A 57350-nucleotide genomic window follows, 5' to 3' on the forward strand; every position below is an offset into this window, starting at 1 on the left:
TCACCGCTTCTCCGCTCGTCTCGCGGAGCTCGGCGGTGATCCTCGGGGCTCCGTAAGTGCCGTCCGATTCCTTGTGCACGGCCCGTATCCGGACGGTGAGCCTCGCGTCGGCTGCCTGCCGGGCGGCCCGGCCCGTGGCTGTCCGGCGCCAGTAGTAGAAGCTCGAGCGGCTGACACCAAGGATGCTGCAGGGCGTTGTCAGGTTGAGTGGGGGTGTCGCTCGGTGGGATGATCATCTGTCTGGTCGGGGTTGCTGGAGGGGCTGCTCGTGGAGACGGTGTCGTACCGGGGTTTCCGCTTCCCGCCGGAGATCATCAGCCACTGCGTGTGGCTGTACCACCGCTTCGGTCTGAGTCTGCGTGAGGTCGAGGAGCTGATGCTCGAGCGGGGCGTCGAGGTGTCTTACGAGACGGTCCACCAGTGGACCCGCCGGTTCGGCCCCGCCTACGCCGGCGCGCTGCGCCGGCGCCGCCCGCAGCCGGGCGACAAATGGCACCTGGACGAGGTCTTCGTCAAGATCAACAAGGTGCAGAAGTACTTGTGGCGTGCCGTCGACCAGGACGGGAACGTCCTCGACATCCTGCTGCAGAACCGCCGCGACGAGGCCGCGGCCAGGCGTTTCCTCCGGAAACTGATGAAGAAGACCCGCTCGGTGCCCAGAGTGATCATCACCGACAAGCTCCGCTCCTACGGAGCCGCCCACCGCATGGTGATGCCCTCGGTGGACCACCGCTCCCACAAGGGATCCTGCTGGCCAAATGTGGGGGGCAGTCAGGCCGTGAGGGTGAGGTCAAGTCTCGCGAGGTGACTGGTGCGGGTGTGGTCGAGGGGTTGGTTGTTCCACCAGGCGTCGAGGCGGATGAGGTTGAGGGCGACGGCGGAGTAGACGTGTTCGAGGTGGGTCTTCGCGAGGCCGCGATAGCGGGCCCTGCGGTTACCGGTGACGGCTGTGGCCTGGCGGATGGTGCCCTCGACGCCGGCGCGCAGGGCGTATGTGGTCTGCCAGTCGGCGTCCTGCTGGGCGGCGTGGTTCGTGTTGATCAGTTCCTGCAGGTCCCGTGGGCGCAGGGTGAGCTGGCGGCCCTGGCGTGTGGCGTCGGTGCATGCCGCTCTGACCGGGCAGGGGCCGCAGTCGGCCTCGTCGAAGCGGACCGCGATCCCTTCGCGGCCGTGTTGCCGGGCCGGGCTCCAGAACCTGCTGGTGGCGCCCTGGGGGCAGGTGGCTTGCTCGGCGTCCCAGTCGATGGTGAAGGCTTCGCGCTGGTAACCGGCGTTCTCCCGGTCCTGGCGGGAGGTGCCCGCCAGGAGCGGTGCGACCAGGGTGATCCCGAAGGCGGCCCGGGCCCCGGCGAGGAGTTCCGCGCTTGCGTAGCCGGAGTCGAGGTAGTGCTCGGCGGGCAGCAGGCCCCGGTCGGCGAGGGCCCGGTGGACGGGCTCGACCAGCTTCACATCGGGCACGGTCGCGTCCGTGGTCGCGACATGTGTGATCACGTTCGGGATGTCCGGACGCGCCCGGCGTCCCGGCCGCGGGGTCCCTCCGCCGGGCCGGGGCCGCTGGCAGACCTCGCTGATGTGCAGTTTGTACCCGGTCCAGTGTAGGGCGTTCTTGGTGCCGTTGCGGGCGTCGAGGTCGTAGGGCGAGGCCAGGCGCAGTCTGCCGGGCGGGAGACCCTCCTTGTCCGCCTCCCGCCGCTTGACCACCTCCCGCCCGTCGCCGCCGGTGGTGACCAGGTAGTTCTGCACAGTGATCCGGCGCAGGACCTGGACCGCGGGCAGCTCGCGCAGCCACAGGGGCGAGTGAGGGTTGTGGACCGCCCGCAGCAGGGCCACCGCGTCACGGCCGTAGTCCAGTACGAGTTCGTCCCGCTTGGCTTTGGAGCTGGCGGGACGCCAGCTCTCGTCGATGCGCCGCCCGTAGCGGCGGTTCCACCCACGGACGTCCACGGCCTGCGCCACCCAGTGCGGGGCCGCGGCGGACAGCGCCTCCAGCGCGGCCCGCACCGACTCCCCGCACAGCTCGAGGCGGTTCAGGTCCCGCACCGCCGCCAGCACGTGGGTGGAGTCGGTCCGCTGCTTACCCCCAGCCTTGACCAGGCCCTTGCCCTTCAATGCCGCCAGCAGCAGATCCAGTACCCGCTCCTCCAGGCCGTGCTCGACCACCCGGGTGCGGAACTCCGAGAGCACCGAGGCATCGAAGCCGACGTCCTCCAACTCCAGGCCAAGGCAGTACTTCCACGACAGGTCGAACCGGACCCGGTGGGCGGCGGCGCGGTCGGTCAGGTTCTCCGCCATCTGCAGCACCGTCACCATCGCCAGCCGCCCCGGCGACCAGCCCCGCCGGCCCCGCAGACCGAACGCCCCGGCGAACTCGGCATCCGCGAACAGCCCGCCCAGCTCATCCCGCACCCGCATAGCCAACGGCGGCGCCCCACGACCAGCCACCGCCCGCGCGACCCGCACCGTCACCTCAGGGACCTCGGGCCACTGCTCCGGCAGCAACGACATGACTCCCACCCCACCAGCCGGGAACGACAGAACCGGCCACCACCATGCCAACCGCCCGCCCTCACCGCAGGACACGACATTTGGCCAGCAGGATCCACAAGGGACTCAACAACCGGGCCGAGAACTCACATCAGCCGACGAGGCAGCGGGAACGCGCGATGAAGGGGTTCCGTTCCGTCGGCGCAGCCCAACGGTTCCTGGCCGCGTTCAGCGGCATCTCACCCCACTTCAGACCCCGACGCCACCTCCTCACCGCCACCGGCTACCGCACCGAAATGATCACCCGCTTCGCCATCTGGGACCAGATCACCGCCACCGCAGGCCTGCCCGCGGCCACCTGAAACAGACACCACTACCACGGCCAGACACGTCCCGAACCAGAAGATGCCCCCGAGAATCACTCAACCTGACAACGCCTTGCTGAGCCCTCGGGTGCTGATTGTGTAGATCCGCTGCCAGAGCGTCGGCCCGTGCGCACGGTCAGCCGCGCGGAGGCCCGGCCGGGTCGTACGTGGGTCGGGGCCGGGTCGGTTAGGGCTGGCGCATGCAGAGGGTGCCCCAGTGCCAGCCGGCGCCGATGCCGCACAGGATGTAGGTGTCTCCGGGGCGTAGTCCGCCGGCTGAGGCGGTTTCGTGGAGGGCGGTGAACAGGCCGGCTGCCCCGGTGTTGCCGAGCCGGTCGAGGGTGATGGGCGCGCGGTCGGCCGGGATGTCCAGGCGGCGGAGCGTCTCGGTCAGGATGTTGATGTTCGCCTGGTGGAAGAAGTAGTGGTCGATCTCGGTGGGCAGCAGGCCCGCCCGGCGGGTCGCGCCGGTGATGCTTTGCGGAAGGCGCGTGGTTGCCGTGTCCCACACGGCGGGTCCGTCCATGGAGACGTACTGCTTTCCCAAGGCGAGGGTCTCGGCGGTGGTGGGCAGGCGCGAGCCGCCCCCGGGGATCTGGACGGCGTACGAGAGCTGCGAGCCGATGTCGTACGAGAGCAGTCCGGCCCCCGGAGTTTCGGCGCTCGTCAGGATGGCCGCGGCCGCGGCGTCCCCGAAGAAGACTCCCCCGGTGCGGTCGGTGGGGCGGATGACGCGGGAGGCGCAGTCCGCTCCGATGACCAGGACGGTGGTGATCGAGGGATTCTGCAGGAGGTGGGCCGCTTGCAGTACGGCGTGGATGCCTGACGCGCAGGCGGCCTGGGCGACGTCCATGGCCAGCGCTCTGGTGGCGCCGAGCGCGTTCTTCACGATGACGGAGGTGGAGGGGAGTGGCTGGTCGGCGGTGTAGCTGGCGACGATGACCGCGTCCAGCTCCGAGGGGTCGAGCCGGGCGGCCTCCAGTGCGGGCCGGGCCGCGGCCACGCACATGTCGGAGGTGGCCAGTTCGGGTGCCAGCCGGCGGCGCTCCCGGATCCCGGTGCGGGTCGTGATCCACTCCTGGCTCGTCCGCAGGTTCCGGGTTAGCTCCTCGTTGGTCACGATCGCCGGGGGCAGGTGCAGGCCGGTGCCCGCGACGCCGAACGGGACCGGCAGGCCGTCACCGGTGTGCGTGTGGGCGGCCTGCTCGTACGTCATGGTCATGCGAGGGTGCTCCGGTCGGCAGAGGTGAGGGCTTCGAGGTCGGTGTAGAAGCGACCCGAGGGCCGGGGCAGACCGAGCAGGATGCGGCGGACGGCTTCCGCCGTCAGGGCCCCGCCGAGTGCGACACCCGAGGCGAGCTGCGGCCAACTGCTGAGCGTGGTGCCGATCTGGGGTACCGCGGCGGCCAGTTCCGGGCTGATGCGTGTGCGGTCGACCATCGTGAGGATCACCTCGACCGACTCCTCGAAGGTCAGGCCGATCAGGTCCGCGGAGGTGGTGGCGCCCAGGCGCCCGTGAAGGAGGGGCCGGTCGGGTTCGAGGTCGAAGCGTTCGACGTCCAGCAGGCCCCGGTCGTTCGCGTCCATCACAACCGCAATGCCCAGCGCGCGGGCGTGCTCGCGGGCGGCGAGCTTCACGTAGGGGGTGTCGCATTCTTCGACGAGGAGGTCGATGGGGCCCGCACCACCGGTGAAGAATTCCTCCATCGTCTCGTTGGTCAGTCCTCCGGGGTGGATCTCGATGTCTAGCCACGGGTCGATCTCCAGCATCTGCCGGGCCGCGATCACACACTTATTCAGGCCCAGGTGGTGCACTCCCGCACGCAGCCGGTTCAGGTTGGAGACACTGAGAGTGTCGAAGTCGGCGAGTTTGAAAGCGCCGCCGATGCCCTCCATCGCGAAGGTCAAGGCAGCGCTGCTGCCGACCGAAAGGCCGATGATGCCCACCCTGCATCCCAACAGGCGGCGCTGCTCAGGCCGTTCGATCCGGCCCCGGTTGCGGTCGGTGCGCACCAAGCGGAACTCCTCCCGGGGCAGCAGGTGGATTAGCCGTCCCGACCACGGGTACCAGACCCAGGTTCCGTAGTCGTGCGGCGCGGTGCCGCCGAGCTGCCCCGCGACCGCCCGCGCCACGGCCTGCAGTGAGGAGCGCAGCGCCGGTTCCCGGCTGGTGACCAGTTCCACCAGCTGTTCGTCGATGGTGTCCATGACCTCCCGGACCGCACCGGAGGCGAGGAGGGCCTCGCGGGCCCGCCTGTCGTCCGCGCGCGCCAGGTCGTACAGCACCGGCTGCCAGCAGGCCTCCGCCCCGGTGGCGGTGGCGGTGACCGTAGCGGTGGCCGCGGTGCTGTACGCGGGGGCACTCACCGCGGGGGCCTCGGAGGCCTTGGCCGCCGCCCGGCCCGGCTCGTCGAGTACGGCGTCCCGTACCGGGATGGTGGCGGCGGGGAAGGCGTCCTCCAGCTGCTCGACGAGGCCGCTGTACTCGCCGGCCGGGGTTGCGGCCTGGTACAGCATGATCAGTACGTCCTCGGTGTACCGCTCGACGTACCGGCGCGTTCCCGGTACGGCACGGAATCCGAACCGCTCGTGGAAACGGTCCTGCCCGTCGGCCGTTCCGGAGGTGCCGATCATCGCCTTGGCCCCCCAGGCAGCGTGCCGCGGCCATGGCGAAGGCGTTGAGGTGGATCCCCAGACCCAGCTTGCGGGCTTGGTGCTCGACGACGAGCCGGCTGTGCTCGAACGTTTCTCCTACGCCGAGGCCGTGCTCCCGCAGCACCTCCTCGTACCGGTCCGCCCCCAGATAGGCCCGGGTCTGGAACAGCTCGCCCGTCTCGGGCGTGGAGAGCCGTACGTAGCCCAGCGGCGGGCCGTCCGGCGTGCGGCGGCCGACGAAGTGCCAGGCTTCGAAATCGAGTTCCTGGTCATCGGCGTACGCGCCGTCGGCCGACCGGAAGCCGGGGCGACGGCCATGATCGAACAGAATCCTCGCCCGGAGTTCCCGGATCCGGCCGACCAGCCCGACCGCCTCCGGATCCCCGGGGCCGACGCGGAACGCGGAGACGTGCCAGGGCGTCTCCACGGCCCTGTAAACCTGCTGCACTGAGAACCGTCCTCCTCTTCGACTTTGACTCGCGGGTGACTCCGCCGTGCTGCTGCGCCCGGAGACCGGGTCAGAAGGGCCCGTACAGCCAGTTGCCGGGGGCCTCGGGGTCCTCGCTGGTGAAGAACTCCACGACGGCGGCGTCGATCTCGGCCGGGTCCAGGGTTCCGTCGCCGTCGCGGTCGAGCCTGCGGAACGACTCCTCCATCTGCTGCGCGGGCAGACCGCCGATCGCCTGGTTCAGCCGCTGGTATTCCTCAAGGTCGATGAGCCCGTTCCCGTCGGTGTCGCACAGGGAGAGCCAGGCACACGCCCCTTCGTGCAGGGTCTCCAGCAGGGTGACCGGGCTGACGCTCACCGAGCGCCGGATGCCCAGCTCGAAAGCCTCGACGTCAAGGCGGCCGGCGCCGGCAACGGTGGGCGCAAGGTGGTCCTGCCACAGCTCGTGGAGGGTGCTGCGCAGCGTGCCGATGCGGGCCGCCTGGCCGGGAAAGACCGCGTCCATCCGGTCGGCAACGGCGGTGAGGTCGTCCGCGCAGAGGAAGCCATCTCGGTCGGCGTCGAGCAGCGCGAACATGGAGCGCATCTTGCGGGTCAGTACCGGGATGACGGCGGTATCGGGCACGGAGTCCTCCTGCTCACGTCGGCGACCGATGATCACGGTCGTGCGCCCCATCCTTTGCGCGGGTGATCACCCGAAGCGTCATAGGCCACCCGAACGGACGCGGGGAACAGACATCCAGGAGTCAACGAAGCCGATCGACTCACCACCCATTCGAGGGCGATTCCCGACCGATCGCGCGCCCCCGGATACCGCAGTCCCCCGGCCCTGCGCACCCACCAGCCTCACCAACTCCGCTGTTCACCACGTGATTTCCGTACCACGGCGGGCAGCCGCAGGAGCCGCCGGATCCTTTCCGCACAGTGAACGGGCACGCGAACCGGCGCGCACATCACCGTGCGCGCCGGTTCGCGGGGAATCCAGGCAGTCCTGGCCGTTCAGAGGGCGCCGAATCGTCACTTCGCCCGCGCGCCCCTCCACTGCCACCCCCCAATCGGAGGCCACACCTCCCAAGAGGCCAACTTCTCGGCCAGTACCCGCTCCGGAAGGACCCGAGTCTGGCCGCCAGGCACTTGCCTGCATGGCTCTGTCACGTTGTCGGGGCAGGGTGAGATGATCTTCGGGTTGTCCGTCTGGTGAGGGGCTGGGGTTCGTGTCGTCTGTGGTGCCGTCGTACAAGAACCACCGGTACCCGGTCGAGATCATCGCGCACTGTGTGTGGCTGTACTTCCGCTTCCCGCTCTCCTTCCGTGAGGTGGAGGAGATGATGCTCGAGCGGGGCGTGATCGTCTTTTACGAGACCGTCCGCCGCTGGTGTCTGAAGTTCGGTCAGGCCTACGCCAACGCTCTGCGCCGGCGCCGCCCGCAGCCCGGCGACAAGTGGCACCTCGACGAGGTCTTCATCAAGATCAACGGGGCGTGGAAGTACTTGTGGCGGGCCGTCGACCAGAACGGGAACGTCCTGGACATCCTGGTCCAGAACCGTCGTGACAAGGCTGCGGCCAGGCGTTTCTTCCGCCGGCTCCTGACCACGACCAGGCGAGTGCCCCGGGTGGTCGTCACCGACAAGCTGCGCTCCTACGGGGCCGCGCACCGTGAGGTGATGCCCTCGGTCGAGCACCGTTCGCACAAGGGCTTGAACAACCGGGCGGAGAACTCCCACCAGCCCACCCGTCAGCGTGAACGAGCGATGAAAGGCTTCCGCAGCGTCGGCGGGGCGCAACGCTTCCTCTCCGCGTTCACCGGGATCTCACCCGACTTCCGCCCCCACCGCCACCTCATGACCGCCAGACGCCACCGCTTCGAGATGACCATCCGCTTCGCCGTCTGGAACCAGATCACCGGCACCACCGGCATGCCCGCCACAGCCTGAGCAGCGGGCCGCCGACGGCCCCCGCACGGCCTGACGCGCAATCAAACGATCACACCACCAACAACGTGACAGCACCTCTCGGCCGGGTAGCGGTGATTCTTGTACGACGGCACCACAGACGACACGAGCCCCACCCCACCCCGGAAGACCCCAACCCGAAGATCATCCCAGACGCCCGGACAACGTGACAGCACCCATCCATGGGCGAGCCTATGCGCGACGAGCGTGGCCGAGCGGGGTGGGGCTACGAAGAACGGCAGGTCAGCCCGCACTCACCACCACAGGACGATGTACCCGGCGCCGCCCGTGCTGCCGGCGTCGCCTCCCTGGTCTCCGCCGCTCCCGCCGTCGCCGCCGGTGGCCCGGCCCGGTGGTAGGGCGATGATGCCTTGCGGGGCGGGTTCGCCGCCTTGTCCGCCGGGGCCTCCCGAAATCTCGGTGCCCGACTGGCCGTCTCCGCCGGTGGGGCCGGTGCGGGTCACCCCGTCGCCTTGGCACATCGCCGTGCCGCCGGTGCCCCCGTCACCCGGGATGGGGGGAGTTCCTGGTGCGCCCGGCTGCCCGCCCTCAGCGTCCACGAGGGCGGTGGCATCGGGCGCAGTCAGCGTCGTGTCCCCGCCCTCGTCACCGCCATCGCCCGACTCTCCGGCAGCGCCGGCTCCGCCGCCGCTGCCGCCGCCCCCCACGCCGACCGTGTAGGTGCTGCCCGGGCTGACCGACACGACGCACCAGGCCAGACCGCCGGCGCCGCCCCCGCCCGCGCCGGCCCCCGGCCTGATGTCGCCCATGGTGACAGCGCCCGCCCCGCCGCCGCCCCCGCCACCGGCCCCCCATGCCTGGACATGGACGGAGGTGACGCCCGCGGGCGGGACGAACGTACCGTCAGCGAGGAACGCACGCAGTCCGTGGTGACCGGCGGGCCCCGGCGGGCCGGCGGGCCCCATCGGACCGATGGGCCCGGGAGGCCCGGGAGGCCCGGGAGGCCCGGGAGGCCCGGCGGGGCCGGTCGGCCCCTTCTTGCACGGGTGGTGGGCAGACGTCCCGGCCGGTCCGAAGGCACCTTCTCGATCAGGCCGGTTCTTGCCCTTCTCACATGTGTCACCGACAGAAGCACCCACCGCGGTCACGCCCGCCGGGGCCGCCACGACGCGTGCCGTGGCAAGCGCCGGGTCGGCCAGACATGAAAGGACGAGCACCGTGGACGCCATCGCGCCTCCGGCAACCCACCTCCCCCGCCTGGACGGCGGGCCGTGCACGGGGCTGCACCCGGACTCGACACTCATCTGGGGACTTCCTTCTCTTCAGGGGTTCTAAGGCACTCCAGTCAGAGCGAGCTTGCCCCAGGACGGGGGGCACGCGACGGCACCGCCCCTGGACGCGCTCGTGATATCAACGCATTGGCGCATCGGACGAGCCAGCGGCCGTTGGCGTCGTCGGCCGGTACGAACCCACCCGCCCTCACTTTCGACCGCGGGCGATTCTTGCCCGGCGAGACCGCTGATCAGCTGCCGTGAATCCCAGGTGCACGGTAGTGGCGGACAGCGTCGGGTTGTAGGCGCAAGCCCTCGTGCAGGAGGTGCTCGTCGCAGTCGGTCCGGGCAGCCGTCCACTCGACCTCGTCACGGCTCGTCGCGAAGAACAGATGCAGCTCATGTGAGGTGATCAGCAGCTCGAACCGCGGATACGCGGTCCTCTCAATCGAGGTCGCCCGAGTACCTCTTCGACTCGCGGGGCGGTCGTTTTCGGTCAGGCGCGAGGTGACGCGCTCGACCTGGCCGCGCAGCGCGCCGTTGCTGGTGATGGTCCGGGTGAGCGGGGACCGGTCTTGAGCCGGCTTTGACGAGGGCGTCGATGACGTCGATCGCCCGGTACTGCCGGCTGTTCAGGTCCGTGGTGGTGATGGGTGATCTCGGCGAATGCGATGGGCTAATCCTCCTCGTCGGCGTTGAAGTGTTGGACGCGCAGGATCAGCACGACGTCGTCGCGGTAGTCCTCCTGGTACCAGACGATGACGGGCCCCTCGGCGTGGGTCTTCACGCCGGACGCGGACTCGCGGATGTCGTAGGGGTGGCCGATGCGCCGTACCCCGACCGCGTCCGCGATCCGCTGGGCGACCGTCTCGACCTCGGATCGCTGCGGCCCGCTCAGTCCGCCGGCGACGTGCTCGGCGTCAGGGAGGTACTCCCAAATCCAGTCGCTCACGCGGCGGCGGCCTCCGCCTCGGCAAGGATGCGGCCGAGTTCGGCGGAAGCCGCCCGGCGTTCCGCACGGTCCTCGGAGTCGGCGGTGATGCGCTCGCACTCCCGGAAGCGGGCGGCGAGCTCGGGCCACCGCTCGACGGCCACCCACACCCACCAGTGCTCGGTGAAGGCGCGGGCGGGCATGAGGCTGTACTCGTCGCGGGTCTGGGCGGTGGCCGAGGTCCAGTGCTCGTCGAAGCGGTCGAGCGCCGTCTGGTCGAGCCGTGCGACGGCGGCGCGGAGCGCTGCGGGCGTCTTCGCCGGCATGTCGATCAGAGGGCCGGTGGGGTTGTGGGGTGCGGTGCTCATGCGGCCGCGCTCCCCTCGGCGGGCTGCTCGATGAGGGTGGCGCGGTAGGCGGCGGCCAGGTTGGAGATGTGCTGCGGGGTGACGTCCAGAACGCGGGCGACGGCGGAGTTCCCGCCGCGTCCGTGGGTGACGGCGATGCGCCCCGCGGCTTCCGCGAGGGCTTCCCGGGCCTCGGTGATGGCGGTCTGCAGGCGGGCCAGCTCGCGCTGTTCGGCGGCGGTGAGCTCGGCCTGCCGGGCTCGGGTGCGGGGTGTGTCGCTCATGGGGGGAGTGTGCACCCTAAAGCGACTTAATTGCAATCTCTATTGCCATTAGGGGATCAGTTGCCAGATCAGTTCTTGCAACACGTTCGACGTTCCGGGTGCGGGTCGCCGAGTTCACCTCGTCGGCCACCGTCGCGCAACTCGGCGGGCTCGCTCCTTGCCGGTGCGTCGCCGTCCTTGGGGTCTGCGATTGAATAAGAGCAAGATCCTCCCATCGTTCCCTCCCATCGTTCCCTCCCATCGTTCCCTCACATTGCCGGCACCGGTGGTTCCCGCCCTGCCCGGGGCCCGCCACCGCTCCGGCCCGTCCGGCTCCTCCGCCCGCGCGGCCATCGCTGCCTTCCTCTCCTCCCTCCCCGGCGAGTCCACCCGCTCCCTGCGCCGCACCTACCTCCAGGAGTACACCGCCCACCTCGCCACCACCCACGACTGCCGCGAAGCAGACCTCACCCTCGCCGACCTCCTCGACCCCGCCCACGCCACCGCCTGGCTCGACGCCGCCGCCCGCGGCGAAACCCGCAGGCGCAACAGCCTGCGCGGACCCGCCGCCCCCGCCTCCGCCAACTCCATGGCCGCCCGCACCAGCACCCTCAACACCTTCTCCGCACACGCCGGCCACCCCCTCACCCTCACCGTCCCCAAACCCGAATTCGCCCCCCGCCTCAGCCCCACCGAAGCCCACCGCACCCTCAAACTCCTCACCGCCCACCAACCCGACGGCATCCTCACCTCCACCTGGGAACGCACCGTCGCCCTCATCGCCCTCGCCGTCACCACCGGCCACGGACTCGCCCACCTCCAGCCCATGACCCTCGACGACCTCCAGCTCGACCGCCCCCTCCCCCGCGCCCGCACCGCCGGAGCCTGGTACCCCCTCGACACCGTCAGCCGCCACGCCGTCGCCCGCTGGCACGACACCCACCACGCCCTCACCGCCGGCCACCGCAAAACCCTCCACGGCGGCGACGTCCACCAACTCTGGGTCACCACCGCCCCCGGCCGCCCCCGCGGCAACCGCCCCGCACCCCCCGCCGGCCTCCCCGCCGCCCGCCGCCCGCCGCACGCTCGAAGCCGCCCACCGCCGCCTGGTCACCCTCGCCCTCGGCACACCCCTCCTCCTCGAACAGTTCTGCCCCGCAGACACCAACGACGCCTGAACACACACGAGGGCGAGGAACCCGCCGCAGCAGGCCGGACCCCAGCCACGGCCGATCCACTGGTGTAGCCCACCCGGCGTGGCCACGGCGGTCGCGGGCGCCCGGGGCGGGTGGAGGCGGCTGAAGGTCCCAGCCTCATCCTCGAGAACGACCGGGGCCTCGATCCGATCCTCGTCGCGGCGAAGCTACGGCGAGCGGCCGACTGCCGGCCCTGCAAGCGCAGACGGCAGCTACTCGCTCTTGATACCGGCCAGGGCGTTGAGCCGGCTTGCGCGGCGGGCGGGCGCTGCTGCGGCGCCGAGGCCGACCAGGGCGGCTGCGGCGAAAAACAGTGCCAGCTTTCCCCACGGGATGACGAGTTCCATGGCGGCTGCCTGGGTGATGGCCCAGCCGAGGAACACTCCCATGCCGACGCCGAGTACCGATCCGAGGACGGATATGACCAGGGCTTCGATCCGGATGGTCTGTCTGACTCCGGTGCGGTCCATGCCGAGGGCGCGGAGCAGGCCGATCTCGCGGCGGCGTTCGAAGACGGAGATGGTCAGGGTGTTGACCACTCCGACGACCGCGATGACGAGGGTCATCACGAACATCCCGGTCAGGATTTCGATGATCGGACCGGAGGTGCCGCCGTTGCCCTTGCCGTCGATGTCGTGCTGGAGCGAGGCGGCGAAGACGGCCATGCCGCTGACCATCGTGACGCCGATGCTGACCGCGGAAGCGGTAGCGCCGGTACGCCGCGGGTTCTGTACCGCGTTGCCGCAGGCCAGTGGGCCGGTCACCGGGAGGAAGCGTTCCAGCGGCTTGCGGGCGAGGCCGATGACTGGGCGGGAGAGGAACGGAGTCAGGACGATCATGCCGAGCAGCATGAGGACGGCTCCGCCGGTGATCACCCGGCCCCCTGCCGCATTGCCGATACCTGCCCCGACGGTGACGATGCCCGCTCCGACGGCGGCGAGCACTGCGCCGAGGATGTTGCGGATGGCGAGGCTCTTGGGTGTCGGTGGGGTGTGGATGCTGCTCATGGCGGCGACGGGGGCGATTTTGGCGGCGCGACGGGCCGGCAGCCACGCGGCCAGGACGGTGACGAGGATGCCGATGCCAAGGGACAGCAGCACGGTGACGGGTGTGACGATCAGAGGTCCGGCCGGCATGTCGGCGCCTGCGGCGCTGATGCCCGCCCTGATGAGCACGGACAGGCCGATGCCCAGAGGCACACCGCACAGGGAGGCTGCCGTGCCCACGAGGAGGGCTTCGGCCAGGACCGAGCCCTTGACCTGGCGGCGGGTGGCGCCGACCGCGCGGAACAGGGCGAGTTCGCGGGTGCGCTGACCGACCAGCATGGTGAAGGTGTTGGCGATGATGAACGTACTGACGAACAGGGCCAAACCCGCGCAGGCCAGCAGGATGTTCGTCAGCGGTTTGATGTTCTCCTCGGCCTGCGCCGTCTTCCCGGCCACTACGGAGGAACCCGTCTGCACCGTGGCGGCGCTGTCCTGGGCGATGAGCGGTTGGACCTGGGCCAAGAGCTGCTGGTCGGAGACGTCGGGCGTTGCCGTGAGGCTGATCTGGGAGTAGCGGCCCGGGCTCAGAAGGAGGCGCTGTGCGGCGTCGGTGCTGAAGAGCAGTGCCGGTCCCGTGGTGCGGCCGGCGGCGGGTGCGTAGAGGCCGACCAGTTTCTGGGGTCCGGCCTGGCCGGCCCCGACCGTGACCGGCACGGTGTCGCCGAGGCGGTACCCGGCCGCGGTGGCGGCCGTGCGGGTCATGGCCGTCTCACCTGACCGGGCGGGAGGGCGTCCCTCCACCATGCGATAGGCGGGGTCGCTGCCGTCCTTCCCCGGACTGTAGTTGCCGGCGACCGAGTACAGATGCTGGCCGTTCTTGCCGTCAACGGCGACGTGACCGGATACGGAAGCCCGGGCAGAGGCGACTCCCGGCAGGGTTTCGGTACGGCGCAGGAGTGCCCGGCCGAGACCGGCGTCGGCGCCGGCCGGCCGGTTGGTGCTGATCACCACCGAGGCGTCGCCGGCACTCTTGTCCACCGCGGCGCGTTCGGCGTTCACGGCGGTGTCGCCGAAGACGAGCACGCCCGAGACGAACGCGACGCCGAGGAGAACGGACAGGGCTGTCAACGTCAGGCGGGCTCGCTGGGCGAGCACGGTGCGCAGGGCGGTGCGGAACATGCGGAAGTCCTTGATGTCGGTGCGTGCGGCCTGGGTTGTCAGGCGGGCTGGTCGGTGCCGAAGCGCTTCATGCGCGCCAGGACGGCATCGGCCGTGGGCTGGTGGAGTTCGTCGACGATGCGGCCGTCGGCGAGGAAGACCACCCGGCCCGCGTAGGACGCGGCGACGGGGTCATGCGTGACCATGACGACCGTCTGGCCCAGTTCCCGTACCGAGGCGGCGAGGAAGGAGAGGACGTCACTGCCGGAGCGGGAGTCGAGGTTGCCGGTGGGCTCGTCCGCGAAGACGATCTCCGGTCGCGAGGCCAGAGCGCGAGCGCACGCCACGCGCTGCTGCTGTCCGCCGGAGAGCTGGGAGGGGCGGTGCTGGAGCCGGTCGGCCAGGCCCACGCTCGCCACCACCGTGTCCAGCCAGTCCTGATCGGCTGTGCGGCCGGCGAGCTGCAGCGGCAGGAGGATGTTCTCCAGAGCCGTCAGGGTCGGCAGCAGGTTGAACGCCTGGAAGATGAACCCCAGCTTCTCCCGGCGTATCCGCGTCAGATGCCGGTCATCGAGACCGCCCAGCTCCGTCTCACCGATCCGCACCGAACCGGACGAGAAGTCGTCCAGCCCCGCCATGCAGTGCATGAGCGTGGACTTCCCGGATCCGGAAGGCCCCATGATCGCGGTGAACTCACCCCGCCCGAACTGCACGCTCACGTCATCCAATGCCGCGACCCGGGTCTCCCCCTCGCCGTAGACCTTGCACAGCCCGACCGCAGCAGCCACCGAGCGGCCCACTGCACCCCGGGTCGATGGGGTGGCGGCAGGGGAAGAGGCGGCGTGGCGCATGAAGGTCTCCGGACGGTGCTGGACGGCAGAAAGGTGGTGTCCAAGGCTCCACGCGCCCGACCGGACACGGCATCCCCTGATCGGCCCACGCGGCAGTGGGTTCCCCTCGTGCCATCGCTGGTCCGTCGCGGAGAATGCCGGATTTAATGCGGCGGGTTCTCCGGCCGCCCCTCGCGAGGGTGCACGCATTTGCTGCGGCAGTCCCGAGAGGGTGGGACGCACACGACTATCGAACAAGTGACCGAACTCGGGAGCAGGGGTGCGCTCCGTCTGCCGCGCGCCCGAGTCGTGCCGCTGTCCGCCCCGCCCGCTTCGTTCACCACCGACGGCCTTCACATACCCCCGCCCGCCTACGACCCCGCGCTCGAGCCAACCGCAGATCGCAGGCCCCGTGAGACATTCTTGAACGCTACGGGCATCTGTGAGCGTTCGGTCAAGCCGTGGCCACTCGCGAAGACCGTGAAGGAGCTGGATGCCGGTGGCGATCGACGTCGAGCGGGTCCGTCAGGAGACGGCGGGAGTCGCGCGGGTGGTCCATCTCAACAACGCGGGGGCTGCTCTCGCGCCCCGCCCGGTAGTCGATGCCGTGATCGGGCATCTGCGTCTGGAAGAGCAGATCGGCGGGTACGAGGCCGCGGCCTCGCAGGCCGAGCGGATCGAGCACACCTACGACGCGCTGGCCCGCCTGATCGGCTCCGGACGGGATGACATCGCGGTGGTGGAGAACGCCACCCGCGCCTGGGACATGGCGTTCTACTCCCTGCCCTGGGCCGAAGGCGACCGCATCCTGACCGCCCGCGCCGAGTACGCCAGCAACGCCATCGCCTTCCTGCAGACCGCCCGCCGCCACGGCGTGCGCGTCGACGTCGTACCCGATGACGCTGACGGTCAGCTCGATGTCGACGCACTGCGCGCGATGATCGATGAACGGGTCAAGCTCATCGCGATCACGCACGTGCCGACCCAGGGCGGCCTGGTCAACCCGGCCGCCGAGATCGGAAAGGTGGCCCGCCAGGCCGGCCTCGTCTACCTGCTGGACGCCTGCCAGTCCGTCGGCCAGATGCCCGTCGACGTCGGTGAGATCGGCTGCGACCTGCTCACCGCGACCGGCCGCAAGTTCCTGCGGGCCCCGCGCGGTACCGGCTTCCTGTACTGCTCGCCGCGGATCCGCGAACAGCTGGAGCCGCCGTTCCTGGACCTGCACGCGGCCACCTGGACATCGGCCGACAGGTAACAGGTCCGAGCCGATGCACGCCGGTTCGAGAACTGGGAGACCTACTACGCCGGCAAGATCGGTCTCGGCACCGCCGTGGACTACGCCCTCGACCTCGGCATGGAGGCGATCGAGGAACGGGTGACCCACCTGGCCACCATATTGCGCGCGCGCCTGCGGGCGCTGCCCGGAGTGCGGGTCCACGACCGAGGCTCGCACCAGTGCGGCATCGTGACCTTCACCGTCGAGGGCCACGACAGCCAGGTCATCGCGCGGTCCTCCGGACGCGCGGGATCAACGTCTCGGTCTCCATCGCCGACTACGCACGCTGGGACTTCGAACCCCGCTCCCTCACCTCGGTCGTCCGTGCCTCCGTGCACTACTACAACACGGACAACGAAATCGACCGGCTGATCCACGCTCTGCCACCCCTAGCATCCACCGGCCACGAAGCCACCCGGTCCTGAGGAACCGCACCCCAAGCTGGCGCGGGACGTGTGCCACGGCAAGCGCGGCACCATTCACCAGGCGTACCGGGACGGGATGGAGGACCAGCTCGGCGCGCTCGGCCTGGTCCTCCACGCCATCGTGCTCACGACGAAGTACATCGACGCCGCGGTTGCCCAGCTCCGCGCCGAGGGCCACAAGATCCCGGACGAGGACATCGCCCGGCTCTCCCCGCTCAAGCACGCGATCCTCAACGTGCTCGGCCGCTACAGCTTCACCGCCTCGCCCCCGGCCACCGGCGCCCTGCGTCCGCTGCGCGATCCGCGGCCGGGTTGGGGCTTGACGAGGACGATCAGGAGTAGAGGGGCCCTCTCGGTTTGGACCCCTCGGATGCGCACGGCTACGGTCCTGCTCGGATTCGCCGGCTGCCTTGTCACCGGCGCGGCGTTCGCTCCCTCGGCTTTCGCTGCTTCTGTGCCGAGTGCGGCGCCGATTGCCCAGGAGCAGGCGTACGCACAGCGAATCGTGAACGTCCAGTTCCCCGGACAGCCGCGCGAGGCCCATGCCTTCGACCATGTCATCCAGCAGGAGAGCACCTGGAATCCGAGGGCTGTGAACGACACGAACCCCGAAGCACAGGGCCTGGGCCAGCTCGAGCAGGGTCCTCGCGCTGGCGCCGACTACCAGGCACAGCTCAACGCTGCACTGCACTACATGCTCCAGCGCTACGGCACCCCTGACGCCGCCTGGGCACACGAGACCACCTCGGGCTGGTACTGAGCCGCCACAAAAACTGTGCCGTAGCCGATCAAGGGACCGGAATCCGCAGGTCGGGCGTAGAGCTGTGATCCTCTGTACCGCCGGCTTCGATGAGCAGGGCGGCACCGGGCCGTCGTAGGCGCCCGCACGGCCCGGACCTTGTAGGGGCGACCCGCCGACAGTGGCCCGTATCCGGTCTGAGGCTGTCGCAAGGGGGAGACTTACAGCCGCGCCCAGGCCGGGCAGCGGCCCCTGCGGCGAGGGGCGCCTGTTCGCTCGTCCTGTTGTACGGCGGCGCGCCGGAGGCGCCTGAAGAGGAGCGTGCCCATGCGTGCACGGTCAGCGTCGGCCGCGCGGAGGGGGTCCTTCGCGGCGGTTTCGGTGGCGCTGTTCTGCATCCAGGTCGATTTCTTCGCCCTCAACCTGGCCATCCCAGGGATCGCGGACGAGTTCGCCATCACGGAATCGGCTGCCCAGTGGACCCTTTCCGCGTACATGATCGCGCTGGGCTGCTTCTTCATCATCGGCGGGAGGCTGGGGGACGTTTTCGGACGGCGCGGCACCCTGCTCGCGGGGACGGCGCTGTTCGCAGCCGGCTCTGTCTGGTGTGGGCTGGTGCCGGACCTGTGGCCGTTGGTGGCGGCGCGGGTCGTGCAGGGTGTCGGTGCGGCTCTCGTCTTCCCGGTCTCTGTCGCGGTCGTCAGCAACACCTTCCCAGACGAGACCCGGGCCCGTGCTCTGGGCGCTGTGTTCGGAATCGCCAACATCGGGACAGCTCTGGGACCCTTCATCGGCGGGGGTTTCACCGAGGGACCCGGCTGGCGCTGGATCTTCTGGCTGCTGGCGCCGCTCGCCGCAGTGGCGTTCCTCATCGCCGCCCTGTACGTCCCCGACTCGCGTGACGTCTCCGCGCCCCGCCAGCTCGACCTGCTCGGCTGCGGCACAATCGTCTGCGCGGTCGCGGCACTCACCCTGGCAGTGGAACGCGGCAGCGCCTGGGGCTGGGCCAGCCCCCGCACCCTCACGCTGTTCGCGGTCTCGGCGCTGTCGGGCTGGCTCTTCCTGCTGAGGGAGCGCCACGCCCGGCATCCGCTCGTCGACCTGCACCTGTTCCGCAATACCCCCTACGTCCTGGTGACCGTGATGGGCTCGGTCTCCAACATGTGCTTCGCCGTCACGGTCTTCCTCAGCACGCTTTATCTGCAGGGTGTGCGCGGGCTGTCACCACTGAGCGCGGGCATCGTTTTCCTGGCTCCGGCGCTGCTCACGGCTCTGAGCGGTCCGCTGGGCGCCCGGCTCGGCCAGCACATGCGGCCAACGACGGTGATGGCGATGGCGGGCGCGCTCGCCGGCACGGGCATGATCACGCTCAGTTACACCACGGCCTGGTGGCTGTACGTGCCGGTGTTCGCGTGGTGCGGCCTCGGGCTGGGTCTCGGCTACACCTACTCCAGCGTCGCGACGCAGCAGGTCGTACCGGCCGCCCGGGCGGGCGAGGCGTCCGGGGTGCTCCTGACATTCATGATCACGCTGGGGGCGATCGGGCTCGCCGCGGTGGCGGCCGCCCTCACGGCAATGACCCCGCAGCGGGGGCCGGACGAGGTGTACGAGGCGGTGCTGCGCATCGGCGGGGCGGCCAGCCTGGCGGTGTCGGGTGCTGGCCTGGCCGTACGTCGTCGGCGTGAGGGACCCGGAAATCCGGCGCAGGCCAGGAGGTGAGTGCCTTGATTCCCCTACAGATGTCAAGCTGCGGTTGGGGTGGGGGCCGTGGGGCTGCTGGCTGTCGGGTGCTGTCACGTTGTCGGTGGCGGGGTGGGATGATCTTCGATGTCCCCAACGGGAACTCCTCTTCCCCGGCTCTTCACAATCCAATGATCAGGTTGTCCACGGCCAAGGGCCAGGCCCCGCCCTCCACGCAGCACGCCAGGCCCTGTCCCAAGCCACGCTGTCCGCCTACGGGCCTTGTCACGTTGTCGGTGGTGCGGCTGACTGAGGGTGCGTCAGGGCATACGGGGCCCGGTCTGGCCCTCGGTTCAGGCCATGGTGGGCGTGCCGGTGGCACCGGCGATCCGGAAACACGTCACCGCCGCCGTCGGCATACCCGCCACCGCGTGAACCACAGGCAACCCCAGCCCCGGCATGCCCTGACGCACCCTCAGTCACCCACGCCCCCGATAACGTGACAGCACCTGTGTCGGGGCCAGGCCGGGTCGTGGTTCAGACGGAGGCAAGCAAGCCGGCGCTGCCGATGATGCGGCTCCAGATGGTGAAGCGGATGCTCATTCCGGGGCGGTGGCGGCGGCGGTCATGTGGTGGCGCCCGGGCGATGATGACCATCGCCACCCGTGACATTTCCCGGTCAGAGCCCCCTCTTAACGAGTTCAAGGAGTGTCGATCGTGCGGCGCATGCTGATTGTCCTGACTGCCTCCGGTGCCGCCATGCTGATCGGCTTGGACATCACCGCCGTCACAGTGGCGCTGCCCGCCATTGGCAGCGACTTGGGTGTGGGGGTGAACGGCCTGCAGTGGGTAATGGCCTCCTACGCGCTGGTCATGGCCGTGCTGCTCCTGCTGGCCGGAGCCGCCGGGGACCGGCTGGGCTACCGGAGATCGTTCTTCATCGGCATGGCCGTCTTCACGGTGGCCTCCGTGCTGTGCTGTCTCGCACCCAATGCCGAACTGCTGATCGTCTTTCGCGTTCTACAGGCTGTCGGGGCCGCAGGAATCCTGCCGATCGGTATGTCCATCGTTGCCCATACTTTCGAAAACGAGGCGCAGCGCAGTCGCGCAGTAGGAGTATTCAGTAGCCTGTACGGCCTGGGTCTCGCGCTCGGTCCGCTCTTCGGTGGCCTGCTCGTGGCGGCCGTGGGCTGGCGCGGAATCTTCTGGATCAATCTTCCCGCAGGCGCCCTCGTCATGGTCCTCACAGCTGCATGCGTGCCCGACCTCCACGTCGGCAGGCCACGCTCCTTGGATGTCTTCGGTCAGCTCCTGGTGATCGCACTGCTCGGACCGCTCATCTTCGCGATCATCGAGGCTCCGCAGCTCGGATGGGGCTCCGTGCCCATCCTCTTGTGTCTTGCTGTGTCGGCGGCTTCGTTGGCTGCGTTCGTGACGTGGGAGCGGCGACAGGTCGAGCCGATGGTGGACCTCCGACTGTTCGGCAGCGCTCCGTTCACCTGTGCCGCGGGCATCGGTTGCGCCATCTACGGAGCGTTCGCAGGGGTTCTGTTCGTGTCCACGCTGTACTTGGACGACATCAAGGGATTCTCTGCTCTCCGTGCCGGGATCTGGATGCTGCCGATGGCAGGGATGGTGGTGTTGTGCGCACCACTGTCAGGATGGCTGACCGGCCGCTACGGGGCCCGGCCCTCGCTGGTGACGGCCGGATGGGCAACCATGCTGGGCGGCCTGGACTTCGCCCTCGCGCACGCCGAAACCCATCCCGCCCTGCTCCTCATCGGTTTCGTCCTCTTCGGAGTAGCCATGGGCATGGCCAACCCGCCCACGACCCTCATCGCGATTGCCGGCATGCCGAAGGAGCGGGCCGGTCTCGCCTCGGCCATCCAAGTGACCTCCCGACGTGTCGGCTTCGCGCTGGGGACCGCGGTAGTCGGCGCTGTTCTCGCTTCCGGCTGGCACCGGTCCGACTCGGCGGCACATTTCACCACGGCTTCCAGGGCTGCATGGTGGATCATTACCGGGTGCGGAATCGCCGCCATCGCACTGGCCATTGTCGGGACGGGCAGTTGGGCGGCGGCCACGGCGGCCCGAGCCGCTGCGCACATGAGCAGGCGGTGAGCACCGCCACACCGGCAACAACTGGTCAGTCTGTTACCGCAATTGTCTGACTGTTTTTACCGGGGTGAAGTAGAGCCGCGGTTCCGGTCTGTTTGGGAGCCGGTTGTTCTCCGGTGAGTTCTTGGACTCAACCGGTCGTTGCAACACAGGCCTGTTGGAGCAACAGTACTTGCTCGTTGAGTGCCTCGGCTGGGGTCTTCCAGCCGAGTGTCTTGCGTGGTCTGGTGTTCAGTGCGTGGGCGACAGCTTCGATGTCCTCGGCGGACCAGCGTGAAAGGTCGGTGCCTTTCGGGAAGTACTGACGCAGGAGCCCGTTCGTGTTCTCGTTTGTGCCTCGCTGCCATGGGCTGTGTGGATCGGCGAAGAACACAGGGATACCGGTCTCGATGCGGAACTGCGTGTGTGCCGACATCTCTTTGCCGCGGTCCCATGTCACAGAGCGCCTCAGCTGCTCGGGCAGCGTCGACATCGTGTTGGCGAGTGCGTTCTTCATGGAGATCGCTCCGTAACCGGCCAGGGCGGGGCCGTTCTTCGTTCGGGGGATTGTCCCGAACCCTTCCTCGCGGGGCAGGTGGACCAGCATCGTGAACCGGGTCGACCGCTCGACTACGGTGCCGATCGCGGAACGCTCCAGCCCGATGATCAGGTCCCCTTCCCAGTGGCCGGGAACAGCACGGTCCTCGACCTCGGCGGGCCTCTCGCTGATCAACGCTTCCGGCGTCACGTGCGCCCAGGTCTTCCGGCGTGAACGCGCCCGCGGCGCACGCAGAGCGCGACCGGTTCGAAGACACAGAATGAGCTCGCGTTTCAGCGCTCCGCGGCCCTGAATGTAGAGGGCCTGGTAGATCGCCTCGTGGCTGATGCGCATGGACTCATCATCCGGGAATTCCAGCTTGATCCGGTTCGCGATCTGCTCCGGACTCCAAGCCTGGACCCATGCCCGATCCGCGCGATGCGGCTTGTTCCGTCCCGTCCAGTTGCCTGTTGCAGGACCTGCGATAGCCCTGCCGCATGGCGTGCTGATCTGACCGGACAGTCGCTCCTGGACGTAGGCGTGCAACCGCGGGTTGGCAACGAGCTTTGCCGCTTTCGGGCGGCGTGCAGCCATGTCGGCTTTCCACTGGGCAACGGACGCCCGATAGTCACGCCTGCCGGCTCTCGTGGCCGCGTTGCGCCTCAGTTCCCGGGAAATCGTTCCAGGATCACGACCGACATCTCGAGCGATCTCGCGCACTCCTTTGCCCTGGGCTTTGAGAAGCGCGATTTCTTCCCGCTCGCGAAACGACAGGTATCTGCCCGAAGGCGGCTTCGGATCGAACGGTCGCATGCCGCCACACTGGCGGTACCAGCGCGTCGCGACCGCCGGCGCCACGCCGACGACGGCCGCGGCCTCCTCGGCAAGAAGGCCCTTGGCGATCTCCGTCCAGAACGCCGCCTCGACATGACGCTGGTACTTCGGATGCCCCGGAGACCTCAACTTCGGACGCACCGCCCTGTCCGCTGCCTGCTGACGACGAACCACCCCACACCTCCACGATCACGAGGTGTTGCGACGACCAGTTGAATCCGCCTTGCGACCCGGCATCCGTGTGGTGGATCAACTCGCCTCGAACGTAGGAGTGTTGGTCGCGGTCGCGCTGCCACAGGGCCATCTCCAGAGCGTCCATGACGAGCTGGGTCTCCTTCGATGTGGAGGCGGACCAGCCGACGATGCGGCGGGAGAAGGTATCCACGACGAAGGCGACGTAGACCGTGCCGGCCCAGGTCGCGACGTGGGTGAAGTCAGCGACCCAAGTGCGGTTAGGGGCATCGGCGACGAAGTCGCGCTCAAGACGGTCGGGGGCCCTCGACGCGGCCGGGTACGGGATCGTCGTGATGACCTTCTTGCCGCGGACGGCGCCGGCGATACCGCTCTCGCGCATCAGGCGTTCGACGGTGCAGCGGGCCACGGTGTGTCCCTGCCGGTTCAGCTCCCGCCAGACTTTCCGGGCTCCGTAGACGCGGTAGTTGTTCTCGAACACCTCGTGGATCAGGGGCCTGAGTTCGGAGTCCCGCACCGTTCGCGGTGAGGGTGAATCCAGTCGTTTCTTGTGGGCGTAGTAGGTGGAAGGGGCGATCTTGCAGTCGTGCTCGGTGAGCGTTGCGCAGATCGGCTCGACGCCGCCGAAGCGGTCCCGGTGCTCGTCGATGAACGCTACGAACGAAGATGTGGCCGGTCGAGCTCGGCCGCGAAGAAACTCGCCGCGGCCTTCAGGATGTCGTTCGCTCGTTTCAGCTCGGCGATCTCCTTCTTCATCGCCTTGACCTGCGCGGATTCCTCGCTGGTCACGCCGGGGCGGGCGCCGGAGTCGATCTGAATCTGACGGACCCACTTGCGCAGTGTCTCGGTCGAGCCGATGCCGAGCTTCCCGGCCACGGCCTTGATCGCGGCCGACTCGTTCGGGTAGTCACTGCGGACCTCGGCGACCATACGGACCGCTCGTTTACGCAGCTCAAGGGGATAGGAGGAGGGGCATGCCATGACTCGATCCTTCCATGGAATCGAGTCTCTATCGAACACGGAACGGTTCACGGCGCTGAGCCTGCTGATCCCTGACGCCGCCGGCCTCTACCGGATCAACGCCCGTTACTTTTTCACGCTGAACCCTCGGATGCGCGCCCTCGTCGCCAATGCCTTCACCGACCCACCCGTCACCCCGGACGCACGAGCGAACGGCCCCCGGAAGATCGGGAACGTCGCCGCTCGACGCAGGCGGACCATCAGGCCTGTGTAGTCGGAACGTGCGGAAGCCCCTGACGGCCGTCAGGGGCTTCCGCACGTTCGAGTCGGGCCCTCCCCCTGTCACTTGGTAGCCGCACCGCCTGTGATGGGCCCTCACGCGGCCCTGAGAGGCATGATGTTGTCCAGGTTGGGTCCGTCAACGGTAGGGCGGGGGCGCGCGCCGGGTGCTCGCCGCTGAATCCACTCCGACTTGGTAGACGACGACGGCCTTGACCAGAAGCAACGCCTGGTCAGTGCCTCATTGAGATCCCTGGCTGAAGGGTTCGTGGGTCGGGATGCTGAGGTCATGGCTGGTGGCGAGGTGGCCTGTAGGTATTTCCGGGAGTGTGGGTGCCGCTGTCCTTCGCCTCGATTTCACTCTCAGCTCCCTTCTCCGTGGGGGAAGCGGCTGATGGGCTACGAGCCAGCACCGCGTCTGCAGGCACTGCAGGCACTGCAGGCAGAGCAATGCTCGGAACCTGTGGATCGGCCTGGGGCGGGGTGCCTCGTGGGATGCGGAGGGCGTACCTTCCCGGGTGATCGACTCATGGTCACCGAATGGGCCCGCGTTCGAGCGCGGGTCGGGAAGGCACGCCCGTGCTCAGCGTAGTCAACGAAGACGGCACCACCGAGTCTGGTATCTCTCTGATCGACGAGATCGTCCGGGAGGGCGCCCGGCGGATGCTCGCGGCAGCCCTGGAGGCCGAGGTCGAGCAGTACATAGCCGAGCTCGCTGGCCAGCACGACGAGCGGGGCCGGAGGCTGGTGGTCCGCAACGGCCGTCACCGGCCCCGGTCGGTGACCACGGCCGCGGGACCGGTCGAGGTGGCCGCGCCGCGTGTGAACGACAAACGAGTCGACGCTGGGACCGGCGAGCGGGAACGGTTCTCCTCGAAGATCCTCGCGCCGTGGTGCCGGAAGTCCCCGAAGGTCAGCGAGGTCCTGCCCCTGCTCTACCTCCACGGCCTGTCCTCGGGTGACTTCGTGCCCGCACTCGAGCAGTTCCTCGGCGGCACGGCCGGCCTGTCACCGGCGACGGTGACCCGGCTGACGAAGCAGTGGACAGCAGATCATGCCGTCTTCCAGCGCCGTGACCTGGCGGAAACCGATTACGTCTATGTGTGGGCCGACGGCATCCACCCCAAGATCCGTCTGTCCCAGACCCATTCGTGCCTGCTGGTCTTGATGGGCGTCCGCGTCGACGGCACCAAGGAGCTGATCGCGATCGCCGAGGGGCTGAGGGAGTCCACCGAGTCCTGGGCGGATCTGCTGCGGGACTGCCGCCGGCGCGGCATGCGCGACCCGGTCCTGGTCACCGGCGACGGGGCAATGGGGCTGTGGCGGGCCCTGGCGGAGGTGTTCCCCGCCGCCCGCCATCAGAGGTGCTGGGTTCACAAAACCCGCAATGTCATGAACGCGCTGCCGAAATCCGCGCAGCCCGGCGCGAGGAAAGCCCTCCAGGAAATCTACAACGCAGAGGACCGCACCCACGCCCAGAAGGCGGTCACCGCGTTCGAGAAGACGTACGGGGCGAAGTGGCCGAAGGCGGTGAAGAAGATCACCGGCGAGGTCGACGAGCTGCTGGCGTTCTACGACTTCCCCGCCGAGCACTGGATCCACCTGCGGACCACGAACCCCATCGAATCAACGTTCTCCACAGTCAAGCTCCGGACCAAGGTCACCCGCGGCGCCGGCAGCCCCACCGCCGCCCTCGCCATGGTCTTCAAGCTCGTGGAATCCGCCCAGGCCCGCTGGCGCGCGGTCACCGCACCCCACCTCGTCGCCCTCGTCCGAGCCGGCAACCGCTTCGAGAACGGTCACCTCGTCGATCAGGACGAGACCCTCGCGGCATGAACCACCTCAGCTGATCCACAACTCTTGACTATTGCTCCTGCAGGCACTGCAGGCACTGCAGGCACTGCAGGCACTGCAGGCACTGCAGGCACTGCAGGCACTGCAGGCACTGCAGGCACTGCAGGCACTGCAGGCACTGCAGGCACTGCAGGCACTGCAGGCACTGCAGGCACTGCAGGCACTGCAGGCACTGCAGGCACTGCAGGCACTGCAGGCACTGCAATTACTATCTTGTCTGTTCCGTCTACTGAGCAATCCATTGTGATCGACGGCTTGCATGATGCCGTTGCGGAGGATTGGGCAAAGTCAAATTCTACCGCTACGCTATTGGACTGCCCGGCGGCAAATACGCCTATGGTGACTTTTGAGTTAGGGAGAGACGAAATCGTAATGTCCTGTGTCGCACCCGGAGCGATCGTCAATGACGGTACAGAACCCCGTAGATCAAGGCTCGGACCATCCGAGCCATCGCCATTTTTGATTGCAAATTTGTGCGAGATCGTATCACCTCCCAGCCGGGCATTTCCGGAAATGGCTGACCTTGCATTGACCCCCGCCTCACTGGGCACCGCAGCCCACGCCGGCACACCCACGCCGACCCACATGGAAGCCGCCAATATGACAGCACATCCAGCATGTTTATAAAACATGAGAACCGTACCTCCAGATATCAAGATTCTCAGGACAGTCTCCTCCCAAATCCCATATCGCAACCTTAAGGGAATCATTGACTGAGCCTCTTTCCGTGGCCATTAGCCTTTCCCAACCCGCCTCGACAGATTTCCGGGGCTTGACAATGCGGTGAAAGCCCTGGTAGACGAGTCGGGGGTTGCATCAATTGTCCTGTCGGCACTGTCACCTTGTCCGGCGGTCTTGGATGATCTTCGGGTTGTCGGTGTCCGGGAGGGGTGGGGTTCGTGCCGTCTGTGGTGCCGTCGTACAAGAATCACCGGTACCCGGTGGAGATCATTTCGCACTGTGTGTGGCTGTACTTCCGCTTCCCCCTCTCCTTCCGCGAGGTCGAGGAGATGATGCTCGAGCGAGGCATCATCGTCTCCTATGAGACGGTCCGCCGCTGGTGTCGGAAGTTCGGCCAGACCTACGCGAACGCGCTGCGCCGACGGCGCCCGCAGCCCGGCGATAGATGGCACCTCGACGAGGTCTTCATCAAGATCAACGGGGTGCACAAGTACTTGTGGCGGGCCGTCGACGCCCACGGCAACGTCCTCGACATCCTCGTCCAGAACCGGCGTGACAAGGCCGCGGCCAGGCATTTCTTCCGCCGGCTCCTCACCACGATTGGGCGGGTGCCCCGGGTGATCGTCACCGACAAGCTGAAGTCATACGGGGCCGCGCACCGCGAGGTGATGCCGTCGGTGGAGCACCGCTCCCACAAGGGGTTGAACAACCGGGCCGAGAACTCCCACCAGCCCAGGGCTTGATCAAGTTCCGTGGGTGTCCGGATCGTGGGTGATGCCCAGGATGCCGAGTGCTCGTTGCGGTTCGTGGCGGATGGCTCGGGTGGTCTTGGCGATGTTGGCGGCGCCGAGGGTTTTCAGGGCGCCGATGGCGAGGTTGCGGAGAGTTGCCATCGCGCGGGGTGCGGTTCGGGTGTGGACGGTGGAGGCGTCCTCGGCGAAAGTGACGTCCCTGGTGTGGTGCGAGGAGTTCTCGATGCCCCAGTGCCCGCGGATTGCGGCGGCCAGGTCGGCTGGGGTGGCTTGGTGGGCGTCGAGGCTGGTGACGGCGTAGACGCTCTCCCGGGTCTCGCGCTGGCCGGTCTGCTTGCGGCGCCGGTGGATGCGGATGGCCAGGCGGGCGTGGGGAAAAGCGATCCCGCCGAGTTGGTCGGGGACGGCGCAGGTCTTGACCGAGCGGGACTCGCGCCTGCCGTGCCCGGTGGCGGAGGCGGTGTGCTGGATGGAGATGTCCCGCCACGGCAGGGATGCGAGCTGGCGGTGAGCCGTCGGCTGGTTGGTCTTGATCACGGCGATGTAGTGGGCCTTCTTGGTCTCGACCAGCCAGGTGATGTTCGCTCGGACCGAGTGGAGGGCGTCGAAGGTGACGACGGTGCCGGCCAGGTCCAGCGGTGTCAGAAGCGGTTGGAAGTGTGTGGTCTCGTTCGTCTTCGCGCCGACCTCCACCTGGGCGATGGTGACGACGGTGCCGTGTGTGACCGCGGAGAGCAGGTGTCGGCGCTTCGCGGTGAGACGGGCTGATCCCTTGAGTGCTTTGCCGTCGACAGCGATCACACGCAGCCGCTCCGACGCCGAGGGTGGTGTCCGGGTGGGCTCGGTGGCAGCACGGTGCCGGTCGGCCAGGTAGGCGCCCACCGCCCGGTCCAGCACATCGCCGTCGACAGCCCCCAGCACGCGACCGATCGTGGCCGGCGACGGGGCGCGCCGCCATCCGAGCAGGTGACGGCGGATACCGATCACTGTCAGGAGTGTGTCCGAGGCGCGCTGGCCCCACTCGGCGAGCTCGTCGATGCTCCTGGCTCCCGAGACGACCGCGCAGGCACACACCAGCAGGACCGCGGTCAGTGAGTACCAGCGGCCCCGCAGTGAGCGCGGATCGGGCACTGCATCGAAGTAGGGGCGCAGATCAGCGACCCGGTCAGCGTCCAGCGGACCCAGCCTCACAAGCACAGCCGGGACGGGAGAAGATATGGCAGCAGGCACGGGCCACCTCATGATCAACGGGCGTAGACACCCAAATGATCACGAAGCCCGCGCCTGCTCCTCTAACCACCCCAACCCGCCACAACACCGACCGGCTCGCACGACCCCGGAACTTGCAACCGCCCTGCCACCAGCCCACCCGGCAGCGCGAACGCGCGATGAAGGCTTCCGCAGCGTCGGCGGGGCGCAGCGGTTCGTGTCCGCGTTCACCGGGATCTCGCCCCACTTCCGAACCGGACGCCACCTCATCACCGCCCGCCGCCACCGCCTCGAAATGACCGTCCGCTTCACCATCTGGAACCAGATCACCGGCGCCGCCGACATGCCCGCCGCGGCCTGAACAACCAGCCGCCGACGGCTTCCTCACGCCCCCAGAGATCACACCACCGACAACGTGACAACGCCTCCCGAACAACGGGGGAACCTCAGAACTGCCCTGGGGCCGAGAGGGAGTGTGGTTCAGGATTCGAGGTCAAGGCCGCCTCGTAGCCTTCACCTTTACGGCAGACGGGCCAATTCCGATGCGCCAAGCCATGGCGTTCCGGGGGGTGGCGCGTACGGTGCGGTAGGCCAGGTGCATGGTGAATCAGGAATCTCGTGCTGTGAATCGACCGAAGACCGGACTGACGCGACGAAGCCTCCTGCAGGCCTCCGCCCTTGCCGGGTTTGCTCCACTACTGGCAGCAAGCCCGGCGCACTCCAAGGCCTCCCAGGGAACGCTTCTGCTATGCGACCAGCGCTCGCAATCGGTCATTCTCGTCGAGTCGCAGACGCTGTTGAGCACTCGAGGACGCTCGCTGAACCTGTCCAAGCTTTGGGGATGGACTCCTTCGTCCGATCGGGGACTTGCCGACCTCTCCCCGGCACGGAGCTGGGTGAACGTCAGTGACGCAAAGCAAGCAGTGACGAGCAGGGGGGCATTCCTTCTCGCCAGTGCATCGGGGGGTATGGCGGTTGCCATCGACCGGACACGGGGCAGCACGTACTGGGCTCAGGCACTTCCGCGTGCCGACAACGTCCACAGTCTTGAGATGCTCCCGGACGGCAACATCGCTGTCTCCGCCAGCACCGCCGGCTACATCCGCCTCTACGCCGCCTCACAAGGAGTCCGGGCGAACCGCTACGTGCAGCACAGGCTGGCCGGCGCCCACGCAGTCTCGTGGAGTGAAAGCCGAAGCCTACTCTGGGCCCTTGGCGCCAGCGAACTCCACGGCCTGGAACTCACCGGAACCGCCTCCAGGCCCGCCCTTACGCTGCGATACCGCTACACGCTACCCGCGACGGGGGGACACGACCTGGCCCCGGTGCCCGGCAGCCCAGGCGATCGTTGGCTCAGCACGAGCAGGAACGTCTACCGTTTCTCGAGTGCTGCCGGCACGTTCGTCAGGGCTACCCAGCCGCCCGGTCTCGACAGCTCCGGTGTCAAGAGCATCAGCCAGCACCCGGTCACCGGCCAGATCATCACAGTCAGGCCCGACGGACAAACTAGTTGTGAATGGTGCAGTTCCCAGGTCCGCTTCATCAACCCGAACCGCTACGATTCCCTGCCCTCAACGAGCATTTACAAGGCCCGATGGTGGGTCTGACCTGCGTCGATGCATTGTTCCATCAGGCCGCACCCCGTGAGGTATGACAGACGGCGGCGGACTCTACACAACGGGGTGCTGTCAAGTTGATGGGTGGGCCTTGGGCCTGGGATGATCGCGGGGTTTGTTGATCGTCGGGGAGGGCATGCTGTGGAGTCCGTCGAGACCACGCCGTCGTACAAGGGCTTCCGGTTCCCGGTGGAGATCATCTCCGAGGCGGTGTGGCTGTACCACCGTTTCCCGCTCAGCTACCGCGAGGTCGAGGAACTGCTGCTGGCCCGAGGAATCATCGTCTCTCACGAGACGATCCGGATGTGGTGCGAGAAGTTCGGGCCCCAGTACGCGGCCGCCCTGCGCCGCCGCCGTCGGCCGCAGGCCGGCGACAAGTGGCACTTGGACGAGGTCTTCGTCAAGATCAACGGGGTCCGGCACTACCTGTGGCGGGCCGTGGATCAGGACGGCAACGTCCTGGACATCGTGCTCCAGTCGAGGCGCAACGCGAAGGCAGCCAAGCGGTTCCTGGCCAAGTTGATGAAGAAGCAGCGCCGGGTACCCAGCGTGCTGGTCACCGACAAGCTGAAGAGCTACGGCACCGCCCACCGCGTGCTGATGCCCTCGGTCGAGCATCGCTCGCACAAGGGACTAAACAATCGGGCCGAGAACAGCCGCCAGCCCACCCGCCAGCGCGAACGCGCGATGAAGGGCTTCCGTGATGCGGGCCGGACCCAACGATTCCTGTCCGCATTCAGCCGGATCTCACCCCACTTCCGGCCCCGCCGCCACCTGCTCACCGCCACCGGCTACCGCACCGAAATGATCATCCGCTTCGCCATATGGGACCAGATCGCCGGGGTCACCGTCATGCCCACCACGGCCTGACCCAGCGCGACCACTCTGCCCCACCATGCCCTGACGCACCATCAGCCAGCCAGCCCACGAACAACTTGACAGCACCCCTCGACGAGGTCTTCATCAAGATCAACGGCGAGTGGAAGTGCCGTCGATGCGGACGGCAACGTCCTCGACATCATGGTCCAGAACCGGCGTGACAAGCCGGCGGCCAGGCGTTTCTTCCGCCGGCTCCTCACCACCACCGGGCAGGTGCCCCGCGTGGTCGTCACCGACAAGCTCCGCTCCTACGGGGCAGCGCACCGCGAGGTGATGCCGTCGGTGGAGCACCACTCCCACAAGGGATTGAACAACCGGGCAGAGAACTCCCACCAGCCCACCAGGCAGCGCGAACGCGCGATGAAAGGATTCCGCAGCGTCGGCGGGGCGCAACGCTTCCTGTCCGAGTTCACCGGAATCTCACCCCACTTCCGCCCCCACCGCCATCTGATGACTGCCGACCGGTACCGCTTCGAAATGAGGGTCCGCTTCACCATCTGGAACCACATCACCAGCGCCACCGACCTGTCCATGACGGCCTGAACAGTGGCCAGACCGGGTCCCGTCCTGCCCCGACACGCCATCAAACGATCACGCCGCCGACAAGGTGACAGCACCGCTCGACCTCATCACGCCCACCAAATGAGAACGCTCGAGCCCTGCCACCGGCCTGCCCGCCGCGGCCTGAACCACAGCCCCATCCCGGCCCCGGCACACCTGAACCACCATCAAACGATCATGGTGCTGACAATGTGACAACGCCTACTGGACAGACCCTCGGCTCGCGGTGAACGAGCCAGCGTCACCCTTAGCGGGCTGGCCGTTGGGCACCGTGTCGGTGATGGTGCTCACTCCTCGCAGTTCCGCTACGAGGTGCTCGCCAGCCTTGCACACTGGCTGAGTGACGGCGAACAAGGTGCTGTAGGTCGTGCCGTCGGGTCCAATCGTCTGCGTGGCGAAGTTGACCGTGCCCGCGCCTCGGCCGCTTCCCGCCGGCTCGAAGAACCAGCTACCCGCCTCCAGAGACGTATAGCCGTCCATGGGTGTGACTTCCAGTGCTCTGACGGAGAATTGCGGCAGGAGGATGTCAGGCTGGAATCGAACGGATTTCACGCCAGTCAGAAGGTTACTGACGGGGGATGAGATGTGAAAGGCCGAGCTGTTGCTCCCTCTGAGAGGATTCACGAAGTCCTCAAAGGAGCTTCCGCATGCCTGCCGGTTTCCGGCGTCAGCAATTGCAGGGTAAGCTCCGGAAAGGGTGAGAGCTGCGGTCGCCAAGGCCGCGCACACAGTAGTCAGTGCTCGCATTGTGGGTACCTTTCGCTGATCAGCGGACTGTTCATGAAGAGCAATTCGTGACGAAGGGATCACCCGTCGACTTCGACTGGCCCCTCAGGGGCGCCAAGGCATGTTGATCCACGCCTTTGAGTGCGAGAGCAACGGGCCTGCTTCTGCACACGGGTAGGTCTCGAGGAGTGCGATTCACTTCTCGATCACGCTGGCGCCCCATCGGACCCTAGAGGGTCGCGAAAGAAATTCGGATACGACTCGCTCCAGACCCAATAAATTTGCCCTGCCCAGCACTCGGCCCGGCCCCGGCCGCGGCTCACACGGGGAAGGTTCCGGTGCCGCCCGGGAGCGCGAAGCAGTCGGTGTACATCGCGGACACGTTCAACGACCGGGTCCTGGCCCTGGACTCTGACGGCGGCCGCCAGCGCGCCGATGTCCCGAGGCCCGCCAGGACGACCCCGGCGAAGGCCACGCCCAACGACCGGATCCACCGCCCCGGACGGGCCGATGGACGGGGAACTGGGGTGCTCGCCATGGCCGCCTACCTCTTCATCCGGATGCTCTACCTGACGGGGCTTCCCGGGAAGACTTCCTGCAGGAGCGTCATTTTCGCCGTCGGAGCCCTCCGGGAAACCGAGACGGCACACGTCAGGCCCACAGCGGTGCGCAGCACGCGTTTGGGCGCAACGGTCCCTTGACCCGGATTCTGGACACGTCTATGAAGCCTGGGGCCGGTGCTGTCACGTTGTCGGTCTCAGCGGGAAGTTCGGCTCCACCGAGGACCTCGACCACGAGCTCCGCACTTGATGCGATCCGGGGCGCTCGCCGAAGGATCCACTGACGCGTCCATGCCATACACGTCCACGTGACAACGCCCCTCGAAATGACCGTCCGCTTCACGATCTGGGACCACCCCGGACCGGAGTCGCGGTCGGCGTCGGCGGGCCTGCCGCTGCGCGGACGCCGGCCCGTGTGTGCGGCTGACACAGGGCCGGCGTCGGCGGGGCGCCGGGAGGGAACTACTGCTGGCCCTCACTGCGGGGGCTGGTCCGGGGCGTACCCGGGGGTGCAGTGGGCCTGGCGGCGGGCCTGCCGGTGCGATGTCCGCGAGGGTGTGCGGCTCGCGGGACACAGTTGAGGATATCCCTGAACACGCTGCCGGATGCTGAAGGACACCGGCCTGGTGTGCTGTGAGAGCGACGCGCCCCTGTCTGGGCCAATGGGCGTGTCCGGACCGGCTCCCGGGTTCTCATCGTCCTGTACGGATTCCCTCCCGCGATTTGGAGCTCAGATGCGCATCCGCACCGCCTTCGCCGCCCTCGTGCTGGCTGCCGCCGGCACTCTCGCAGCCGGCACCGCCGCCGCTGCCGATGCCACAGCCGAAGGCATCGCCTACGGTTCTCCCGGCTTCCTGTCGGGCAACCTGATCCAGGTACCCATCGATATCCAGGCCAACTTCTGCGGCAACTCCCTCAACCTTCTCGCGGCTGGCAACCCGGCCGCCTTCAATGTCTGCGTCAACGACTAGAAGGCTGACGCAGACACCAGGTGCCGGGGGGGCCTGTAAAAGAAACGGTGCAACTCCGATCATGGAGGATTGCACCTGTGACCAGCGAGAACATAGCGATACCGTCCGAGGCAGAGACTGCGCCGGCGGACGTGGATGACGGCACTGTCACGTTGTCGGTGGCGGTCTGGGATGATCTTCGGGTAGTGCGTCTGGGGAGGGGTCCGAGCATGTCGTCCGAGGTGCCGTCGTACGCGAATCACCGCTACCCGGCCGAGGGGTGCTGTCAAGTTGTTCGTGGGCTGGCTGGCTGATGGTGCGTCAGGGCATGGTGGGGCAGAGTGGTCGCGCTGGGTCAGGCCGTGGTGGGCATGACGGTGACCCCGGCGATCTGGTCCCATATGGCGAAGCGGATGATCATTTCGGTGCGGTAGCCGGTGGCGGTGAGCAGGTGGCGGCGGGGCCGGAAGTGGGGTGAGATCCGGCTGAATGCGGACAGGAATCGTTGGGTCCGGCCCGCATCACGGAAGCCCTTCATCGCGCGTTCGCGCTGGCGGGTGGGCTGGCGGCTGTTCTCGGCCCGATTGTTTAGTCCCTTGTGCGAGCGATGCTCGACCGAGGGCATCAGCACGCGGTGGGCGGTGCCGTAGCTCTTCAGCTTGTCGGTGACCAGCACGCTGGGTACCCGGCGCTGCTTCTTCATCAACTTGGCCAGGAACCGCTTGGCTGCCTTCGCGTTGCGCCTCGACTGGAGCACGATGTCCAGGACGTTGCCGTCCTGATCCACGGCCCGCCACAGGTAGTGCCGGACCCCGTTGATCTTGACGAAGACCTCGTCCAAGTGCCACTTGTCGCCGGCCTGCGGCCGACGGCGGCGGCGCAGGGCGGCCGCGTACTGGGGCCCGAACTTCTCGCACCACATCCGGATCGTCTCGTGAGAGACGATGATTCCTCGGGCCAGCAGCAGTTCCTCGACCTCGCGGTAGCTGAGCGGGAAACGGTGGTACAGCCACACCGCCTCGGAGATGATCTCCACCGGGAACCGGAAGCCCTTGTACGACGGCGTGGTCTCGACGGACTCCACAGCATGCCCTCCCCGACGATCAACAAACCCCGCGATCATCCCAGGCCCAAGGCCCACCCATCAACTTGACAGCACGCGAACGCCGACACCACGCCGCTAGACTCACCCTCGCCGCGTGATCAATAACCGCGTGTTCACCTTCTTGGGGGAAGGCCCGAAGTCGTACGGGGCGGCGCACCGTGAGGTGATGCCCTCGGTGGAGCACCGTGCGCACAAGGGGATCAACAGCCAGGCAGAAAACTCACACCAGCCCACCCGCCAGCGAGAACGCGCGATGAAAGGCTTCCGCAGCCCCGGCTCCGCGCAGCGGTTCCTGTCCGCGTGCACCGGGATCTCACCCCACTTCCGGCCCCACCGCCATCTGATGACCACCGGCCGGTACCGCTTCGAGATGAACGTCCGCTTCACGATCTGGAACCAGATCACCGGCGCCGTCGGCATGCCCGCCACAGCCTGAGTGGCGGGCCGCCGACGGCCCCCGCACGGCCTGATCCACCATCAAACGATCATGCAGCCGACAACGTGACAACGCCCCTCGGACTCGCCTGACCTGCACCGCAACATGATCAACACGACTGTGAATTAGCCCTGATCAAGGCCCCAGAAAAGGTCCTCGGCAGCCTGGTCCTGGGAGAAAAGCCAGACCTCGGTGATGCGGTCCTCCTCGATGCGCATCAGGTCGACGCCGGACATTCCGAGCGGCGCACGGTCCGGGCGGTCCGCGGTGAAGTCGACCGTGGCCGCGACCAGCGGGCCGTTGACCATCACCTCGCGCACGACGAGCCGAAACGTTCCGTGGCTGCGGCCCATGAACTCGCCGAACAGTGCGAGGACCGCGTCCCGGCCTCGGTGAATGCCCGACAGCGCTCCTGCGCCGGGCTGGTGCCAGACGATGTCGTCGGCGAGCAGGCCGCCGAGCCGCTCCATGTCACCGCCCACGAGGCTCTCGTAGTAGGCCTGGAAGACCGTTGCCGGGTCCGTGCTGGTCATTGTGGATCCCTTTTCTTCGCTGCTTGACCGGTCACACCGCGTGTCCGGGACGTGCTCAGGCTGGCGGTCGGTGGCGGACTCCGATACCTCCCCTCGACTCGTCTACAGGGGGAGTCCGTCGACCCGACCCGGGCATCGGGCACTGATGCCCCTATGGGTGTCAAGGTGCGGGTGTCGCGGTGGTGGGTGCCGTCGTGGTGGGGGTGAGGAGTCGGTAGATCTCTCGTGCGATGTAGCGTTTGAGGCATCGGATGATCTCCCGCTTGGTCTTGCCTTCTGCTGTGCGTCGTTGCAGGTAGTGCTGGGTGCGTGGGTCCCAGCGGAGGCGGGTGAGCACGGCGCGGTAGAGGGCGGCGTTGGCTTGGCGGTCGCCGCCGCGGTTGAGCCGGCGGCGTTGGGTCTTGCCGGAGGACTGCTCGACGGGGCTGACTCCGCACAGGGCGGCGAACGCGGCCTCGCTGGTGAGGCGCTCGGGGTTGTCTCCGGCGGTGATGAGCAGGGCGGCGGCGCTGTCCGGGCCGATTCCACGCACGTCGAGCAGGCCGGGACGGCTGGCCTTCACGGCCCGGGCTACCTGTTTGACCAGGTCGTCTATCTCCTCGGTCAGATGCTGGATGCGGCGGGCGAGCAGCCGCAGGGTGTGGCGGGCGGCGCCCGCAGGTCCGTCGTGGAGCGCGTCGTCGAGCTGGGCGCAGTGTTTGATCAGGTGGGGGTTGGCCAGCTGGGCGAGGTCCTCGCGCAGAGTAGGGTCGGCGCAGATCAGGACGCTTTTGAGTTGGTTGATGGCCTGGGTGCGGGCCTTGATCGCGGATCCTTTCGCGAGCTTGAACAGCCGTAGTGTCTCGGCGGGGCCGTCGCCGGTCTTCGGACTCTCGGTGGCGCGTCCGGACAATACGGCGCGGGCGGCGGCCTCGGCATCGACCGCGTGGGTCTTGCCGTGGCGGCGCCGGGCGGCCTTGTCGGGCTGGTTGACCTCGGTCACCTCGATGTCCTCGGCGTTCAGGTGGCGGGCCAGTGCCTTGCCACAGGAGCAGGTGCATTCCACCCCGGCCCGTCGAAGCGTGCCGAAGGAGCGTGCCCAGGTGGTGAGTTGGCGGAAGCCCGCGGCCGTGGCACGGAAGTCGCGGCGGTCCAGCGTGGCGCCGAGGACCGTGATCACGGCCGCGGCGTGGACGTCCTTGTGCGTGTCCACGCCGAGCAGTACCTGTTCGGCGGGTCGGTCGGGGGCATTGTCACGTTGTCGGTGGCGGTCTGGGATGATCTTGGGGTTGTCCGTCTGGGGAGGCAGTGCATCGTGTCGTCTGTGGTGCCGTCGTACGCGAATCACCGCTACCCGGCCGAGATCATCGCGCACTGTGTGTGGCTGTACTTCCGCTTCCCGCTCTCCTTCCGCGAGGTCAAGGAGATGATGCTCGAGCGCGGCGTGACCGTCTCCCACGAGAGCATCCGCCGGTGGTGCCTGAAGTTCGGCCAGACCTACGCCACCGCCCTGCGCCGACGGCGCCCCAAGCCCGGTGACAAGTGGCATCTCGACGAGGTCTTCGTCAAGATCGGCGGGGTGCGGAAATACCTGTGGCGGGCCGTCGACGCCGACGGAAACGTACTCGACATCCTCGTCCAGAATCGCCGTGACAAAGCTGCGGCCAGGCGTTTCTTCCGGAGACTCCTCACCACCACCGGGCAGGTGCCGCGGGTGGTCGTCACCGACAAGCTCGCCTCCTACGGGGCCGCGCACCGTGAGGTGATGCCCTCGGTCGAGCACCGCGCGCACAAGGGCATCTCAACAACCGGGCGGAGAACTCCCACCAGCCCACGAGGCAACAGGAACGCGCGATGAAAGGGTTCCGCAGCCCCGCCGGAGCGCAACGCTTCCTGTCCGCGTTCACCGGAATCTCACCCCACTTCCGGCCCCACCGCCACCTGATGACCGCCTGCCGCTACCGCTTCGAAATGACCGTCCGCTTCACCATCTGGAACCACATCACCGGGTCCGCCGGCATGCCCGCCATGGCCTGATCAGCGGGCCACGGAAGCCTCGGCACGCCCTGACCCACCATCAAACGATCACACCACCGACTACGTGACAGCACCGCTTCGAGGGTGGACTGGATGATCAGGCGGGCGCCGAGCCGGGCGGCATCCTCGTCGGCTCGTATCTCGTAGCGGATGCGGAGTCGTTTGAACTGGTGGAGCCAGGCGAAGGTTCGCTCGACGACCCAGCGGGTCTTGCCTAGGCCGGAGCCGTGGAGTGTGCCCTGGCGGGCAATTTGGGGCGTGATTCCTCGTGCTCGGATCAGACGCCGGTACTTGTCGAAGTCGTAGCCGCGGTCCGCGAAGAGCCGACGGGGCCGGTGACGAGGCCGTCCTCGGAGCCCGCGGATGCGGGGTATCGCGTCGAGCAGAGGCATAAGCTGGGTGACGTCGTGTCTGTTTCCGCTGGTCAGGGAGACGACGAGTGGGGTTCCGTGGCGGTCGACGATGAGGTGGTGCTTGCTCCCCGGGCGGGCGCGGTCGACTGGCGAAGGTCCGGTGTGAGCCCCCCTTTGAGGGCTCTGACGTGCGAGGCGTCGATCGCGGCGTCATCCATGTCCAGCAGCCCGGCGGCCCGCAGCTCGGCCAGGAGGACTTCGTGGAGGCGGGGCCACACGCCTGCCTCGGTCCAGTCCCGAAGCCGGCGCCAGGCCGTCACACCACTGCAGCCGAACCGCTCGGCGGGAACGTCCCGCCAGCTCACGCCCTTGCACAGCACGTAAACGATGGCCCTCAACGCCGCACGATCGTCTACCGGCAGCCGCCCGTGAGGTTCCCCCGGGATGCGGAGAGTGTTGACATCGGGTCAGATGGGACTCATGAGAGGACCAGTGGCCATGGCTGCACCCCGGAAATACTCGCTCGAGTTGCGTGAGCGTGCGGTACGGATGTATCGCACCGCGGAGCCGAAGCCCCAGATCAAGAAGCTGGCTGTCGACTTCGGCGTGCATCCCGAGGCCCTGCGCGGGTGGATCCGCCAGGCGGAGGCGGATGCCGGCGAACGCGATGACCGGCTCACCACCGACGAACGCGCCGAGCTCGCGGCCCTGCGCAAGGAGAATGTCCAGCTCAAGCGGGCCAACGACGTACTGCGGACGGCCTCGGCGTTTTTCGCGGCGCAACTCGACCCGACCCGGCCCAGGTGACGGCGCTCGTTGACGAGCACCCGTGCCTGGGAGTCGAGTGCGTACTTCGGGAACTGCACATCCCCTCCTCCACCTACTACCGCTGGCGCCGTGCAGAGGCCGAGCCGTGCGAGCGAAGGCGCCGTGACGTCGAGCTGACCGAGCGGATCAAAGAGATCCACGCGGATTCCGGCGGCAACTACGGCTCGCCGCGGGTACACGCCGTCCTCAAGCGTGAGGGTGTCCACGTGGGCCGCAAGCGGGTCGAGCGCCTGATGCGCGAGGCCGACATCGCGGGGGTCAGCCCACGGCGCAAGGGCTTCACGCGCCGGGACCCGAAGGCCACCCTGGCCCCGGACCTGGTCAACAGGGACTTCACCGCACCGGCTCCGAACCGGTTGTGGGTCACCGACCTCACCATGATCTCCACCGGTGAGGGGCCTCTGTGGCTCTCGGCGATCCGCGACGCCTTCTCCCGCCGGGTGGTCGCCTGGGAGACTTCCGCCCGCGCGGACGCCGACCTGGTGCTGACCACCCTGGAGTACGCCCTCGCGTCCCGCGAGGTCGAGCCCGGCCAGCTGATTCATCACGCGGACCACGGCTGTCAATACACGTCTATCAAGCTCACAACCCGGCTAATGAGAGCTGGAGTTGAAGCGTCCATGGGCTCGATCGGCGACTCATACGATAACGCTCTCGCGGAGAACCTCTGGATGCTCATCAAAACCGAGGGCCTCCGTGGCCGGACCTTCACCACCCGGGCTGAGGCGAACCTCGCGCTCTTCGAGTACATCGATGGCTTCTACAACTCCCGTCGCATCCAGGAACGGCTCGGCTTCCTCAGCCCGATCGAGTACGAAGAGAAGCACTACGCCAACCAGGCGACGGCCGAACCAGCGAACCTGAACACCCGTCAACCCCTCCTGACCAGCTAATCAGCAACTCCCGAACAACGGGGGAACCTCACCCGGGATACCGAAACCGCCTGGCCGGCCGCTCCGGCAACAATGGGGCCACACGTTCCCACAGGTCATCAGGCACGAGATCAGCAGACACACACCAAATCCTGCCGACACCACACCCAACTGCCAAGCCACTGAACGAATCTCATTCTGAAACGATCAGTTACACCACTTTCTGGGCGCGACCGACCATTGCACCCACCCCGACAACGTGACAGCGCCTGAATTGGCCCTGCCTTATACCTGAACGCCCGACTGCTGCAGAACATTGCGCCGTACTGCGGCAACGCGCTCCTGAACGGTCATCATGTATGGCGCGAGATTCACCATGATGTCCTTTCCGGTGGCATTGTGGCAGCCTTGAGAAACGAGCAGTTTCCGCACATACTCAGGGAAAGACACACCATCGACGAATATGCGGATCAGGTCCTCTTCGGCACCGACAATCCGCGCATAAGGAGCAGTAGTGCGCTCACCGACGAGGGCAACGTCACGAGCCTGGGTCGAGTCCAGAAGGAAAGCAGCTTGGTAAACTGTCGTAGCTGCAGCAATAAGTGGCTGGTAAACCTGCAGATTTTGCAGAGTCGACCCAATATATGCACTCAGTTCGACTGCAGCCTGGGGAATTTAAAAGACCTCGACATCCGCAGCCGAAAGCACTCTCATTAGATACTGCTCAACGTAATTGTCATCAGCATACCCATCCGTGATACTTTGCAGGATTGCCGCAATTCCGGACTGCGGGAAGGCCGAGTCCCAATCGTTGCCGTTAGTTCCGTACGCTTCCAATTTACACTCCCAACGAGGCCTCGGACCTATTCTCATCATGGGCCCGAGTTATTACATTTAAATCATCACCGCGCTACTGCAGCGCGACGTGAAGGGTCTGACGGGCAGTCTTTAGAGCTCAACACCGTTGCGCTTGAGTCGCAAGAATTCAGAAGGCGCTGATGCGGAATTGTCACGTTGTCGGTGGCGGTCTGGGATGATCTTTGGGTTGTCCGTCTGGGGGAGGGGATCCGTTCGTGTCGTCTGGGGTGCCGTCGTACAAGAATCACCGCTACCCGGTGGAGATCATTTCGCACTGTGTGTGGCTGTACTTCCGCTTCCCGCTCTCCTTCCGTGAGGTCGAGGAGATGATGCTCGAGCGGGGTGTGATCGTCTCGTACGAGACCATCCGCCGGTGGTGCCTGAAGTTCGGCCAGGCCTACGCCAACGCGCTGCGCCGCAGGCGCCCACAGCCCGGCGATAAATGGCATCTCGACGAGGTCTTCGTCAAGATCAACGGGGCGTCGAAGTACTTGTGACGGGCCGTCGACCAGGACGGCAACGTCCTGGACATCCTGGTCCAGAATCGCCGTGACAAGGCTGCGGCCAGGCGTTTCTTCCGCCGGCTCCTCACCACCACCGGGCAGGTGCCCAAGGTGATCGTCACCGACAAGCTGAAGTCGTACGCGGCCGCGCACCGGGAAGTGATGCCCTCGGTGGAGCACCGCTCCCATAAGGGTTTGGACAACCGGGCCGAGAACTCCGACCAGCCCACCCGGCAGCGCGAACGCGCGATGAAAGGATTCCGCAGCGTCCGCGGGGCGCAGCGGTTCTTGTCCGCGTTCATCGGGATCTCACCCCACTTCCGAACCGGACGCCACCTCATCACCGCCCGCCGCCGCCTCGAAATGACCGTCCGCTTCACCATCTGGAACCACATCACCGGGTCCGCCGGCATGCCCGCCATGGCCTGAGCAGCGGGCCACGGAAGCCTCGGCACGCCCTGACCCACCATCAAACGATCACACCGCCGACAATGTGACAGCACCGTCCCGTCCAGATCCCGCGTGATCCGGTCAAGGCGCACCACGGGCGTCGCCCCGATGGCTTCCACGGCGGACGGCAAGACATCGTTCATGGTCAGTCCTTTGCTGATCGCTGCATCTCCCCCGCGACCCGCCCCGTTGGACATTATCGCCCGCGCTCGAGATGTCAGGTTCGGCCATCGACAGTCCGAGCAAGGTCGACGGACCCGCAACGGTCTTCGCACTTACGAGGGATCGGGTTCTCAATCAGTCACTGAGCTTGTCGTTTATCCAGTTCGGCGGGGTTTGGTCCCGATTTTGTGGTGTGCTGGTCGGGTGTAGGGCTCGCCGGTGGCGAGGACGCGTCCGACGTCGTAGCGGGTGGCGGGACGCTGGTTCTTCGAGCCGGGAGGTCGGCCGGGGCCCGGGCGGGTCGGTTTTGGTGCACGGGCTGGTGTGCCGGTCCGCGCGTGCAGGTTCCTGAACCCTCTGCGGACGCGGGCCGGTGTCAGCCTGTTCGGTTCCGCTGGCTTCTCCCACGGCCGGCGGAGGTCGGCGGCCAGCGGGCGGGCAAGGCGGAGCTGGGCATGTGCGGCCAGGATGATCCAGGTCCAGCGGTCTGCCGCGTCCGAGCTGCGGAGCCGGGGCTTGGTCCAGCCGAGGGTCTGTTTGAACAGGCGGAAGGTGTGCTCGAGGTCGAATCGTCGGAGGAAGGACTGCCAGCAGCGGTCGACGTCCGCGGTGGTGGCGCCGGTGCCCGACCACCACAGCCAGACCGGCTTGTTGACCCCGCCGCTGGGCAGTTTCTCCACGGTCAGGCGGATGACGGTCCCCTCGATCACGGGCAGTTCAGCCCCGTGGGCGAGCCAGGCGGCCCGCCGGGTCAGCCTGGGGTGCAGCCGGTCCCACGCCCGCGCGGTCGCATTCCCGTAGAGGCGGGTGTCCGTGGCCGTCACGACATGCTCAGAGCCCCAGGTCTCGGGCTGGCCGAAGACGAACTCGCCGCCGTGCCTCGGTGGGCGTCCGCCGGCGGGATGCTGCCTGTGGAACTCCTCGCGGGTGGGAGCCGGCCGGCACATCACCCGGTCCGAACGCATCCGTCCCAGGATCTCGACGGGCAGGCCGGCCAGCAGGTGAGCGATGCGCGGAGCGTCGTATCCGGCGTCCAGCACGACCAGGATGTTCGGGTCGCCTGGCTTCCACTGGCCCGCTGCAACGAGTCGCTCGAGGACCTCGCGAATCTGGAACGTGGTCACCGCTGCCACGTCAGCGCCGGGCCGGAGACGGACCGCATCGAGCACTGCCGTCCACGAGGTGCGGCCGCTCTCCAGCGCGGCCACTACCGAGTACGGCCAGCCGGGCACCATCTGGTGTTTGCCCACGCCACGGCCGAAAGTGTGGCAGAAGGCCCGGTCAGCGCAGGGGCGGTTTCCATCGGTGGTCGCGACTCCTGAAAGGAGCCGGTCCTATGCAGAGGCATCCGCCGAACCGTTTGCCGCTGTCTGTGCCGAAGAGGTACTTCGAACTGCGTAGAGGTGGGCTGAAAGGGGCTGCCGCTGCCCGCCAGGTGGGCGTATCCACCAGCGCTGGCTCGCTGTGGTTCATCAAGGCTGGACGCATGCTCCTGCCCGATGTGCCCATCGACGACCGCTACCTCACCCAAAACGACCGCATCGCGATCGCAGAAGGACTGCTCGCCGGCCGTACTCCCGGGCAGATCAGCCAGGAGATCGGCAAGCACCGCTCCACTGAAGTTCCCCCCTGAACCTGGACAGCGGGTGGTTACGCTGCGGGGGTGAGGTCGTGGGTCGCCAGCGCTCTGGTTTCGAGTGGGGTGACGTAGCCATACACGGGGTGCTTGCGCAGCCGCGTGCGGTTGTATTCGACCTCGATGAAGCGGAAGACGTCGGCGCGGGCCGCCTCGTGGGACTCCCAGACGGTGGTCCCGATCTCCGCTTTCAGCAATCCGAAAAAGCTTTCGGCTGCGGCGTTATCGTAACATGAGCCCGTTCTGCCCATGCTCTGTCTCAGGTTCAACTCCCATATGAGCGTGCGGTATTCGCCTGATGTGTATTCAGATCCGCGGTCCGAGTGGGCGATGCAGCCCGGCTTGAGGGCGCCGCGGCCGGCGGCCATTTTCAGGGCGCCGGTGACGAGCTCGGCGCGGTGGTGGTCGGCCATCGCGTACCCGATCACCTCGCGAGTGGCCAGGTCGATGACGGTCGCCAGATACCACCAGCCGGCGAGCGTCGGCAGGTACGTGATGTCCGAGACCAGCTTCGTGCCCGGCTCAGCCGCGGTGAAGTCGCGTCCGACCAGGTCCGGGGAGGGTGCCGCCCTGCGGTCTGCCTTGGTGAGGTTTCGGCGCTTGCGGCGGGTAATCCCGCGGATGTCGTGCTCGCGCATCAGCCGCTCGACCTTCTTCCGGTTGACCCTCCGGCCCTTTCGGCGCAGGGCCGCGGTGATCCTCGGGGCGCCGTAGGCACGACGGGATTCCTCGTGGACCTGCCGGATCTCGGCCACCAGCTCGTCCTCCTCGCGCGCTGTGACGGCGGCGGCCGGACGGGCGGCGAGGTAGGCGTAGTAGCCGGAGCGGGAGATCTCCAGGGCCCGGCACAACAGCGAGACACTGTAGCCGTCAGGGCGTTCGGGGCCGGCCTTCTCCGCGTCGACGAACGCGTAGCGCGTGGCTGCGTCTACTTCGTCTTGCGGTTCGCGAAGAAGGCGGTCGCTTTTCCCAGTACCTCGATGGTCTGTTCCATCTCGCGGACCTTGCGGCGCAGGCGCGCCAGCTCCTCGCGCTCGGCCGTGGTCAGCGCGCCCGCCGGCCCCTGGCCGCGGTCGGTCTTGTCCTGGTTGACCCAGTTACGCAGTCCCTCGGGGCTCACGCCAATCTCCCGGGCGACCTCGGTGACCGTCTTGCCCGACGAGTGCACCAGGGCCACCGCGTCGCGCTTGAACTCGGCCGTGTACCGCTTGCTCGTGTTGCTCTTCTTGCTCACTACCTGGGACTGCTTCCTCCGGGACTGTCCGTCCCAGTATCAGGCTGTCCAGCTCAGAGGGGGAACTTCACCGCAGCAGATCACCCGTCACCTCGCCCGCACCCATCCTGGCCAGACCGACATGAACGCCTGCCCGGAGACCATCTACCGCGCCCTCTACCTCGGACTCCTGGACAAGCGCACCGCCCGGCTGAGGACCCGGCGCTCCCGCCGCAAGAAGCAGCGCCGCGGCATACCGTCCAAGAACGCCATCCCGAACATGCGGCCGGTCCACACCCGCCCCCGCGAGGCAGAGGCCAGACAACGAGCAGGGCACTGGGAGGGCGACCTCATCGTCGGAAAGGCACAGGCCTCCGCGATCGGCACCCTGGTCGACCGTGCCACCCGCTACGTCCGGCTCATCCACCTGCCCCAAGGCTGGAAAGCTCCGCAGGTCCGCGACGCGCTCGTCGCCCAGACCGCCGCCTGGCCCGCCTCGCTGCGGCGCACGCTCACCTGGGACCAGGGCCGAGAGCTCTACCACCATGAGGAAATAGAGGACCTCACCGGATTCCGGATCTACTTCTGCGACCCCCACTCGCCCTGGCAGCGAGGCACCAACGAGAACACAAACGGACTGCTCCGCGAGTACTTCCCGAAAGGCACGAACCTCTACCACTACACCGCCCGCGACCTCGCGCAAGTCGAACGTGAGCTCAACGAGCGCCCCCGTCTGGTCCTCGGAGACCGAACACCGGCCGAGGCCATGAGACGCTGGTCAAGAGAACTCGCCTACTGCTGAGTCGCAACGATCAGTGGAAACCGCCAGGTATTGGCGTCCGGCCTCAGCCACGGCGAGACGTCCACCGCCAGGACCAGCCTGCCGTCCGCCGCCCTCGGCAGTGGCATCCCGGCCAGGGCCCGGCGCAGCCGGGCGACATCGATCCGGCCCTGGTTGAGACCGCCGTACAAACCACCGTGACCACGGCGGTGTTCAGGCGCGAGCGCGAGATCTACGAGCGTCCGCACCGGTCCGTCCGTGCACAGCAACGCGTCGCACAACTCGAACAAGGCATCGCCCCGCACGGTCAGACACGCGTACAACTCCGACCGGAAGTGTGACACTTCCGCGAACGCGTCCCGCAGGACGTCCTGCTCCATCAGACTCATGACCACGGCCTTCGCGCTGATCCGCTCTGTGACGGAGCCCAGGATCAAGCGAAGGCCGCCTTCGCGTCCGCTGAACTGCGAAAACGCCGACCAAGTGCGAGTCGCGTTCGACATCGGACCATAAACGACAAGCTGAGGGGAAGCGGAAGTACAGCCACACACAGTGCGAAATGATCTCGGCCGGGTAGCGGTGATTCGTGTACGACGGCACCACAGACGACACGAACCCCAACCCTCCCGGACACGGACAACCCGAAGATCATCCCAGACCGCCGGACAAGGTGACAGTGCCCTCGCGGAAGGCGGCGAGGGTGGCGTCGGCGTCATGGCCGCCCTCGGCCGAGGGAAGAGTCGCACGGGCGGTCCCCGGGTCTTGCTCTACGCTTCCAGTGGACTCATCATGTGGGTCCAATGGACGCATAGTGGAGTGAGGCGCGGCGTGGGCCAGGCGACGAACACCCAAGGGCACCACCGGACGGACACGGAGACGAGCCCGGCGGCAGGGTCTGTACAAGGGACCGCGAGCGGGGACGGGCTGCGCGGCAGTGTGTTCGTGCCGCGTCAGGAGAACCTCGAACTGTCCTTGCCGCCCGTCTTCACCGACCCGGCGGCGGAGCGCGAGCACCGCAAGCAGAGGCTCGCCGGCGCCTGCCGCGTCTTCGGCCGGCTCGGCTTCTCCGAAGGGGTGACGGGACACATCACCGTGCGGGACCCCGAGTACCCGGACATGTTCTGGGTCAACCCGTTCGGCATGTCCTTCCGGCACATCCGAGTCTCCGATCTGATCCTCGTCGACCACGAGGGACAGGTACGCCATGGCAGGCGCCCGGTTAACCGGGCCGGATTCGTCATCCATTCGGCCGTCCACGCCGCCCGCCCCGACGTGGTCGCCGCCTGCCACGCCCACGCCCTCCACGGGAAGGCATTCTCCAGTCTGGGACGCCTACTGGACCCCATCACCCAGGACGCGTGCGCCCTGTACGAGCAGCACATCGTCCACCGCGACGGCGCCGGCGCTGTGGTGGTCGAGGAAGAGGCCGGCCGGGAGCTGGCGGCGGGGCTGGGGCCGCACAAGGCGGTCATCCACCAGAACCACGGCATCTTCACCGTCGGCGAATCGGTCGACGAGGCGGCCTGGTGGTTCATCTCCATGGAGCGCAGCGCCCAGGCGCAGCTGCTGGCTGAGGCGGCGGGCACGCCGCATCTGATCGACCCCGAGGCGGCCCGGCACACCCGGGACCAGACGGGGTTCCCCCTCGCCGGGTGGTTCTCCTTCCAGCCCCTCTGGGACGAGATCGTCCGCGCGGAACCCGACTTCTTCGAGTAGGCACCGCTCATGACTCCGTCCCCCGAAACCGCCGACGGCGGCCCCGAGACCGACGCCAAGGTCGAAGCCGAAGCCTCCGAGCCCGGATCTCCCGCCTGGTGGCAGGCCCGCTACGCCGCAAGGGACCGGCGCCGGCCCCGCCAGGGCGGGCTGACACTCGACCGGATCACCGCGGCCGCGCTCGAACTGGCCGACCGCGAGGGTCTGGAGGCACTCACGATGCGCCGGCTCGGCGAGCACCTCGAGGTCCGCCACACCTCCCTCTACCGGCACGTCGCGAGCCGTGAGGAGCTGCTGATCGCGACGGTCGACCAGATGCTTGGCGAGATCAGGCTGCCCGGTCCCGGCGGGGACTGGCGGGCCGGACTGGAAGACGGAGCCCGGGAGTTCCGCCGGGTCCTCGCGGCGCACCCGGCGGTCGTACCCCTGCTGACCACTGGTCAGTTGCTGGGGCCCAACGCCCTGCGGGCCCGCGAGCACGCCCTCGCCCACCTCCTCGCGCACGGGTGGGCCCCGCAGTCCGCCGTCCAGGTCTACTTCACGGTCACGCACTTCGTGATCGGCGCCGCCGTGCTCGACTCCGGCGGCGCGGCCCGCACGGCTGGCCAGCGTGCCGCGATGGCCGATCTGTTCGCTTCCCTCTCGCCCCGCACCCACCCAGTCGTCCACCAGCACGCCGAGCTACTCAACTCCCTTGACTCAGAGGCCGAGTTCGAGTTCGGGCTGCGGGCACTGCTGTTTGGACTGGGCCGACTGAACTCCGAGGAGGCACCGCGATGACCGGCGAACGCGTCCTGCCGCCGCTGCGCGGCTGGGCTGAGGGCGGCGGCTTGCTGCGGATCGATACCCACTCGGTCTTCGTACGGCAGGACGGGCCCGAGGGCGGCGCGCCAGTCACCCTCGTGCACGGATTCCCCACCTCTTCCCACGACTGGGCCGCCGTCGTCCCGGCGCTGGCGGCGGCCGGGTTGCGGGTCACCACGCTGGACCTGCTCGGCTTCGGGGAGAGCGACAAGCCCCGGCGCCACCGCTATTCGGTGCTTTACCAGGCTTCGCTGGTCGAGGAGGTCTGGCGGCGGTGCGCAATCGGTAGCACCGCGCTGGTCGCGCACGACTACGGGGTGAGCGTCGGCCAGGAGCTGCTGGCCCGTGACCCGGCCCGGATCACGCGCATGGCCTGGCTCAACGGGGGCCTCTACCCCGATCTGCACCGGCCCGTACCGGTACAGCGCCTGCTGCACGGACCGCTGGGGCCGCTGCTGGCTCTCTTCACCACGGAGCGGCAGTTCGCCGCGACCCTGCGCTCCGTACTGGGGCGGTCGGTTCACGAGGAGGACGTCCACGATCTGTGGGCGGCCGCCTCCCGCGACGGCGGTCACCACCTCGCCCCGCGCCTGCTGCGCTACATCGACGAGCGCCGCATGCACGCCGCGCGCTGGACCGCGGCACTGGAGGGCTACGCCGGGCCCGCCCTGTTCGTGTGGGGGCCGGCCGACCCGATCAGCGGGGGACACGTACTCACCCGGATCCGGGAGCGCATTCCGCAGGCCCGTGTCGTGGAGCTCGCCGGGCCACGTGCCGTCGGGCACTACCCGCAGCTGGAGGATCCCGAGGCGGTCGCCACAGCCCTCACCGGGTTCCTGGCGCCCTGAGCTTGACGTTTAACCTGGCAGGTCACCCGACTTGCTGATCTGCGGTTCTTCCCCGGACAGCGGGGGCGGCCGTTCTCCACCCTTCGAGATGTCGAGTCACGAAGCACGAGAGAACGGCCGCTGCTCAAGAGTTTCCCTGCCGCCCCGTCCTCAATCGAGGTGTTGGACATCTTGTCAGCGACGGGAACGCTCGGGTCCACGGGAGAGTGATGTCGCTGAGTTTCGAGAACACCTCGGTGCTTGCTTCGGGACCATGGTTGTGCTCTGAACGGCGAGGGGGCCCGGGTGCTGCCGAAGGGTGCTGTCACGTTGTCGGTGGTGTGAGCTCTGGGGGCTGTCACGTTGTCGGGGTGGGGTGGGGTGATCTTCGGGTTGCCTGTTCGGGGAGGGGACCGTCGTGTCGTCTGCGGTGCCGTCGTACGCGAATCACCGCTACCCGGTGGAGATCATTTCGCACTGCGTGTGGCTGTACTTCCGTTTCCCGCTCAGCTTCCGCGAGGTCGAGGAGCTCATGCTGGAGCGGGGCGTGTTCGTCTCCTACAAGACTGTGCGCCGCTGGTGCCTGAAATTCGGCCAGGCCTATGCCAACGCGCTGCGCCGACGACGCCCGCAACCCGGCGACAAATGGCATCTCGACGAGGTCTTCGTCAAGATCAACGGGGTGCAGAAGTACTTGTGGCGGGCCGTCGACCAGGACGGCAACGTCCTCGACATCCTGGTCCAAAACCGGCGTGACAAGGCCGCGGCCAGGCGCTTCTTCCGCCGGCTCCTGACCACCACCAGGCGGGTGCCCCGGGTGATCGTCACCGACAAGCTCCGTTCCTACGGGGCTGCGCACCGTGAGGTGATGCCCTCAGTGGAACACCGCTCGCACAAGGGCTTGAACAACCCGGCCGAGAACTCCCACCAGCCCACCCGGCAACGGGCACGCGCGATGAAGGGCTTCCGCACGGTCGGCGCAGCGCAACGGTTCCTGTCCGCGTTCACCGGAATCTCACCCCACTTCCGCCCCCACCGCCACCTCATGACCGCCAGCTGCCACCGCTTCGAAATGAGCCTCCGCTTCACCATCTGGAACCACATCACCGGCAGCACCGGCCTGCCCGCCACGGCCTGAACCACAGCCCCCACCGGACCTCGCACACCCTGACGCACCATCAAACGATCATGGGCGTGACAAGGTGACAATGCCCGCGGTACCCGTCACCCACCTCCTGCACGAGATCAAGGAACTCGGTTGCACCGGAAGCGCGAACCTCCTGGCCCGCTACATCACCCAGGGCCGCGTCGAAGCCGACCACGCCACCCTCTCCCCGCGCCGCGTCACCCGACTCCTGATCACCAACCCCACCCACCTGCGAGAAGAACAACGGATACTGCGGGACCAGCTCACCGCGGCCTGCCCGGAAATGACCGCCCTCGCCGCCGCCGTGCGTGACTTCACCACGATGCTCACCCCGGCACCCGACAACACCGCGGCGCTGACCGGCTGGATCACCCGAGTCCGGGCAGAGAACCTGCCCTTCCTCCACTCCTACGCCACCGGACTCCAACGCGACCGCGCAGCCGTCGACGCCGCTGTGACCCTGCCCTGGCACAACGGCCGCACCGAAGGCGTCAACAACAAGATCAAGCTGATCAAGCGCCAGACCTACGGCCGCGCCGGACACCGCCTCCTACGACAACGCATCCTGCTCAGCTGACCTCAGCCCCTACAACGATCAACGCCTACGAAAATCTTGTAAGAGCCAAATCGCTGACACGCCCCCGCCGACAACGTGACAACGCCGTGTGGGGTTGTCGGTCTCGAGTCCGGTCTGTGGGGTCGTTCTACACTCCCGCGGGTGAGACTCGCGACGTTTAATATCCTGCATGGTCGGCCGGTCAGCGCTGGTCAGCCGGTTTGGCCTGGTGTTTCCGCGCGTGGGCTGCTCGCCGACGCTGTCGAATCTCTGGGCGTCGATGTCCTGGTGCTACAGGAAGTCGATCGGTTCCAGGAGCGTTCTGGCCGAGTTGACCAGGCAGCTGCTGCGGCGGCGGGCATGGGCGCGGGCGACTGGCGGTATGCGTCAGCATTGCATGGCGTCCCGGTACCAGGCCGGGGGTGGGCACTCGACCCGGAAGTCCCTGGTCTACGCGTGTATGGCCCGGGGGATGCTGCGGCTCGGGGCGGCGGCTCTTCGCATGGCCTTGCCTTGCTCTGCCGGCTCCCGGTACGTAGATGGTATGCGCGGCAGCTGGCGCCGGTGAGCGTGCGGATGCCGCTGCGTGTGGCGGGGCGGCCCGGTCTGGCCTGGGCGCAGGATCGGCCGCGCGCCGCACTGGCCGCTGTGGTGGAGGGGGAATACGGCCTGTTCACGGTGGTGGCGGTGCATCTGTCCTTTGTTCCCGGCTGGAACGCGGTCCAGCTTGCAGGGATCCGCCGCTGGGTATCTGTCCTGCCGGGACCGCACATCGTGGCGGGCGACTTCAACATGGTGGGACCGCTTCCCCGGCTGGTGCTAGCCGCGACCACGCGGATGGACCATCCGACCCGCCGCGGGACGAGCGGCTGCAGCGCCTGGCGGGACCTGGGTGGCGAGCCCACCTATCCGTCCCATCGTCCGCGGGTGCGGTTCGACCGTATTCTGACGGCCGGGATTTCCTCGGGTGCGGTGCGCGGTATGAGCTCACCGTCCATGCCGTTCTCGGACCACAAGCCGCTCGTGACCGAGCTGGCCTGGTGATCTGGCCAGCTCGGGTGCTGCTCCAGCGGAACGAGGACGCGATTTTGATGCAGCTCCTTTCGAGGGACAGGCTGAGCTGGGCATTTGTCGGTTCGGCTCGACTGCCGGTCGTGGAGATCCTTTCGGAAGGCCTTGTCACGTTGCCGGCTGCATGATCGTGTGATGGTGTGTCAGGTTGTGGTGGGGCCGGGGCGGGGCTGTGGTTCAGGCCGTGGCGGGCATGCCGGCGGCTCCGGTGATGTGGTTCCAGATGGTGAAACGGACGGTCATCTCGAAGCGGTACCGGCCGGCGGTCATCAGGTGGCGGTGGGGCCGGAAGTGGGGTGAGACCCGGTGAACGCGGCCAGGAACCGCTGCGCGCCTCCGACGCTGCAGAACCCCTTCATCGCGCGTTCCTGCTGGCGCGTGGGCTGGTGGGAGTTCTCCGCCCGGTTGTTCAACCCCTTGTGCGCACGGTGCTCCACCGAGGGCATCACCTCCCGGTGCGCCGCCTCGTACGACTTCAGCTTGTCCGTGACGGCCACCCGGGGTACCTGCCCGGTCGTGGTGAGGAACCGGCGGAAGAAACGCCCGGCCGCAGCCTTGTCACGCCGGCTCTGCACCAGGATGTCCAGGACGTTGCCGTCCTGGTCGACGGCCCGCCACAGGTACTTCTGCACCCCGCTGATTTTGACGAACACCTCGTCGAGATGCCATTTGTCACCGGACTTGGGGCGCCTGCGGCGCAGTGCGTTGGCGTAGGTCTGCCCGAACTTCAGGCACCACCGGCGGATGCTCTCGTGGGACACCACGACGCCGCGCTCGAGCATCATCTCCTCCACCTCGCGGTAACTGAGCGGGAAGCGGAAGTACAGCCACACACAGTGCGAAATGATCTCCACCGGGTAGCGACGGTTCGCGTACGACGGCACCACGGACCACACGATCGCCACCTCCCCAGCGGATAACCCGAAGATCATCCCAGACCGCCACCGACAACGTGACAGCACCCGCCGCCGGCATGCCCTCCACGTCCTGAGCAACCAGCCGCCGACGGCTTCCTCACACCCCCAGAGATCACACCACCGACAACGTGACAGCACCCCCGTGACAGTGCCATCGATCGGCTTATCCGATCAGATAAGCCGATCGGTTGATTGTGTGGGCGGGGCTGGGCCAGGACAGTTGCGGCCAAGGTGTCCGGTACCACAACTCAGTCTAAATGGAGACCAGTTGAGGTCTGTTACTGGACTTTCCGGCCGTACTGGGTGCCCCGCAGGGCTACGGACCAGCCTGTATGGGCCCCTGAAAACCCGTTCACTTGCCAGGCCAGGCGGCAGGTCTGGCCGTGGGCGTGACGTATGAGATGGGCCGGCATCCCGGCCTTCCGGGTCGATGACTCGGCGGTGCGCGATATCACCGTCACCCGGGCTCTGTGAACACCGACGTCGGCGACAGCGGCAGTGCTGTCGCCCTACTTTCCAGGAGACTTCGTTGAGAATCCGCAAAGCGACGCTGGCGGCTATCGCCGGTACTGTCCTGTTCGCGACCGTCGGCACGGCCCTGCCTGCTGCGGCAGCCCAGACTCCTCAGTACTGTGCGCTGGTACGGTCCAGCAGCACCTGTGTGGACACTTTCAGGGCCCTTGTGGCCCGGGTGAGCGGCGTCAAGGATGCCCCGCTCACCCCGCCTGCAAGGGGGTCGCGGGCAATGAACGGCCTCCTCGCGCGGATTGATGACTCGTCCGGTGTCGTGTCGGGACTCTTCTTCACCGGCGACGACTGGGCCACCAGCGACGTCCTCGCGGTCATGGAGGGCGGCTGCTCCTCTCCGTCTGGGGGAAACTGGGGTTTTCCTAAGGTCAAGGACTTGAGCACCGTGTTCAGCGGAAAATTCGACAATAGGGTCAAATCTGGCATCGGGTTCAACAACTGTCAGATGACGTTCTTCCAACACCCCGTCTTCCAAGGAGCCTCGGCCACCGCCGAGAACGCGGGCCAGGAACTCGACGTCACTTCCATCCGGGGATTCTACAAGCCGAAGACAATAGCCGAGGGAGTGAAGGCATGCGGTGACGGGACAGCCACATGCACGTTCACCGCTCAGGGCAAGACGCTCGGGAAAGGCCCGGCAACGCTGATAGCCGAGGTCAACAACTGCTCATCGGTCGAACAGCAGCAGAGCATGACCTGGGCCAACACCCAGGAGACCAGCCTGAGCGCGGGTGGCGAAGCCGGTGCCACCGTGAGCGTGGAAGCCGGCCTCGGGGATGCTTTCAAGCTGGGCGCCTCTCTCAGCTTGAAAGCGACATGGGGCAAGACCCTCACTGACTCGGAGACCTATTCCTCAAGCTACTGGCTCAGAATCGCTCCGGGTAAGAAGGGAATGCTCTGGCTTAGCCCGCCCGTAGAGGTGTACAGCGGCACAGCCAGCGTGCAGTTCCGTGACAGCGGATACATCATGGCCGTCCCCTACACCATCACCCAGCCGATCCCCACGCCGGAAGGTCAGGGGGCAACTTTCTCGGACCGTATCCTGACACCTGCCGAACTCGCCTCGCCCATCGAGTGCCCCAGAGGATCCCAGGGACTGCAAGGCGAACTCAACCGCACAAAATAGGGTGCTGTCACGTTGTCGGTGGTGTGATCGTTTGATGGCGCGTCAGGGTGTGCCGAGGTCTTCCGTGGCCCGCTGCTCAGGCCGTGGCGGGCATGTCGGCGGACCCGGTGATGTGGTTCCAGATGGTGAAGCGGACGGTCATCTCGAAGGGTACCGGCCGGCGCTCATCAGCTCGCCTTCGGCGTCGGCCTGGGCGAGCAGGGCGGTGAAGACCTTCTCCCAGGTGCCGTCGGCGGCCCACTTCCGCAGCCGGTTGTGGGCGCCCTTCCACGACCCGAAGTGCTCGGGCAGGTCCATCCACGGCGTGCCCGTGCGGTACTTGAACGCGATCGCGTCGATCACCTGCCGGTGATCACGCCACCGCCCACCCCGCCTCGGCGCCCGATCCGGCAACAACGGCTCAATGCGCGCCCACTGGGCATCAGTCAACGGCACACATCAACCAACGATCCGATGATCCGAAGGAAACGGCCTAGCCGCGCCGGGGCTCGCGGATCACTTTGCCGTCCTTCACGAAGAGCCTCACCCGCTGCTCGTTGAAGTCCATCGTCACCATGCTGCCCTCGGGCACCACATGGACCGTAATCTCCGGGAACTCCGACCCGATGTGCCGGCGGGCCTCCTCCACCGGCTTTCCCGTCAGCTCCGGCCACGCGCTCTTCGCCTCCATCAGCCCCTCCGAGATGGTGATCGCTTCCGGTCCCGCCCGACGCTACAGGCCACCCTCACAAGCCGCTGTCGATACCCGTCACGGCCGGCGGGCCGAGTGGGGCATCGGACTCCGAGAGGCCTGCCTCCTTCAGCGCCGCCGAGACGATCCGCATCGCGTCGAGCTCCGCCTCGTACTTGTCCGGAGCCTCCACCTCGAGCCGGATGGAGAAAGTGCGGTCGTCATTCAGGGTCAGGAGGCGCAGCCCCTCGTTCTCACTGACCTCCGTGTGCCGCGATGCCAACTTCCGCTCCACGACAGGACGCGCGGAATCAGCGACGTCCGACACGAACGTACCCGGGACCGTGATGACGAAGCTGGTCACGGCAACTCCTCACATAGGACGAAACTCCAGTGCCACCCGGCTGCCCCCGATTCTTCCCCATGAACTCGTACCGACGGCGTCGTGGACCGGGCTGCGGGTACGCCGGGTGGCACAACAAACCGCGCATGTGGTTTCATTTGAGTGTGGCTCGCCGTGCGGCTTTCCGCTCGGCAGGGCCTTGCCTTCGGCCCGCCACGACCGGAAACCCGAGCCACGGTTCGCAGGGAGTCATGGACATGCACGCGCACGAGGCACCCGCCGAGGTGCCCCTCGACCTGTTCGACTCCTTACCGAGGAACGACCATCGGTTGAAGGCCGCGGAGTACGTGACCGGGCTGCTCTCCGCGCGCGGGCGCAAGACCCTGCGCAACGTGGCGGAACAGTTGGGCGGGCAGGAGGCGCGCAAGCAGAGCGTCCACCACTTCATCAGCGAGTCCTCCTGGGAGTGGGAACCCGTGCGCCGCGACCTTGCCCGCCATGCGGACGAACTCCTGCGCCCCCGGGGCTGGGTGGTGCGCCCCAGCGTCGTGCCCAAGGCGGGCGGGCACTCGGTCGGTGTGGCGGAGCACTTCGTGCCGCAGCTCGGACGGACCGTCACCGGGCAGCAGTCCTTCGGAGCCTGGCTGGCCTCACCGGCCGCGGGCGTACCGGTGAACTGGCAGCTCACCCTGTCGACCGAGTGGCTGGAGGCCCTCTCCTGGCGGCGGCGTGGCCAGGTCCCGGCGGAGACCCGGGCGCTGAGCCCGGAGGAGAACGCGGGCGACGTCGCCCTGCGCGCCTCGCGCTCCCTGTCCAGGACTCCCCTTCCGGTGGTGCTCGACGCGCCCGGTCTCGATCCGCTGCGCATGGGGCGGCGCTTCGAGCGGGCCGGGATCCCGCTTGTCCAGCGCGTCGAGCAGCGCATACGGCTGCGGGTGGACCCCCTGGTGCTGCCCGGCCACGGCGGTCGGCCCGTCACCGCGTCATGGCTCATCGGCGCGATGCGCCGGCTCTGGCGGCCGCACAGCCGGCTCTCGGCGAGCGGCAGGAACCTGTCGATGGCCGTTCCGGTCACGCTGCCCGAGGCGCTCGACGGCGGCCAGGAGGCGGGCGGACACCGGCTCCTGGTGGCCCAGTGGCCCGCGTCCGACGTGGCCGCGGCCCGGTTGTGGCTGGCGGACGGCCGGATGCGCCATGCCGACGTGCTGCGGCTGACCGGGCTCGCCGAGGTCGTGGACCGCGACGACGGCCTGGTGGCCACGCGGGTGGGGCTACGGGACTTCACCGGCCGGTCGTTCCAGGGCTGGCACCGTCACATCACGCTGGCCTCGGTGGCCCATCTCGCCTGCGTACGGGCGGCCCTGGGGTCCGCCGCACCGCGCCGGGCGGCCACGGGGCCCCGGCTGCTCAGGGCCGGCTGATCCGGCCGCGCCGGCGGGCGGCCGGCCGCCCCGCTTCCCCCTTCACACCGCGGTGCAGCCGAGCCACCTGCCCCGCACCGCACCGCACCACCCGAGACGTTCGCCTTGAAGGAGAGTGCGTCATGCGATTCAACCTCATTGGACCGTTTCAGATCATCGCCGACAACGGTGAGGTCCGACCGGTGGGAACCCCCAAGGTCTCCCAGGTCCTGGCCGTGCTCCTCACCCATGCCAACGATCTCGTGACGCCGGACACCTTCATCCAGGAGCTGTGGCAGCACAGCCCGCCGCGCTCGGCGCTGAACACGGTGCAGACCTACGTGCACCACGCGCGCAGGCTGCTCACGGAGGACGCCCGGGCGGACGCCGAGCACTCCCTGCTGACCACGCGGTTCGGCGGGTACACCATGCAGGTCGACGACTCGGCGATCGACATCAGGGTCTTCGAACGGCTGGTCGCCCGGGGTAAGGACGAGCTCAAGGCGGGCCGGTACGAGGCCGCGGCCGACGCCTTCGGCGCGTCCCTCGACCTGTGGCGCGGTCCGGTGCTCTCCAACGTGCCGACGGGCGACGTCCTCGCCGGCCGGATCGTCCATCTGGAGGAACTGCGGATCAGGGCGCTGGAGTTGCGGATCGAGGCCATGCAGATGCTCGGACGGCTGCGCGAGCTCGTCCCCGAGCTGCGCACGCTCGTGCACAACTACCCGCTCAACGAGTGGTTCCACGGCCAGTTGATCGCCGCCCTGCACCAGGCGGGACGCCGCGCCGAGGCGCTGGACGCCTATCGGAAGGTCCGGCGCATCCTGCGGGAGGAGCTGGGGCT

45 protein-coding genes and 18 pseudogenes (1 of these 63 running past the window's edge) are annotated in these 57350 nt (G+C 67.7%); 35 read left to right on the plus strand and 28 right to left on the minus strand.

Features of this window, described 5'->3' with window-relative positions; translation table 11 throughout:
• Positions 1–190, minus strand: a pseudogene (locus OG435_RS43905) (IS3 family transposase); the annotation flags it as partial.
• A 60-nt stretch (positions 191–250) separates the two neighbouring features.
• Between OG435_RS43905 and OG435_RS43910 the strand changes: the two are divergent.
• A pseudogene (locus OG435_RS43910) lies at positions 251–745 on the plus strand (IS6 family transposase); the annotation flags it as partial.
• Between the two features lie 26 nt (positions 746–771).
• Here the strand turns inward: OG435_RS43910 and OG435_RS43915 are convergent.
• Positions 772–2505, minus strand: coding sequence for an IS1182 family transposase (locus OG435_RS43915; RefSeq protein ID WP_266875295.1), 1734 nt, complete (start codon positions 2503–2505; stop codon positions 772–774).
• Positions 2506–2555: 50 nt separating this feature from the next.
• On the opposite strand from OG435_RS43915, the pseudogene OG435_RS43920 reads away from it, so the two are divergent.
• Positions 2556–2846, plus strand: a pseudogene (locus OG435_RS43920) (DDE-type integrase/transposase/recombinase); the annotation flags it as partial.
• A gap of 190 nt (positions 2847–3036) precedes the next feature.
• Here the strand turns inward: OG435_RS43920 and OG435_RS43925 are convergent.
• Both OG435_RS43925 and OG435_RS43930 read right to left on the minus strand, forming a co-directional pair.
• Positions 3037–4071, minus strand: a complete 1035-nt coding sequence (locus tag OG435_RS43925) for a 3-oxoacyl-ACP synthase III family protein (protein WP_266886641.1) — start codon at positions 4069–4071, stop codon at positions 3037–3039.
• Positions 4068–5483: a ThiF family adenylyltransferase gene (locus OG435_RS43930; protein WP_266886643.1), complete on the minus strand. Its 1416-nt coding sequence runs from the start codon at positions 5481–5483 to the stop codon at positions 4068–4070. Before OG435_RS43930 ends, OG435_RS43925 begins: the two co-directional genes overlap by 4 nt.
• Positions 5484–5532: 49 nt before the next feature.
• Between OG435_RS43930 and OG435_RS43935 the strand changes: the two genes are divergently transcribed.
• Positions 5533–5955, plus strand: coding sequence for a hypothetical protein (locus OG435_RS43935; RefSeq protein ID WP_266886645.1), 423 nt, complete (start codon positions 5533–5535; stop codon positions 5953–5955).
• A gap of 67 nt (positions 5956–6022) precedes the next feature.
• Here OG435_RS43935 and OG435_RS43940 read toward each other — a convergent pair whose 3' ends face one another.
• Positions 6023–6577 (minus strand): EF-hand domain-containing protein, encoded by a 555-nt coding sequence (locus OG435_RS43940; RefSeq protein WP_266886647.1) that lies wholly within the window; start codon positions 6575–6577, stop codon positions 6023–6025.
• A gap of 589 nt (positions 6578–7166) precedes the next feature.
• On the opposite strand from OG435_RS43940, the gene OG435_RS43945 reads away from it, so the two are divergent.
• Entirely contained in the window at positions 7167–7886 is a 720-nt protein-coding gene (locus tag OG435_RS43945; RefSeq protein WP_266874691.1) for an IS6 family transposase, read from the plus strand.
• A 272-nt stretch (positions 7887–8158) separates the two neighbouring features.
• On the opposite strand, the gene OG435_RS43950 is transcribed toward OG435_RS43945, so the two are convergent.
• The 4 genes from OG435_RS43950 to OG435_RS43965 form a co-directional block, all read right to left on the minus strand.
• Complete coding sequence (locus OG435_RS43950) at positions 8159–8830, minus strand: hypothetical protein (RefSeq protein ID WP_266886649.1); 672 nt, start codon at positions 8828–8830, stop codon at positions 8159–8161.
• 982 nt (positions 8831–9812) lie between these two features.
• Positions 9813–10088, minus strand: a complete 276-nt coding sequence (locus OG435_RS43955) for a hypothetical protein (protein ID WP_266886651.1) — start codon at positions 10086–10088, stop codon at positions 9813–9815.
• Entirely contained in the window at positions 10085–10435 is a 351-nt protein-coding gene (locus tag OG435_RS43960) for a DUF6247 family protein (RefSeq protein WP_266886653.1), read from the minus strand. Before OG435_RS43960 ends, OG435_RS43955 begins: the two co-directional genes overlap by 4 nt.
• The gene (locus tag OG435_RS43965; protein ID WP_266886655.1) at positions 10432–10698 is read right to left on the minus strand and encodes a hypothetical protein; all 267 of its coding nucleotides are present in this window, start codon (positions 10696–10698) and stop codon (positions 10432–10434) included. The genes OG435_RS43960 and OG435_RS43965 overlap by 4 nt, the downstream gene beginning before the upstream one ends.
• Before the next feature lie 265 nt (positions 10699–10963).
• On the opposite strand from OG435_RS43965, the gene OG435_RS43970 reads away from it, so the two are divergent.
• Positions 10964–11923 carry a hypothetical protein gene (locus tag OG435_RS43970; RefSeq protein ID WP_266886657.1) on the plus strand — a complete coding sequence of 320 codons (960 nt, stop codon included), beginning with the start codon at positions 10964–10966 and terminating at the stop codon, positions 11921–11923.
• 162 nt (positions 11924–12085) lie between these two features.
• Here OG435_RS43970 and OG435_RS43975 read toward each other — a convergent pair whose 3' ends face one another.
• Positions 12086–14038: an ABC transporter permease gene (locus OG435_RS43975; protein WP_266886659.1), complete on the minus strand. Its 1953-nt coding sequence runs from the start codon at positions 14036–14038 to the stop codon at positions 12086–12088.
• 38 nt (positions 14039–14076) lie between these two features.
• Positions 14077–14868, minus strand: a complete 792-nt coding sequence (locus tag OG435_RS43980; protein ID WP_266886661.1) for an ABC transporter ATP-binding protein — start codon at positions 14866–14868, stop codon at positions 14077–14079.
• Positions 14869–15454: 586 nt separating this feature from the next.
• Here OG435_RS43980 and OG435_RS43985 point away from each other — a divergent pair.
• The 4 genes and pseudogenes from OG435_RS43985 to OG435_RS44005 all read left to right on the plus strand — a co-directional run bounded on the left by OG435_RS43985 (position 15455) and on the right by OG435_RS44005 (position 21088).
• Positions 15455–16495: pseudogene (locus OG435_RS43985) on the plus strand (aminotransferase class V-fold PLP-dependent enzyme).
• A 51-nt stretch (positions 16496–16546) separates the two neighbouring features.
• Positions 16547–16852 (plus strand): annotated as a pseudogene (locus tag OG435_RS43995) (Tn3 family transposase); the annotation flags it as partial.
• Between the two features lie 762 nt (positions 16853–17614).
• Positions 17615–19006, plus strand: a complete 1392-nt coding sequence (locus OG435_RS44000; protein ID WP_266886663.1) for an MFS transporter — start codon at positions 17615–17617, stop codon at positions 19004–19006.
• A gap of 687 nt (positions 19007–19693) precedes the next feature.
• On the plus strand, positions 19694–21088 hold the full coding sequence (locus OG435_RS44005) for an MFS transporter (RefSeq protein ID WP_266887142.1): 1395 nt from the start codon (positions 19694–19696) through the stop codon (positions 21086–21088).
• A gap of 127 nt (positions 21089–21215) precedes the next feature.
• Here the strand turns inward: OG435_RS44005 and OG435_RS44010 are convergent, their stop codons facing one another.
• The 3 genes and pseudogenes from OG435_RS44010 to OG435_RS44015 all read right to left on the minus strand — a co-directional run bounded on the left by OG435_RS44010 (position 21216) and on the right by OG435_RS44015 (position 23609).
• The gene (locus tag OG435_RS44010; RefSeq protein ID WP_430625793.1) at positions 21216–22610 is read right to left on the minus strand and encodes an IS30 family transposase; all 1395 of its coding nucleotides are present in this window, start codon (positions 22608–22610) and stop codon (positions 21216–21218) included.
• Between the two features lie 61 nt (positions 22611–22671).
• A pseudogene (locus tag OG435_RS50855) lies at positions 22672–23277 on the minus strand (IS3 family transposase); the annotation flags it as partial.
• Positions 23278–23282: 5 nt separating this feature from the next.
• Entirely contained in the window at positions 23283–23609 is a 327-nt protein-coding gene (locus OG435_RS44015; RefSeq protein ID WP_266886665.1) for a transposase, read from the minus strand.
• Here OG435_RS44015 and OG435_RS44020 point away from each other — a divergent pair.
• The 4 genes and pseudogenes from OG435_RS44020 to OG435_RS44035 all read left to right on the plus strand — a co-directional run.
• Positions 23608–23862, plus strand: coding sequence for a hypothetical protein (locus tag OG435_RS44020; RefSeq protein WP_266886669.1), 255 nt, complete (start codon positions 23608–23610; stop codon positions 23860–23862). The two genes, OG435_RS44015 and OG435_RS44020, sit on opposite strands and share 2 nt — an antisense overlap.
• Before the next feature lie 584 nt (positions 23863–24446).
• Positions 24447–25703: an IS256 family transposase gene (locus OG435_RS44025; protein WP_266874713.1), complete on the plus strand. Its 1257-nt coding sequence runs from the start codon at positions 24447–24449 to the stop codon at positions 25701–25703.
• A 31-nt stretch (positions 25704–25734) separates the two neighbouring features.
• Positions 25735–25968, plus strand: coding sequence for a hypothetical protein (locus OG435_RS44030; RefSeq protein ID WP_266886671.1), 234 nt, complete (start codon positions 25735–25737; stop codon positions 25966–25968).
• A gap of 652 nt (positions 25969–26620) precedes the next feature.
• Positions 26621–27136 (plus strand): annotated as a pseudogene (locus OG435_RS44035) (IS6 family transposase); the annotation flags it as partial.
• Positions 27137–27145: 9 nt separating this feature from the next.
• Here OG435_RS44035 and OG435_RS44040 read toward each other — a convergent pair.
• Positions 27146–28351 (minus strand): ISAs1 family transposase, encoded by a 1206-nt coding sequence (locus OG435_RS44040; RefSeq protein ID WP_266874681.1) that lies wholly within the window; start codon positions 28349–28351, stop codon positions 27146–27148.
• A 161-nt stretch (positions 28352–28512) separates the two neighbouring features.
• Between OG435_RS44040 and OG435_RS44045 the strand changes: the two are divergent.
• The 4 genes and pseudogenes from OG435_RS44045 to OG435_RS44060 all read left to right on the plus strand — a co-directional run.
• Positions 28513–28724 (plus strand): annotated as a pseudogene (locus OG435_RS44045) (IS6 family transposase); the annotation flags it as partial.
• Between the two features lie 238 nt (positions 28725–28962).
• Positions 28963–29970 (plus strand): DUF6528 family protein, encoded by a 1008-nt coding sequence (locus OG435_RS44050; protein ID WP_266886673.1) that lies wholly within the window; start codon positions 28963–28965, stop codon positions 29968–29970.
• A gap of 150 nt (positions 29971–30120) precedes the next feature.
• On the plus strand, positions 30121–30849 hold the full coding sequence (locus OG435_RS44055; protein ID WP_266886675.1) for an IS6 family transposase: 729 nt from the start codon (positions 30121–30123) through the stop codon (positions 30847–30849).
• Positions 30850–30926: 77 nt separating this feature from the next.
• Positions 30927–31401: pseudogene (locus tag OG435_RS44060) on the plus strand (IS6 family transposase); the annotation flags it as partial.
• A gap of 219 nt (positions 31402–31620) precedes the next feature.
• Here OG435_RS44060 and OG435_RS44065 read toward each other — a convergent pair.
• Positions 31621–31971, minus strand: a complete 351-nt coding sequence (locus tag OG435_RS44065; RefSeq protein ID WP_266886677.1) for a hypothetical protein — start codon at positions 31969–31971, stop codon at positions 31621–31623.
• 512 nt (positions 31972–32483) lie between these two features.
• Here OG435_RS44065 and OG435_RS44070 point away from each other — a divergent pair.
• Positions 32484–32846, plus strand: coding sequence for a hypothetical protein (locus tag OG435_RS44070; RefSeq protein ID WP_266886679.1), 363 nt, complete (start codon positions 32484–32486; stop codon positions 32844–32846).
• Between the two features lie 593 nt (positions 32847–33439).
• Positions 33440–33676 (plus strand): chaplin, encoded by a 237-nt coding sequence (locus OG435_RS44075; protein WP_266886681.1) that lies wholly within the window; start codon positions 33440–33442, stop codon positions 33674–33676.
• Between the two features lie 334 nt (positions 33677–34010).
• Here the strand turns inward: OG435_RS44075 and OG435_RS44080 are convergent, their stop codons facing one another.
• Positions 34011–34739 (minus strand): IS6 family transposase, encoded by a 729-nt coding sequence (locus tag OG435_RS44080; RefSeq protein WP_266886675.1) that lies wholly within the window; start codon positions 34737–34739, stop codon positions 34011–34013.
• Between the two features lie 157 nt (positions 34740–34896).
• On the opposite strand from OG435_RS44080, the pseudogene OG435_RS44085 reads away from it, so the two are divergent.
• Positions 34897–35196 (plus strand): annotated as a pseudogene (locus tag OG435_RS44085) (DDE-type integrase/transposase/recombinase); the annotation flags it as partial.
• Between the two features lie 125 nt (positions 35197–35321).
• On the opposite strand, the gene OG435_RS44090 reads toward OG435_RS44085, so the two are convergent.
• Complete coding sequence (locus tag OG435_RS44090) at positions 35322–35729, minus strand: nuclear transport factor 2 family protein (protein ID WP_266886683.1); 408 nt, start codon at positions 35727–35729, stop codon at positions 35322–35324.
• Between the two features lie 160 nt (positions 35730–35889).
• Complete coding sequence (locus OG435_RS44095; RefSeq protein ID WP_430625858.1) at positions 35890–36987, minus strand: IS110 family transposase; 1098 nt, start codon at positions 36985–36987, stop codon at positions 35890–35892.
• Positions 36988–37023: 36 nt separating this feature from the next.
• Here OG435_RS44095 and OG435_RS44100 point away from each other — a divergent pair.
• Positions 37024–37745: pseudogene (locus OG435_RS44100) on the plus strand (IS6 family transposase).
• A 128-nt stretch (positions 37746–37873) separates the two neighbouring features.
• On the opposite strand, the pseudogene OG435_RS44105 reads toward OG435_RS44100, so the two are convergent.
• A pseudogene (locus OG435_RS44105) lies at positions 37874–38526 on the minus strand (IS5 family transposase); the annotation flags it as partial.
• Positions 38527–38596: 70 nt separating this feature from the next.
• Here OG435_RS44105 and OG435_RS44110 point away from each other — a divergent pair.
• The 3 genes and pseudogenes from OG435_RS44110 to OG435_RS44120 all read left to right on the plus strand — a co-directional run bounded on the left by OG435_RS44110 (position 38597) and on the right by OG435_RS44120 (position 41588).
• Positions 38597–38905, plus strand: coding sequence for a transposase (locus OG435_RS44110; protein WP_266874686.1), 309 nt, complete (start codon positions 38597–38599; stop codon positions 38903–38905).
• A complete protein-coding gene (locus OG435_RS44115) occupies positions 38902–39819 on the plus strand; it encodes an IS3 family transposase (RefSeq protein WP_266874687.1) in 918 nt (305 codons plus the stop codon). The genes OG435_RS44110 and OG435_RS44115 overlap by 4 nt, the downstream gene beginning before the upstream one ends.
• Positions 39820–40871: 1052 nt before the next feature.
• Positions 40872–41588 (plus strand): annotated as a pseudogene (locus OG435_RS44120) (IS6 family transposase).
• Between the two features lie 338 nt (positions 41589–41926).
• Here the strand turns inward: OG435_RS44120 and OG435_RS44125 are convergent.
• Positions 41927–43102 (minus strand): annotated as a pseudogene (locus tag OG435_RS44125) (NF041680 family putative transposase); the annotation flags it as partial.
• A gap of 5 nt (positions 43103–43107) precedes the next feature.
• Here OG435_RS44125 and OG435_RS44130 point away from each other — a divergent pair.
• A pseudogene (locus OG435_RS44130) lies at positions 43108–43389 on the plus strand (helix-turn-helix domain-containing protein); the annotation flags it as partial.
• A 32-nt stretch (positions 43390–43421) separates the two neighbouring features.
• On the opposite strand, the pseudogene OG435_RS44135 reads toward OG435_RS44130, so the two are convergent.
• A pseudogene (locus OG435_RS44135) lies at positions 43422–44300 on the minus strand (IS3 family transposase); the annotation flags it as partial.
• A 35-nt stretch (positions 44301–44335) separates the two neighbouring features.
• The gene (locus OG435_RS44140; RefSeq protein WP_266874782.1) at positions 44336–44641 is read right to left on the minus strand and encodes a transposase; all 306 of its coding nucleotides are present in this window, start codon (positions 44639–44641) and stop codon (positions 44336–44338) included.
• Between OG435_RS44140 and OG435_RS44145 the strand changes: the two genes are divergently transcribed.
• Positions 44622–45422 carry an IS30 family transposase gene (locus tag OG435_RS44145; RefSeq protein WP_266886689.1) on the plus strand — a complete coding sequence of 267 codons (801 nt, stop codon included), beginning with the start codon at positions 44622–44624 and terminating at the stop codon, positions 45420–45422. The genes OG435_RS44140 and OG435_RS44145 overlap by 20 nt on opposite strands.
• A gap of 26 nt (positions 45423–45448) precedes the next feature.
• Here OG435_RS44145 and OG435_RS44150 read toward each other — a convergent pair.
• Positions 45449–45790 (minus strand): annotated as a pseudogene (locus OG435_RS44150) (transposase); the annotation flags it as partial.
• 553 nt (positions 45791–46343) lie between these two features.
• Between OG435_RS44150 and OG435_RS44155 the strand changes: the two are divergent.
• The 6 genes from OG435_RS44155 to OG435_RS44180 all read left to right on the plus strand — a co-directional run bounded on the left by OG435_RS44155 (position 46344) and on the right by OG435_RS44180 (position 51495).
• Entirely contained in the window at positions 46344–47117 is a 774-nt protein-coding gene (locus OG435_RS44155) for a class II aldolase/adducin family protein (protein WP_266886691.1), read from the plus strand.
• Between the two features lie 9 nt (positions 47118–47126).
• Positions 47127–47897: a TetR/AcrR family transcriptional regulator C-terminal domain-containing protein gene (locus tag OG435_RS44160; protein WP_266886693.1), complete on the plus strand. Its 771-nt coding sequence runs from the start codon at positions 47127–47129 to the stop codon at positions 47895–47897.
• Positions 47894–48769 (plus strand): alpha/beta fold hydrolase, encoded by an 876-nt coding sequence (locus OG435_RS44165; RefSeq protein WP_266886695.1) that lies wholly within the window; start codon positions 47894–47896, stop codon positions 48767–48769. The genes OG435_RS44160 and OG435_RS44165 overlap by 4 nt, the downstream gene beginning before the upstream one ends.
• Before the next feature lie 397 nt (positions 48770–49166).
• Entirely contained in the window at positions 49167–49886 is a 720-nt protein-coding gene (locus OG435_RS44170) for an IS6 family transposase (RefSeq protein WP_266886697.1), read from the plus strand.
• Positions 49887–49956: 70 nt separating this feature from the next.
• Positions 49957–50472, plus strand: a complete 516-nt coding sequence (locus OG435_RS44175) for a transposase (RefSeq protein WP_266886699.1) — start codon at positions 49957–49959, stop codon at positions 50470–50472.
• Positions 50473–50613: 141 nt separating this feature from the next.
• Positions 50614–51495: an endonuclease/exonuclease/phosphatase family protein gene (locus OG435_RS44180; protein ID WP_266886701.1), complete on the plus strand. Its 882-nt coding sequence runs from the start codon at positions 50614–50616 to the stop codon at positions 51493–51495.
• 332 nt (positions 51496–51827) lie between these two features.
• Here the strand turns inward: OG435_RS44180 and OG435_RS44185 are convergent.
• Positions 51828–52454, minus strand: a pseudogene (locus OG435_RS44185) (IS6 family transposase); the annotation flags it as partial.
• Between the two features lie 514 nt (positions 52455–52968).
• Between OG435_RS44185 and OG435_RS44190 the strand changes: the two are divergent.
• Positions 52969–54093, plus strand: a complete 1125-nt coding sequence (locus OG435_RS44190; protein ID WP_266886703.1) for a hypothetical protein — start codon at positions 52969–52971, stop codon at positions 54091–54093.
• Between the two features lie 138 nt (positions 54094–54231).
• Here the strand turns inward: OG435_RS44190 and OG435_RS44195 are convergent, their stop codons facing one another.
• The 3 genes from OG435_RS44195 to OG435_RS44205 are packed head-to-tail and all read right to left on the minus strand — an operon-like array spanning position 54232 to position 55127.
• A complete protein-coding gene (locus OG435_RS44195; protein WP_266886705.1) occupies positions 54232–54528 on the minus strand; it encodes a transposase in 297 nt (98 codons plus the stop codon).
• Between the two features lie 37 nt (positions 54529–54565).
• Positions 54566–54763, minus strand: coding sequence for a serine protease inhibitor (locus OG435_RS44200; protein WP_266886707.1), 198 nt, complete (start codon positions 54761–54763; stop codon positions 54566–54568).
• 55 nt (positions 54764–54818) lie between these two features.
• Positions 54819–55127, minus strand: a complete 309-nt coding sequence (locus OG435_RS44205) for a hypothetical protein (RefSeq protein ID WP_266886709.1) — start codon at positions 55125–55127, stop codon at positions 54819–54821.
• Between the two features lie 236 nt (positions 55128–55363).
• Between OG435_RS44205 and OG435_RS44210 the strand changes: the two genes are divergently transcribed.
• Together OG435_RS44210 and OG435_RS44215 are read left to right on the plus strand one after the other, a co-directional pair.
• On the plus strand, positions 55364–56527 hold the full coding sequence (locus OG435_RS44210; RefSeq protein ID WP_266886711.1) for an IS701 family transposase: 1164 nt from the start codon (positions 55364–55366) through the stop codon (positions 56525–56527).
• Positions 56528–56649: 122 nt separating this feature from the next.
• Positions 56650–57350: the 5' portion of an AfsR/SARP family transcriptional regulator gene (locus OG435_RS44215; protein WP_266886713.1), read on the plus strand. Its footprint extends 130 nt past the window's final position; only the first 701 of its 831 coding nucleotides appear in the window; it begins with the start codon at positions 56650–56652; the stop codon falls past the right edge of the window.

It is taken from the genome of Streptomyces sp. NBC_01264, from assembly GCF_026340675.1.
In the GTDB taxonomy this organism is placed as follows: domain Bacteria; phylum Actinomycetota; class Actinomycetes; order Streptomycetales; family Streptomycetaceae; genus Streptomyces.

Coding starts and splice junctions, on each gene's coding strand:
- OG435_RS44110 (WP_266874686.1), top strand. CDS start 38,597: ATGGCTGCACCCCGGAAATACTCGCTCGAGTTGCGTGAGCGTGCGGTA.
- OG435_RS44000 (WP_266886663.1), top strand. CDS start 17,615: ATGCGTGCACGGTCAGCGTCGGCCGCGCGGAGGGGGTCCTTCGCGGCG.
- OG435_RS43950 (WP_266886649.1), bottom strand. CDS start 8,830: ATGGGGCCCGCCGGCCCGCCGGGGCCCGCCGGTCACCACGGACTGCGT.
- OG435_RS44175 (WP_266886699.1), top strand. CDS start 49,957: ATGCCCGCGGTACCCGTCACCCACCTCCTGCACGAGATCAAGGAACTC.
- OG435_RS44090 (WP_266886683.1), bottom strand. CDS start 35,729: ATGACCAGCACGGACCCGGCAACGGTCTTCCAGGCCTACTACGAGAGC.
- OG435_RS43980 (WP_266886661.1), bottom strand. CDS start 14,868: ATGCGCCACGCCGCCTCTTCCCCTGCCGCCACCCCATCGACCCGGGGT.
- OG435_RS44200 (WP_266886707.1), bottom strand. CDS start 54,763: ATGGAGGCGAAGAGCGCGTGGCCGGAGCTGACGGGAAAGCCGGTGGAG.
- OG435_RS43930 (WP_266886643.1), bottom strand. CDS start 5,483: ATGATCGGCACCTCCGGAACGGCCGACGGGCAGGACCGTTTCCACGAG.
- OG435_RS44075 (WP_266886681.1), top strand. CDS start 33,440: ATGCGCATCCGCACCGCCTTCGCCGCCCTCGTGCTGGCTGCCGCCGGC.
- OG435_RS44160 (WP_266886693.1), top strand. CDS start 47,127: ATGACTCCGTCCCCCGAAACCGCCGACGGCGGCCCCGAGACCGACGCC.
- OG435_RS44015 (WP_266886665.1), bottom strand. CDS start 23,609: ATGGCATGCCCCTCCTCCTATCCCCTTGAGCTGCGTAAACGAGCGGTC.
- OG435_RS44050 (WP_266886673.1), top strand. CDS start 28,963: ATGGTGAATCAGGAATCTCGTGCTGTGAATCGACCGAAGACCGGACTG.
- OG435_RS44210 (WP_266886711.1), top strand. CDS start 55,364: ATGCACGCGCACGAGGCACCCGCCGAGGTGCCCCTCGACCTGTTCGAC.
- OG435_RS44020 (WP_266886669.1), top strand. CDS start 23,608: ATGACTCGATCCTTCCATGGAATCGAGTCTCTATCGAACACGGAACGG.
- OG435_RS43915 (WP_266875295.1), bottom strand. CDS start 2,505: ATGTCGTTGCTGCCGGAGCAGTGGCCCGAGGTCCCTGAGGTGACGGTG.
- OG435_RS44165 (WP_266886695.1), top strand. CDS start 47,894: ATGACCGGCGAACGCGTCCTGCCGCCGCTGCGCGGCTGGGCTGAGGGC.
- OG435_RS43965 (WP_266886655.1), bottom strand. CDS start 10,698: ATGAGCGACACACCCCGCACCCGAGCCCGGCAGGCCGAGCTCACCGCC.
- OG435_RS43960 (WP_266886653.1), bottom strand. CDS start 10,435: ATGAGCACCGCACCCCACAACCCCACCGGCCCTCTGATCGACATGCCG.
- OG435_RS44005 (WP_266887142.1), top strand. CDS start 19,694: ATGCTGATTGTCCTGACTGCCTCCGGTGCCGCCATGCTGATCGGCTTG.
- OG435_RS43925 (WP_266886641.1), bottom strand. CDS start 4,071: ATGACCATGACGTACGAGCAGGCCGCCCACACGCACACCGGTGACGGC.
- OG435_RS43975 (WP_266886659.1), bottom strand. CDS start 14,038: ATGTTCCGCACCGCCCTGCGCACCGTGCTCGCCCAGCGAGCCCGCCTG.